Origin of the sequence: Rhizobium sp. PP-CC-3G-465 (genome assembly GCF_004343445.1) — a bacterium.
GTDB classification, from domain to species: Bacteria; Pseudomonadota; Alphaproteobacteria; order Rhizobiales; family Rhizobiaceae; genus Ferranicluibacter; species Ferranicluibacter rubi.
Genome location: NZ_SLYH01000003.1, coordinates 115344 through 170873, shown reverse-complemented (window position 1 = coordinate 170873; position 55530 = coordinate 115344). Strand labels below are relative to the sequence as shown.

The window sequence follows — 55530 nt, the reverse complement described above, 5'->3', positions numbered from 1 at the left end:
TATCAGCGAAATCCCGTCCGCGCTGATCGGCACGAAGGCGCCCTCTCTCGCTCTGCCGGCGCTCGAAGGCGCGACGCTCAAGGATGCGCCCATGCCCGCGCTGACGGATGCCGCGGTGAAGCGCAAGCTGACGCTCGTCAATGTCTGGGCGTCCTGGTGCGTGCCCTGCCGCGCGGAGAACCCCGTCATTCTTGCCTTGGCGAAAGACCCTCGCTTGCAGGTCGTCGGCATCAACTACAAGGACCAGACGGACAACGCGCTGCGTTTCCTTGGCGAACTCGGCAATCCCTTCTCCGCCATCGGCGTCGATCCCCGCGGACGCGCCGCGATCGACTGGGGCGTCTACGGCATCCCGGAATCCTACCTCGTCGCACCTGACGGCACGATCCTCTACAAGCGCGTCGGCCCCTTCGACGACCGCAGCCTGCGGGAAGGCCTCATGCCGGCGATCGAGAAGGCCTCGGCCGGCTCCTAAAGCGTGCCCTGCCACGCCTTCACCGCGTCCATCGGCCAGACGAGCATCAGCACGTTGAGGGTCAGGTTGTCGCGGATCAGCCACCCGGTGAAGAGTTCGAAGACGATGGCGATGACGATCGTCACGGCGACGGGCAGGCGGGCGGCCGCAAGGAAGCCGAGTGCCATGAAGACGGTGTCCATGGCCGAGTTCAGCACGCTGTCGCCGATATAGTTCAGCGAGACGGTCGCGGAGCGATAGCGCTCGATGATGATCGGCGAGTTTTCGAGCAGTTCCCAGCCGGCCTCGATGAGAGTCGCGACGAACAGTCGGGCGGCGAGCGGCTTTCTCGGGAAGAGCCAGGTGGTCAGCGCGTAGAACAGGAAGCCGTGGATGATGTGGGACGGCGTGTACCAGTCGGCGATGTGCTGGGAATTGCCGGGGCTGTTGACCACGGGCTCGAACAGCTTGACGACGCCGCAGGTGCAGATCGGCGTGCGGCCCATGAAGAGCTCCACGGCCACCTGGAACGCGAGGACGGCGAGGCAGGCGCCGATCCACAGGAGCGTGCGGCTGCGGGGTAGGGCCTCTACAGGTGGGGGAACGGCCGTCATGTCTTGTCGGATGCGGTTTCGACGGAGTGCCGCAGGATGAGCGGCATCTGCGCCATGGTGAAGAGGATGGTGATCGGCATGGTACCCCAGACCTTGAACGCCACCCAGAAGTCGTCGGCCGCCTGAGCGTCGGGCGCATACCAGATGGCGGCACCGCGCCAGACGGCTTCGTTGAGGAATGCCAGAAACAGGAAGAAGATGCCCCAGCGCAGCGTCAGCTTGCGCCAGCCGGCCGCATCCAGCTGGAAGGCGGCGTTGAAGACGTGGCCGAGCAGCGACTTGCCGAAGAACAGGCCGCCGAGAAGCACCGCACCGAACAGCGTGTTGACGATGGTCGGCTTCATCTTGATGAAGGTGTCGTTCTGCAGCCAGATCGACAGCGAGCCGAACACCAGGACGACGATGCCTGAGACGAAGGGCATGACGGGGAGGTGGCCGAGGACGATCTTCGACACGAGCAGCGAGATCACCGTGGCCGCCATGAAGAGGCCGGTGGCGATGAACAGCGGGCCGCCGAGTTCGGTCAGCACCGGGAAGGTCTCGGCGAGCCACGGTCCGCGCAGATTGGCGAAGAAGAAGATCAGCAGAGGCCCGAGTTCCAGCGCGAGCTTGAGGCCCGGATGGTGACGCTCGGCGGGGGTCGGCGTGACGTCGGTGTCTACTGGCCGTTCGGTCTTCATCGTCTCTGCCTTGTGGTCTTTTCGTAAGATGCGTGTGATGTGGCCGCAGACGGCGGCGGAATTTCGGCGGTACTGCGATGCTTAATCCGCAATCCCGGCGATCGCCTCGGCGAAATCCTGAGCCTCGAAGGGTTCGAGATCGTCGATGCCCTCGCCGACGCCGATGAAGTAGACCGGCAGCTTGTGCTTGGCGGAGATGGCGACGAGAATGCCGCCGCGCGCCGTTCCGTCGAGCTTGGTCATGATCAACCCGTTGACGCCGGCGACGTTGCGGAAGATCTCGACCTGATTGAGCGCGTTCTGCCCGGTGGTCGCGTCCAGCGTCTGCAGCACCGTGTGTGGCGCATCCGGATCGAGTTTGCCAAGCACGCGGACGATCTTTTCGAGTTCGGCCATCAGTTCCGTGCGGTTTTGCAGGCGGCCGGCGGTGTCGATGATCAGCACATCGCTCTTCTGCCGGCGGGCTTCCTCGAAGGCCTCGTAGGCCAGGCCCGCGGCGTCGGCGCCGAGCTTCGAAGAGACGATATGACTGTTCGTCCGGTCTGCCCAGATCTTCAGCTGCTCGATGGCGGCGGCGCGGAAGGTGTCGCCGGCGGCCAGCATGACCTTCAGGCCCGCGCCCGAGAGCTTGGCGGCGAGCTTGCCAATGGTCGTCGTCTTGCCGGTGCCGTTGACGCCGACGACGAGGATGACGTGCGGGCGATGGTTGAGGTCGAGCTGCAGCGGCTTGGCGACGGGCGTGAGAACCTTGGTGATCTCGGCTGCCATGATGCGCGAGACATCCGCACCCGAGACGTCGCGGCCGTAGCGCTCGGAGGCGAGCGTATCGGTGATGCGCAACGCGGTCTCGACGCCGAGGTCGGCCTGGATTAGCAGGTCCTCCAGTTCTTCGAGCGTGGCGTCGTCCAGCTTGCGCTTGGTGAAGAGCGCCGTGATCTGGCCGGTCAGCTGCGAGGAGGTGCGCGACAGGCCGGCGCGCAGGCGCTGGAACCAGGTGAGGCGTTCGCCTTCCGGGGCGGCCTCCGGTTCGGGCGCCGGGCCCGTGGCAAAGCCCGCGGGCAAAGCGGAGATGTCGCGCGGACGGTCGAGATTGGCGGTCGGGCTCTCGCCGGGAGCAAGCTCCGCCTCCGCTTCGAGCAGCGACAGCGGCACCACGCCGAGATCGCCGATATCCTCGATGGCCGGGAGGGGGAGGAGCGGCTCTTCGGTGGCTTGCCCGTCGTCTGCCGGTTCACCGGTGTCGTCATCGGCCGCCGGGCCGCCGGCCGTGGCGATCTCTTCGGCCAAAACCGGATCCTCGGCAATGGGCAGGGAGTCTTCCGGCGCGGTATCGGAAAGAAGGGACGGTTCGAAAGTGCTGACGTCTTCGGCGACCGGGGCTGCAGTCTCCGCAGGCTTTGCCGCATCCGGCGCGCGCTCGTCGGCCACGGGCGCTTCCGGCGGCACCTGATCGAATGTGAAGACCCTTTTGAGGAAGTCGAACGCCATCTTATATCCTGAAACCTGCGGGGCCGCTCATGTCACGCGGCCTGTCTTTCGGCGGTGTCGATGGAGAGGTTCTTGCCATCGTGGCCCGTGATCGTCGTCGCGACCAGCGAGCGGGGTTCGAGCCCCGGTGTCGCGACGCGGGTGAAATTTTCCGTATGGCCGGTGCCGTTGCTCTCGACCAGCACGGTTTGCGTGGTGCCGACCATGGAGGTCAGGTGGTCGCGCGCAAGCTCCTCGCCGATGGCGCGCAGGCGTGCAGCGCGCTCCCGGATCAGCGAGGGATCGTGCTGCGGCATGCGGGCTGCGGGCGTGCCTTCGCGCGGGCTGTAGGGGAAGACGTGCAGGCTTGCGATCCCTGCTTCCTGCGCCAGCGTTCCGGCCGCTGCGAACATTTCTTCCGTCTCGGTCGGGAAGCCGGCGATCATGTCGGCGCCGAAGGCGATGCCGGGACGCAGGCGACGGGCCTCGTTCATGAAGGCGAACGCATCGGCGCGCGAATGCCGGCGCTTCATCCGCTTGAGGATCATGTCGTCGCCGTGCTGGAGCGAGAGATGTAGGTGCGGCATGAAGCGCGGCTCGTCGGCGATGAGGTCGATCAGGTGCCGGTCGGCCTCGATGCTGTCGATGGACGAGAGGCGCAGGCGGGCAAGCTCCGGCACCTGCTTCAGGAGGGTCTTGGCAAGCAGGCCGAGCGTCGGCGTGCCGGCCAAGTCGCCGCCATAGCTGGTGGCGTCCACGCCCGTCAGCACGATCTCGCGGTAGCCGTTTTCCACCAGCATGCGGGCCTGATCGACGACCGCGCCCATCGGCACCGAGCGGGAATTGCCGCGACCGTACGGAATGATGCAGAAGGTGCAGCGGTGGTCGCAGCCGTTCTGCACCTGCACGAAGGCGCGCACATGGCCCTCGATCATCCGCACCATCTGCGGCGCGGTTTCGCGCACGCTCATGATGTCGTTGACGCGCAGCTTCTCCTCGCTGCCGACGCCGAAGTCGGGCAGAGCGCGATAGGCGCTGCTTTCCAGCTTCTCCGCATTGCCGAGGACGGCGTCCACTTCCGGCATCGCGGCAAAGGTGCCGGCCTCGGTCTGGGCGGCGCAGCCAGTGACGATGATGCGGGCATCCGGGTGCTCGCGCCGGGCACGGCGGATCGCCTTGCGGGCCTGTCGCACGGCCTCGCCGGTCACCGCGCAGGTGTTCACCAGCACGGCATTGTTGAGCCCTGCCTTTTCGGCTGCGCCGCGCATCACTTCGGATTCGTAGGTGTTCAGGCGGCAGCCGAAGGTGATGATCTCGACGCCGCTCACTATGCCTGTGCCCCTGTCGCTTGCGCCCCTGTATCAGGTTCGCGCGTGAAAGCACCGGTCTCAGGATCGACGCGGCCGGACCATTCCCACGCGGCCGGGCCGGTCATGACGACGTGATCGTCGCTCTCGCGCCAGTCGATGGTGAGCACGCCGGAAGGCACGGCGCTGGCAACGGTCACCGCCACCTTGCGGCCCGTGCGGCCGGTGCGGGCACCGCTGACGGCCGCCGCGCAAGCCGCCGAGCCGCAGGCAAGCGTCAACCCGGCGCCGCGTTCCCAGGTGCGGGTGGTCATGCCGCTCTGTGATGTCACTTGAGCGAGCGTGATATTGGCGCGCTCGGGAAACATCGGGTGATTTTCGAGAAGCGGGCCGAAGCGCGCGAGATCGTAGGACATGACATCACGATCCACCCAGAAGATCGCATGCGGATTGCCCATCGACATGGCGGAGGGCGAATGCAGCACGGGATCGTCGATCGGGCCGATCTGCAGCTCGATGCGGCTCGTGTCGTGGAAGTCTTCGGCCAGAGGAATACGGTTCCAGTCGAACACCGGCTTGCCCATATCGACCGAGATCGTGCCGTCGGCATGTTCCTCGGCATTGAGGACGCCCGCGACCGTTTGGAATGTAAAGGTCTTGCGGCCGGTTTCCGCCGCCAGCGCCTGCACCACGCAGCGCGTGCCGTTGCCACAGGCCTGCGCCTTGGTGCCGTCGGAGTTGAGGATGTCGATCCAGGCATCGGTGCCGGTCGCCTTCGGGTCATGGATCGCCATGATCTGGTCGAAGCGGGTCTGCGGATCGGCATTGAGCGCGATGGCGGCTGCCGGGGTCACGGCATCGCTCCGGCCGCGCATATCCACGACCAGAATGGCGTTGCCGAGCCCGTTCATCCTTGCGAATTCGACCGTCCTGTCCATGCCTGCTCATACCCTTGCGCAAAGGTCCTGCGAAAGGGCGTATATGGCGGAAAATACGCGGGATTACCAGAGGCCGGGATCAATGGAGGGTTGCCGTCACCGGCGCGTGGCGACACCCTCCGCGATCACGCAGAGCAGCTCGAACAGGATGGTCGCGCCGGCCAGCGCCGTCATGCCCGCGACGTCGAAGGGCGGGGCGACCTCCACGACATCGGCCGCCACGATCCGCACGCCGGAGAGTTCCCGCACCAGCGCCTGCGCCTCGCGGGTGGTGAAGCCGCCGATCTCGGGCGTTCCCGTGCCCGGCGCCATGGAGGGGTCGATGCAGTCGATGTCGAAGCTGACATAGATCGGTCCATCACCGGCGATCGCGCGGGCTTCCGCCATCACATCGGCGATGCCGCGCCGGGTGCATTCCTCCATGTAGATGACGCGGATGCCCTGGGCGCGCGCCCAGTCGTGCTCGTCGGTCGCGTAGATCGAGCCGCGAATGCCGATCTGCACCGTGCGTTTCGGATCGAGCAGCCCTTCCTCGATGGCGCGGCGGAACGGCGTGCCGTGGGTATAGGGGTTGCCGCCGAAATAGGTGTCGTTGGTGTCGGAATGGGCGTCGAAATGGATCATGCCGACCGGGCCGCCTGCGGCCACCGCGCGCATGACTGGCAGCGTCGTCAGGTGATCGCCGCCGACGGATAGTGGGATCGCGCCGGCTTCCACGATGGCGCGCATGCCGGCCTCGATCCGCTTCAGTCCGTCGAGAAGATCGATCGGATTGACGCTGATGTCGCCGACATCGGCGATATTCGCGATGCTGAACGGCTCGGTGAGCGTGACATGATGGACGCGCCGCATCATGCTCGACTGGTTGCGGACCTCGCGCGGCCCGTGTCGGGCGCCAGCGCGGTTGGTGGTGCCACCATCCCATGGGATGCCGACAAGCGCGATATCGAGGCCGGTGGCGTCCTGAACCGCGGGCAGCCGCATGAACGTGGAGTGGCCGGCAAAACGCGGGACTTCGACGGCATCTACCGGCTGGTGGAAGGTGCTGTTGGTCATGCGGGGTTCCTTTCCGGGGGCACGTCGAAGACTTCGCCGGCATGGAGCGGGCGAACGCGGGCGGGATCGACATCGTGTTTTGCAAGGGCGGCCGTCAGCGCCTTTTCCGGCGCATCCATCGCCTCGTCGGTCAACTGGATGGTCGCGAAGTGATGGCCGACGGCGTAGGCGGCGTTCGCAAGACGCATGCCTTCGATCGCCTCGTCCGGGTTCTGGTGCTGGCCCTTCATGAACCAGCGCGGCTCATAGGCGCCGATCGGCAGGATGGCGAGGCGGAAGCTGCCATAGGTTTTGCCCGCCGCGCGATAGTTGATGCCGTCGTGAAAGCCGGTGTCGCCGATATGGTAGATCCGGCCGGCCGGCGTCGAGATGACAAAGGCAGCCCAGAGCGCCTTTCGCCGGTCGCCGAGCCCGCGCGCCGACCAGTGATGCGCCGGCTCACAGTTGATCGAGACGCCGTCCTTGATATCGAGGGCGTCGCCCCAGTCCATGAGCGCGATCTTCGCCTCCGGCGCCACCTTGCGGATGGCAACGTCGTTGCCGAGCGGCGTGACGAAGGTGGGCTTGTGGCCCGCCTCGAGGCGCGCGATCGTCGGCTGGTCGAGATGGTCGTAATGATTGTGGCTGATCAGCACGACATCGATGCGGGGAAGATCCTCGATGCGGATGCCGGGCGGCGAGACGCGGCGCGGACCGGCAAAGGAGACGGGGCTTGCGCGTTCCGACCAGACGGGATCGGTGAGGATGTTGAGGCCGGCCACCTGGATCAGCATGGAGGCGTGGCCGACCATGGTGACGCGCAGGTTCTGCCCGGTGACCGACGCGTCCGGCCTTATCACGGTCGCGCGGGGATCGGGCGTCTTGGGCCAGGTCGCCTGCTGGCCGTTGAACCGCCAGCGCAGGAGGTCGCCAAAGCCGTTGGGCTCGACGCCGCCAGGATTGAAGAAGCGGGTGCCGTCGAAATGATCGCTGACGGGGCCTTTATAGTAGCGGTTCGCGGCCATGCTGCTCCTTGCGGTGAAGCCGCCGGACAAGACGGCGACAGCGCCGGCCAGCGACCATTTGAAGAACGTGCGGCGTTTCATTCCATATCCTCGTGCCCTATCCGCATGAACGAGCGGTCGTCTTTGGCAGCCGTCGGTGCCCGACGTGATAGGTGATGATGGCGGCTTTTTCGCTCCGACGCCATCGGAAAGCGGCACCGTGCCTGTGCTGATCGGCTGGCCCAAAGCGGCGCGATGGCGGCAAGCCTTGACTTTCCGGGCCGTTTGCTGTTTACCGCGCTCCATCTGCGACGAGACACGACTCCGAGCCGCCGACCGGGACCCTTTCAAGGTATAAACGTTCCCGGAGGTCAACACCCGACAGCGCGATGCGCCCTCGGGTGCCGTTCGGCTTTGCGTCTTGTTTGAAAACGACCCGGAACCCACGTTTGCGGCACATGTTCGCAAACGAAAAGGAAGAGCCGATGTTTGAAAGCCTCCAGGACCGCCTTGGTTCGATCCTCAACGGATTGACGGGACGCGGTGCGCTGTCGGAAGCCGATGTCGCGGCTGCCCTGCGCGAGGTTCGCCGTGCGCTGCTGGAAGCCGACGTGGCGCTCGAAGTCGTGCGGTCCTTCACCGACCGCGTGCGCGAAAAGGCTGTCGGCGCGAACGTTCTGAAATCGATCAAGCCCGGGCAGATGGTCGTCAAGATCGTCCATGACGAGCTGGTCGAGATGCTGGGCGCCACCGGCGTCTCCATCGATCTCAATGCGCCCGCCCCCGTCGTCATCATGATGGTCGGCCTCCAGGGCTCGGGCAAGACCACGACCTCGGGCAAGATCGCCCACCGACTGAACACGCGCGACAAGAAGAAGGTCCTGATGGCCTCGCTCGACACGCGCCGGCCGGCAGCCCAGGAGCAGCTGCGCCAGCTCGGTGTCCAGGCGGGCATCGACACGCTGCCGGTCATCGCCGGGCAGTCGCCGACCGATATTGCCGCGCGCGCCGTGCAGGCGGCGAAGCTCGGTGGTCATGACGTCGTCATCCTCGACACCGCCGGCCGTACGCATATCGACGAGCCGCTGATGATGGAGATGGCCGAGATCAAGCGGCGCTCGAACCCGCATGAAATCCTGCTGGTCGCCGATGCGCTGACCGGTCAGGACGCCGTCAATCTCGCGCGCAACTTCGACGAACGCGTCGGTATCACCGGCCTCGTGCTGACCCGCATGGATGGCGACGGCCGTGGCGGTGCGGCGCTTTCCATGCGCGCCGTCACCGGCAAGCCGATCAAGCTGATCGGCGTCGGCGAGAAGATGTCGGAGCTCGACGAGTTCCATCCGCGCCGCGTTGCCGACCGTATCCTCGGCATGGGTGACATCGTTTCGCTGGTCGAAAAGGCCGCCGAGAATATCGATGCCGAGAAGGCTGCGGCCATGGCCGCCAAGATGAAGTCGGGCAAGTTCGACCTCAACGATCTCGCCGACCAGCTTTCCCAGATGCAGAAGATGGGCGGCATGGGCGGCATCATGGGCATGATGCCCGGCATGTCCGGTATGAAGGACAAGATGGCGGCGGCCGGTCTCGACGATCGCATGTTCAAGCGCCAGATGGCCATCATCTCGTCCATGACCAAGGCCGAGCGCGCCAATCCCGATCTTCTCAAGCATTCCCGCAAGAAGCGCATCGCGAGCGGTTCCGGTACGGATGCCTCCGACATCAACAAGCTGCTCAAGATGCACCGCCAGATGGCCGACATGATGAAGGCCATGGGCGGCAAGAAGGGCGGCGGCATGATGAAGCAGATGATGGGCGGCCTTGCCGGCAAGATGGGTCTTGGTGGCATGGCCGGGGGAATGGGTGGCGGAATGGGTGGCATGCCCGACCTGTCGAGCCTCGACCCCAAGCAGCTGGAAGCCCTGCAGAAGCAGGCGGAAGCGGCCGGCCTCGGCAAGGGCATGCCTGGAGGTATGGGCGGTCTCCCCGGCATGGGCGGCAAGCTGCCCGGCCTCGGCGGCGGCTTCCCGGGACTTCCCGGCCTGCCGAAGAAGAAGTGAGGCCCGCATGAGCATCGATCCTATGAGCATCGACCCTTCCATCCGCGAAGAGCTTTCCGGCTACCGCCAGTCGATCGACAATATCGATGCGGCGCTGGTGCATATGCTGGCCGAGCGCTTCCGCTGTACGAAGGCCGTGGGCGTTCTCAAAGCCCTCCACGATTTGCCGCCGGCCGACCCGGCGCGCGAAGAATACCAGATCGAACGCCTGCGCCGCCTGGCAAAGGACGCTCATCTGGATCCGGATTTCGCCGAGACGTTCCTGAACTTCATCATCAAGGAAGTTATCCGGCATCACGAAGACATCGCCGCCGATCTGAAGGATTGACGGCTTTCGCATACCCCCCCCCACCCTTACCCAAATCAGGCCGCATCCGCGGCACGCCAACATTCAAGGAGTTATTGACATGGCACTGAAAATTCGTCTCGCCCGCGGCGGTTCCAAGAAGCGTCCGTTCTACCAGGTCGTCATCGCCGACGCCCGTTCGCCCCGCGACGGCCGCTTCCTCGAAAAGGTCGGTTCCTGGAACCCGATGCTTGCCAAGGACGATGCCAAGCGCGTCGAACTGAACAACGAGCGCATCCAGCATTGGCTCGACCACGGCGCCCTGCCGACGGACCGCGTCCTGCGCTTCCTCAGCGAAGCCGGCATCGTCACGCGCGAAGCCCGCAGCAACCCGACCAAGGGCAAGCCCGGCAAGAAGGCGACCGAGCGCGCCGCCGAAGCCAAGCAGAAGGCCGACGACGCCGCTGCCGCTGCTGCCGAGTAATCGACCCTTTACGCATCTTCGGGAACGGGCGGCATTTTCATGCCGCCCGTTTTCGTTTATGGGGTCGCCCAATCTTTCCGACGAATGATCTCAAGAACGGTTCATCCATGAGCAAGCTGAAAAACCCCGTCCTGATGGGCACGATCGGTGGCGCGCAAGGGTTGCGCGGCGAAGTCCGCGTGAAGAGCTTTGCCGAGGAGCCGACGGCGCTTGGCGATTACGGCCATCTTCACAGCGAGGACGGGCGCGTCTTCGAGGTGCTGGAACTGCGCGAGAGCAAGAACGTCGTGGTCGTCCGCTTTCGCGGCATCAACGACCGGACGGCGGCCGAGGCGCTGAACGGGCTGGACCTGTTCATCGAGCGGGAAAACCTGCCGGACGACGATCTCGACGAGGACGAATTCTTCTATGCCGATCTCGAAGGCCTGGAGGCCAAGGACGCCGAGGGCAAGAGCTATGGCGTGGTGACCGGCGTGTTCGATTTCGGTGCCGGCGACCTGCTGGAGCTGAAGGGCCCCGGCCGCCGCCCGGTTCTCATTCCCTTTTCTGAATTCTCCGTACTCGAGATTGATCTCGAAGGCGGCACGATGCTGGTCGATCCCGTTGCTGCCGGTCTCATCGACGATAAGGACGACCCGGCCGGGCCGTTCGATCCCGACACCTCAGGCGAATGAGCGCCGCGATGGCGTTCCGCGCCACCATCCTCACGCTCTATCCGGAGATGTTTCCGGGGCATCTCGGCCATTCGCTGGCAGGCAGAGCGCTGGAGCGTGGGCAATGGTCGCTCGACGCCGTGCAGATCCGCGATTTTGCCGAGGACAAGCACCGCACGGTGGACGACACGCCGGCCGGCGGCGGGGCGGGCATGGTGCTGCGGGCGGACATTCTCGGGCGTGCCATCGACCATGTATCGGGTGACGACGAACGGCCACGGCTGCTGATGAGCCCGCGCGGACGGCCGCTGAGCCAAGCGCGGGTGCGCGAGATCGCGGCAGGTCCGGGGGCGGTGATCGTCTGCGGCCGGTTCGAGGGCGTCGATCAGCGGATCATCGATGCGCGTGCGCTGGAGGAGGTCTCCATCGGCGACTACATTCTCTCGGGCGGGGAGCCAGCGGCGCTGACGCTGCTCGATGCCGTCGTTCGCATCCTGCCGGGCGTCATGGGCAATGCGCTTTCGGGCGTGCATGAGAGTTTCGAGGGCGGGCGGCTGGAGCATCCGCATTATACGCGGCCGCAGGTCTTCGAGGAACGGGAGATCCCCGCCGTGCTGACATCCGGCAATCACGGCGCCATCGAGCGCTGGCGGCGGGCGGAGGCCGAGCGGCTGACGCGCGAGCGCCGGCCCGATCTGCTGTCTCAACCCGTCACGAAATAATAAAAGGCAAGCAGCAGGCCGACCGCGACGACGAAGGCGCGGATGATGGTTTGAGGAATGCGGCGGGCCAGCCAGACACCGCTGTAGCCGCCGAGTGCTCCGCCGGGAATCATCACGGCCGCTTCCAGCCAGGAGACGACCCCGCCGAAGGTGAAGACCACCACGGCAATCGCGGCGATGACGACGGCGAGCAGGTTCTTCAGCGCATTGATCCGGTGATAGCCGCCGCCGGCCGTCAGTCCCAGCACGGCCAGCATCATGATGCCCATGCCTGCGCCGAAGAAGCCGCCATAGACCGAGGTCGCGAACTGTCCGAGAAGGCCGAGGACACCGAGCGGCGCACCCGCCTCCCGCGATTTCGGGCGAAGCAGCGGTCCGGCCGCAAAGATCGCCGTTGCGCCGAGGAGCAGCCACGGCACGAGCGAGCGGAACGACGGATTGGACAGCATCAGGAGGATGCCCGCACCGATGAGGCCGCCGACGGCCGAGAGAAGCCCGAGCATGACCGCCATCCGCCGGTCGGCCATCAGCTCGCGGCGATAGGCGAGCGCCGAAGTGATGTAGCCGGGAAACTGGACGATGGACGATGTCGCATTGGCGACGATCGGCGAAAGGCCGGCGAGCGTCATCGCGCCGAAGGTGAGAAACGTGCCTCCACCGGCCACCGCATTGACGGCGCTCGACAGGAAGCCGGCGAGAAAGAGAAGAACGGCGGTTGTGACGGGCATCGGCGACTCATCGAGAAAGGGCGGCTTTTCGTGGTATAGCGCCTGTCCTTAAACACAAGGACGGACATCCGCAGGAGGAGCTTCCCCGCATGCCGTGGCCCGACATTTTCTTGCCGGACGACATCTGGCGCATTCGACAGGCCGAGACATCCGATAGGGTCATATTGCGGACCTTGCTCGATGACTATCTGCACGGACTATCCGCCTTTGGCCCTGTTGAAGCCGCCTATCCCTATTTCGCTCTTTATTTCGAGGATGCCGATCGCTGGGCCTATATGATTGAGGTCTCTCAGGAAGGCGCCTGGAATCCTGCAGGCTTTGCGCTCGTGAACCAGCATTCGTGTTCGGGATTGCCCATCGATCATGCCATGGCAGAGTTCTGCGTGCTGCCAGCGTTTCGCAGAACGGGACTTGGGCAATATGCGGCCCGTCGGCTGCTGGCGCTCCATACGGGCATCTGGGAGCTCGGCGTCGTCAAGCGCAACGCCGCGGCATGTTCCTTCTGGCGCAGCGTCACCCGGGTTTTCGATGGCGTCGAGGTGATCGATGCGGGAGACACACGCCTTCTTCGCTTCGAAAGCCCAGATGCTTCCGTTAGAATCCCTCGGGTGGAGGGGTGACAAATCGGTGCTCCCGGTGTATAGGCCGCACCGGCTCGGGTTCCTGCCCGCGACCGTCAACAAAGAATGGTGTACCCGCCGTCGCTCTTCACCGGAAGAGACCTGTCCAGAGGCATGGCCGAAAGACACACTGGCGCTCTGACTGTTTAAGAAGAAAGCAAGGTTAAACCGATGAACATCATCCAGCAGCTGGAAGCCGAACAGGCCGCCAAGATCGAAGCCAAGCGTACCCTCCCGGAATTTTCGGCAGGCGACACGCTCCGCGTCAACGTACGCGTGACGGAAGGGACCCGTACCCGCGTGCAGGCCTATGAAGGCGTCTGCATCGCCCGTTCGGGTGGCGGCATCAACGAAAGCTTCACTGTTCGCAAGATCTCCTACGGCGAAGGCGTCGAGCGCGTATTCCCGGTCTATTCGCCGATGGTCGAAAGCGTCGAAATCGTTCGCCGCGGTAAGGTTCGTCGCGCCAAGCTCTACTACCTGCGCGATCGTCGCGGCAAGTCGGCCCGTATCGTCGAGAACACCGGCACGCGCGCCCGCAAGCTGAACGACACGGCACGCCAGTCGGCCGCCGAGGAAAAGGCCCGTCTGGAAGCTGAAAAGGTTGCAGCAGCCCAGGCGCTCGCCGCCGAAAAGGCAGCAGCAGAAGCTGCAGCCGCTGAGGCAGCCGCCGCCAAGGCCGCTGAAGAAGCCGCCGCTGCAAAGGCTGCCGAAGACGCAAAGTCCGCAGAATAAGATCTTCGGATCATTCCCATTCGAAAAAGCCGCCGGTGCGAACCGGCGGCTTTTTCATGTCCGGGAAGCGGGATAAACCGGCTCAGTCTTTCGTTGCCGGGTCCCAGTGCTCGTCGGCCTTGCCGTCCTTGATGCGCCATGTGTCGAACCATGTGGTGGTGTAGTTCTTCGACGGGTCCTTTTCGTCCTTGACCTCGCGCACATAGCCGACGGTGACGAGATCGCCTTCCGCCGTGACGAAGGCGATCGGGGTCTTCATCTTCTCGGGGATCGGCGAGGGCTCGCGCTTCAGAACCTGTGTGAAATAGGCGACGACGCCGGCGCGACCCGACGCTGCGTTCGGATTGTGCTGTAGATAGCGTTCCGTCAGGTACTGGTCGGCCTTGTCCCAATGGTTGGCTTCCAGCAGGTCCCTGACGATGCCGAGGGCAACCTGCTTGTTGGCGTTCAGCTCAGGATCCGGGCTGGTGAACAGCGCTTCCGCATCGGGCACAGCCACCACGGCTTCCTGCGCCTGCGATGGGACTGCCGTCAGAAGCGATCCGAGCGAGAGCGAGATGGCGAGCAGAGCGGGTGCGAGTGTGTGTTTCATGAAGCATTCCTTCCAAAAGGCCGTTCGTCGCGTGAGGATCGTGGTCCTTGCCGAAAAATTCTAGGGACAAGTCGGGGGATGGGGAAGGAGGCAGGTTTTTCGCCGATAGGGCTGAAAACAGAACCATGACAGGTCGGACGTCGCCTGGACGGCAACCGTTTTGCGGGAGACGTGGGAACGGCGATCCATTTCCTCCTCCGCTTGCGCAGTAACGCTGTCGCCGAAATGCCCATACCACCCGCTCGGCTCTTGCCGTTCGGGCAAGTTTCGTGACAGTCTCGCGCGTCACATGCCAGGAGCCTGCCTCATGTTTTCCCGCCGCCATGTTCTCGCCGGTCTGACCGTTCTTGCTCTTCTGCCAATGAACGCCGTTGCGGCCGATCTTCCCGATCTCGGCGGACGCGAGATTGTCGTGGTGACGGAGAATGCCTATCCGCCGCTGCAGTTCATCGACCCGAAGACCGGCCAGGCTGCCGGCTGGGAGTATGATGCGGTGGGTGAGATCGCCAAGCGGCTGAACGCCAAGGTGACCTATCGCAATACCAGCTGGGATGCGATGATCCAGTCCGTTTCCGACGGGCAGTACGACATGGGCATGACCGGGATCACCATCAAGGAAGAGCGTAAGGAGAAAGTGGATTTCTCCGACCCCTATATGCGCTCCGAGCAGTTCATGCTGGTGCGCGGCGACGAGAGCCGGTTTACGGACGGCAAGTCCTTCGCCGCGCTTTCCGAGGGTCTCGTCGGCGCCCAGCCGGGAACGACGCCGTTCTATACCGCCATCTACGAAGTGCTGGACGGCAACGAGCAGAACCCGCGCGTAAAACTGTTCGAGACCTTCGGTGCGACGGTGCAGGCGCTGAAGGCCGGCGACGTCGATGTGGTGCTGACGGACGGCACGGCCGGCAAGGGCTATGTGGATACGTCCGATGGCGGGCTGAAGCTGATCGGCGGCCCGCTCGGCACCGAGGATTTCGGCTTCATCTTCCCCAAGGGCTCCAAGCTCGTCGCGTCCGTGAATGCGGCCATTGCGGCGTTGAAGGCCGATGGCACGCTGGAAACGCTGAACCGCAAGTGGTTCGTCGATTTCAAGATGGGCGAGTAAGGCAACGGCTGATCGGACACGCAGCCCGCCATGCCGCTTCGTCCATTAGATCCGTCGTCGCAATCCTCTCCGAGCGAAGCACCCCTTCCCCATGACCGCCCGCAGGCTGGCAGGGGTGCCGCCGCGCGGGAGCTGCCCTGGTGGCTGATCGCGCTGGCCGCGATCGCCGTCGGTCTCGCCATTCTCATCGTCGTCAACGATCTCTATTCCCGCGTTTTCACCGTGGTTGCCGCCGGCATCGGCGTGACGATCTTCGTCACCATCGTCGGTTTCGCCCTTGCCACGCTCCTCGGGCTCGGCGTAGCGCTGATGGCGCTGTCGCGCAGTCCGGTGCTGCGTCAGGTCGCCCGGTTCTACACGGAGGTGATCCGCGGCATTCCCGTGCTCGTGCTGCTGTTCTACATCGCCTTCGTCGGCACGCCGGGGCTCGTCTGGCTGATCAATCTCGCCTTGACGCCGCTGATCTCCGCCGGCGCGATGGAGCCGATGCTGGTGCGCGACCTGTCCCTGATGTGGCGGGCGATCATCGCGCTCACCATCGGCTACTCCGCCTTCATCGCCGAGGTTTTTCGCGCGGGCATCCAGTCGGTGGATCGCGGCCAGGTGGAGGCGGCGGAGGCGCTGGGGCTCAACCGGTTCCAGCGGTTCCGGCTCGTGGTCTTCCCCCAGGCCATCCGCACCATCCTGCCGCCGCTCGGCAATGATTTCATCGCGATGATCAAGGATTCGTCGCTCGTCTCCGTGCTCGGCGTGCAGGACATTACCCAGATGGGCAAGGTCTATGCCGCAGGCTCCTTCCGCTTCTTCGAGACCTACTCGATCGTCGCCTACATCTATCTTCTTCTCACCATCGGCCTGTCGCTGGCGCTGCGCGGACTGGAGAAGCGGCTGCGACGCGGGCATCGGGGGTGAGGACCGGATGGGTATCCGTCGCGCGCGAGCGCTGGTATCAGTCGCGCGCGAGAATGATCAGCTTGTCCCCGGCCTCGTACTGCACCGCCTCTCCCTTGGCGGGGTTGACCACGACACCGCCAAGACCCCTCTCGTCGCGCACGGACGCGCCCACCTTGCTGTAGCCGAGCGCCACTTCGCCACGCATCAGGGCGGCCAGCGTGATCGTGTAGAAGTTCACCGGATGGTCAATGGCGATGTAGTCGGTGACGGCGCGCATGTAGATTTCCGAGCCGTCCTCGTCGAGAAGCTCGTCGAAGATATCCGCCATCAGCTCGTTTTCCGAGGCCTGCGCCAGCATGAGGCTGACGAGCTTGTTGCTGACGACGAAATCGTCGGCGCGGGTGACAGCGGCGAGATCGCGGTTGCGCACGTCGATCATCTCGCTGACGATGCCGATATGGGTGTTTGCGGCCTCCGCGATCTTGCGCAGCTGCAGCAGCGTCACGAGCGTCGCCGTATCGGCCGGCTGTGCGGCCAGGTGGTCGCTATAGCCGAGCACCAGCACATGATCGAAGGCGGGCACATCGAGCGCATCGAGGGCTGCGCGGTTGCTGGTGTCGATCACGCGGCACGCCACGGAGAGGTTCTCCTTCAGGTACGGCATGGCCGCGACCTCGTCGAGAAGCTCCGGCGTGTCGGCGGCGATCATCAGGCGGGAGCCGGGCGCGACGTAGCGCGACAGCTCCTGGGTGATGATGGGGCCACGGCGGTTCCAGCCGAGCAGAAGCGTGGTTTCCGCCCGGCGCGTGACCTTTGGGCGCGGGCGGATGACGTCGCGATCGACGGTGAAGTCGCCGGTGCGCAGGCGGATCGTGTCGTCGTCCTCGGCAATCAGGATGGCACGCTCGCCCGCCGCGATCACATGGTCTCTCGCCGGGTTCAGGTGCACCTTTCCGTCCGTGGTGCCGATGCCGATCAGGGTGGAGGTGTCGTAGGCCATGACGGCAGCGCCGAAGGATTTGCCGACGAGGTCGGGCTGTTCGAGCGCGTAGATCTCCGAACCGTCGAAATCGAGCAGCTCGGTATAGACGCCGCTGAGGCCGGATTGGCGGCTGGAGCTGACGACGATGCGGGAAATGAGCTCGTCGGCCAGGACCAGCTGCAATTCGCTGCCGCCGACGATGCGCGCGACCTCGGCATTGGCGGCATTGCGGATCTCCGCGGCGATGCGGTAGCGCTCCGGGCGGCGTGACGGGTCGTTCACGAGCGCGAGGATCGTCTTGATGACCTGCGAATCGGCATAGTCGCCCTCCGGCGACAGGACCACGATGGCGCGGGAGGCCTGGGGGTTGACGATGTTGATGTCGTGCAGATCGGTCGGGTCGCCGCTGCGGCAGATGATGCGGGTGTTGCCGAGATCGGGGATCTTGTCGGCGATCTCGTCCTCCATCTCCACCTTGTCCTTGCCCGCCATGATGACGATGCGCGGACGCCTCCGGCTGCGGTTGGCGATGACCAGTTCGGAGATCACGTCGAAGATCGACGGCGACCAGTTGAAGATGATCGTATGGTCCTTCTCCAGCACATGGGAACGCCCCTTGCGGAGCTCGTCCAGCTTCTCGTCGAGACCGGAGGAAAGCACGCCGATCAGCGCGGAGAAGACGAAGATGCCGGCGACGGTGACGGCCAGCGAGATGCCGCGGAAGCTCCAGCCGACATCGCCGCCCATGGCGCCCGCATCCATCGTGCGCATCAGCGATTCCCATGCGCCTTCGATGAAGGAGACGGGCTCGCCGCCATCCTGCGCGATGCCGCTGATGGCCAGCAGCAGTCCGGCGAGCACGATGACGATCAGCGAGATGACCGCCAGCCAGCCGATCAGCGCGATCGGCCCGGCCGCCATGCTCTTGTCGAATTGATAGCGCGCGCGGTCCCGCCACGTGATCGGTCGTGTCATGATGTTCCCCCAGATCCGCCTGATGACGGACGTCTCCGGCGTCTCAAACTTTCAGCCGGTTGGCAAGCGAAGCATGAGAGAATCGTTCAATACCGTAAAGATAGCCGCGCTGCGGAGCGTCGGTTGCGCCCGGGCGAAACTTGCAGTCTTGCTTGGAAACTGCTATTTGAGGCGTCATGGAATCCAAGTTCGGATGTCGCGCGCAGAATGTCGTCGTGCTGCAGGATCACAAGCGCCTGCCGGCACGCTTTTACGCGCGCGTCTCCGGGGCGCTCAATAGCCGACTTCGATAGATCATTGAGGGGCTCGTGCCCCGGCTTTTGAAGCCTGATCCCGCCGGCGGCCAGCCGGATTTTTCCGATTTCTTCTTTCCAACGGATGACACGCCATGAGCGCACCACGGACCCTCTACGACAAGATCTGGGACGACCACGTCGTCGATCAACAGGATGACGGCACCTGTCTTCTCTACATCGACCGCCACCTCGTCCATGAAGTGACGAGCCCCCAGGCGTTCGAAGGCCTGCGTCTGACGAACCGTCAGGTGCGCGCTCCGCAGAAGACGCTCGCCGTCGTCGATCACAACGTGCCGACCTCGCCGGATCGCCATCTCGGCATCAAGAACGAGGAAAGCCGCATCCAGGTGGAAGCGCTGGCCCAGAACGCGGCCGATTTCGGCGTCGAATATTATTCGGCCTCCGACAAGCGCCAGGGCATCGTCCACATCGTCGGGCCGGAACAGGGTTTCACCCTGCCGGGCATGACCATTGTCTGCGGTGACAGCCACACCTCCACGCACGGCGCCTTCGGCGCGCTGGCGCACGGCATCGGCACGTCCGAGGTCGAGCATGTGCTCGCGACGCAGACGCTGATCCAGAAGAAGGCGAAGAACATGCTGGTGCGCGTCGATGGGCAGCTGCCCGACGGCGTGACGGCGAAGGACATCATTCTCGCGATCATCGGTGAAATCGGCACGGCCGGTGGCACGGGTCACGTCATCGAGTTTGCGGGCGAAGCCATCCGCGCGCTGTCGATGGAAGGCCGCATGACGATCTGCAACATGACGATCGAAGGCGGCGCCCGCGCCGGCCTCATCGCGCCGGACGAAAAGACCTTCGAATATATCAAGGGCAAGCCGCGCGCGCCGCAGGGCGAAGCGCTGGAGCAGGCGATCGCCTACTGGAAGACGCTGAACACCGAGGAAGGCGCGCATTTCGACCGCGTCGTCGTGCTGAACGCGGCCGAGCTGCCGCCGATCGTCTCGTGGGGCTCGTCGCCGGAAGACGTCATCTCGGTTCAGGGCGTGGTTCCCAATCCGGACGAGATCCAGGACGAGAATAAGCGCGTCTCCAAGTGGCGGGCGCTCGACTACATGGGCCTGAAGCCGGGCACGAAGATCACCGACATCGCGGTCGATCGGGTGTTCATCGGCTCCTGCACCAATGGCCGCATCGAGGACCTGCGCGAAGTCGCCAAGGTCGTCGAAGGCCGGACGGTGGCCTCGACCGTCTCCGCGATGATCGTGCCGGGCTCGGGCCTCGTCAAGGAGCAGGCGGAAGCCGAAGGCCTCGACGTCATCTTCAAGGCGGCCGGCTTCGACTGGCGCGAGCCGGGCTGCTCCATGTGCCTGGCCATGAACGACGACCGGCTGAAGCCGGGCGAGCGTTGCGCTTCCACCTCCAACCGCAACTTCGAAGGCCGTCAGGGCTTCAAGGGCCGCACGCACCTGGTTTCCCCGGCCATGGCGGCTGCGGCTGCGGTGGAAGGCCACTTCGTCGATATCCGCACCTGGCAGTAAGCCGGGCGTCTGGTTGTTCGATAGCATAGACAAGCGCCGCTTCCGGTTTCCGGAGGCGGCGTTTTCGTCGCCCGACAGGGGGTTCAGGGCATGACGGTGAGGGTAAATCCGTCCTTGCGGAGAAGCTCGACCACGCCTTCCGGGCCCGGCAGGTGCAGGGCGCCGACCGCCATGAAGACGTTGCCGGCATCGAGGCTCGGACGGGCACGCGTCGCCATGACATGGTTTCGATCTGTGACGATGCGCTGTTCGAAGGCGACGGATTGCTGTTCCATGTCGCCGCCTCCGATGATGTGCGAGGCGGCCTTCAGCATGGGCATGATGGTGGCGATCCGGCCTTCGAGATACAGGTCCGTGGTGGTCTCCATGGCATCCTCGACGGCCGTTCCGAGTTTGAGCATGTCCACCAGCGACGAAATGTGAAAGGCGATCGGCAGGTCGTCGAGCGCGCGGATCTGCTCGACGATGGTCTCCAGACCCTTGAGGGTCTTTCCCTGCGATACGGCGTCCCGCGCCAGCTTCTGGTCGAGAAAGAGGGCGCCGCCGGCTTTCCGGCTCAGTTCGCAAGGCGGCAGAGAGACGAAGCTTGCGATCATCCACGGCTTCATGCGGGCGACGGCTGGCAGGGGCAGGCCGCGGGCTTTCAGGCCTTCGGTCAGGATCGCCTTCTGGTCTGCATCGAGATAGCTTTCGATCGTGCTGCCATCGGTGAACATGGTGAGGCTCGGGTCCGAAAACAGCGCTATCTGGGCCTTCTTCTCGTCGAGGACCTCGTCCGATTCGACGATGACCGTCGCGGCACCTGCGAAGGCCTCGGGCGCACCCTCCGGCATGGCGAGCACGCGCGGGTCGGTGACGTGCATGGTTCCCAGAAGGTAGGAAGCGGGAATGCCCGGCTTCTCGATCTTCCAGAACTTGCCCGTCCCGTTGACCACGAGCGCGGCTTCGGCCTCGACGCTCTTGACGCTGCCCGGGTCGGTCTCTTCCCAGCTTTCGAGCAGGTTCACACCGTTGCAGGCGATCTCTTGCGCCTGGGCGCGGCCGATGCTGAAAAAGGCGGCGACGAGGGCTGCGAGAAGGATGACGGGGAGGAGTGCCGCGAGCGAGACGAGGTTGTCGACAAGGGAGCGGGCAAGATGTGTCGGAAGGGAGCGTCTCGTCGGGGTCGTCGCGGGCACGGGTCGTCCTTTCCTTCACGGTTCCCGTCACCCTAGCGGCGGAGACGTCACGAGCGGATTAAGGTGCATGGTTAATGCCGTTTTGGCTTTGTCTCACGCGCGTGGATGGGCGCGATCGTAGATATCGAGCAGGCGGGCGGAATCGACGCCGGTATAGATCTGGGTGCTCGACAGGCTGGCATGGCCGAGCAGTTCCTGAATGGTGCGCAGATCGCCGCCGCCGGCCAGCAGATGCGTTGCGAAGGAGTGCCGCAGGGCATGGGGCGTTGCCGTATCGGGCAGGCCCAGCGCCCCGCGCAGGCGCTGCATCTCGCGCTGGATGATCGCCGGCTGAAGAACGCCGCCTTTCGCACCGCGGAAGATCAGGTCGTTGCCCTCAGCCGCATAGGGGCAGAGCGCGAGATAGCGGTGCACGGCATCGAGCGCAGGCGCGATCAGCGGCACGATGCGGGTCTTGCCGCCCTTGCCGGTGACGCGCAGCGCGCGCGGGGTGCCCGCGACATCGTCGGCCGTGAGGCCGAGCGCTTCGGAAATGCGCAGGCCGCAGCCATAGAGCAGCGTCAGCACGGCCTCGTTGCGGGTGGCGATCCAGGGCTCCTCGCTCAGTTGCGCATCGCTTGCGACCACGGCCAGCGCATCCCGATCGGTCAGCGGCTTCGGCAGGGATTTTGGCTGCTTGGGGGATCGAACCGCGCCGGCGCCGGCGGCATTGACCAGGCCCTTGCGCTCCAGATGGCGCAGGAAGGACCGCAGCCCGGCAAGGCCGCGGCCGAGTGTGCGGGCACCCGCGCCATCGCGTCGGCGGGTGGCGAGGAAACCGCGCAGGTCGCCCGGCCGCAGCGCCTTGATGTCCGACAGCTTTGGAGGACCGGCGAGGTGGCCCGTGAGGAAGGCGAGGAACTGGCGCGTATCGCGCTCATAGGCCTCGACCGTCTTGTCGGACAGCCGCCGCTCGTTCGATAGCGCCTTCAGCCACGCTTCCCGCTCGGCCATCAGCACGGCATCTCCGATGACCAGAAATTCATTCATGTCGACGCCCTTGCCTGCCGAGGAAACATCAAGTCTGGGCGCACACCTCTTGCCGAATTGCTAACGTCCTCTTGGAATCCGTCATCGCTCAATCATATTCATTTGCCATAGGTGAGCGAGATGCGGCGGCGGGACGACAATGACCAGACAGGGCTCGGCAGGCGGTTTCTCTCAGTTCGCGGAAGCGGTGTCGCTCGTCTCCCAGGGGCAGCCCGGGCATATCGTGGATACGCTGATCGCCGAGCGCGGACAGCGCATCGTCCACCACCCGCTCTGGCCCGTCATGCGGCCGGCGCTCTACACGCTGCTGAACTACCGCAAGGCGCTGGAATTTGCGAACGGCGTCGCCAACCTGCCGGGTTTCCAGGCCTTCCAGTATCTCAGCGACACGCTGTCGCTCGATATTCGTGTGGCACATGAGGAGCGAATTCCGCGCAACGGCGGGTTCCTGCTCGTCAGCAACCACCCGACCGGCATTGCCGATGGTGTCGCGGTGTTCGACCTGTTGAAGGCACGCCGGCCGGACATGATGTTCTTTGCCAACCGGGATGCGATCCGCGTCAATCCGCGGTTCGTCGAGATGGTCATCCCGGTGGAATGGCGCGACGAGCACAAGAGCAAGCTGAAGGCGCGCGAGACGCTGCAGGTGACGAACCGCGCGATCGCCGAGGGAAAGGCCACTGTGCTGTTTCCCTCGGGCCGTATCGCCTACTGGGCGGACGGGCGGCTGAACGAGCGCCCCTGGAAGACCTCCGTCGTCGGCTTCGCCCGCAAGCACAACCTCGCCATCCTGCCGGTGCATATGCAGGCCCGCAATTCCGGCCTGTTCTACTGGCTGGCGAAATGGTCGACCGAGCTGCGCGACATGACGGTGTTCCACGAGCTGCTCAACAAGAAGGGCAACGTCTTCGACATGACCGTCGGCCATCTGATCCCGCCCGACGCACTGGACGGGGATACGGCCGAGGTCACCCGCGCGCTGGAGCGGCATACGGTGACGGATCTGGCACGCGACGGCGATGCCGTATTCAAGCCTGTGCAGCCGGGGAAGATTGTTGCCGAGACGCCGGCCGTCGCAGCTCCGCTTCCCGCGCCGGTCGCGTTCTGACGACACGCTTGGAAACGCCGCCTCTTTTCTTTCGGCGCCCACGGGAGCAATGTCCGCCGCAATGACGGGCGATTCGATTGATCTGTTCGGGGACAAGGCTTGCCCCGAAGCGCCGGGCAGGGTCGTGCCGGTTCTGGTGCCCATGCCCGCGGACAAGGCCTATTCCTATCGGGTGCCGGACGGCATGGCGATCCAGCCGGGTTCGATCGTGCAGGTGCCGCTCGGGCCGCGACAGGTCGCGGGCGTCGTCTGGGATGCGACCGACGGGCCGGCCGTCGATCCGAAGAAGCTGAAATCCATCACCCAGGTCTTCGATTGCCCGCCGCTCTCACAGGATACGCGTGCCTTTCTCGACTGGGTCGCCGCCTACACGCTGTCACCGCCCGGGCTTGTGGCGCGCATGGCGCTGCGCGTGCCTGCGGCGTTCGATCCCGAGCCGATGGTGGAGGGGCTGCGGCTGACCGACCTACGCCCGGACCGGATGACGCCGGCGCGGACGCGTGTGGTGGAAACGGCGGCCGACGGTCTCTTCTGGACGCGCTCGGGCCTTGCGCATGCCGCCGGCGTCTCGACCAGCGTGGTGGAAGGCCTGCGGTCCCAAGGCGTGTTCGAGACCGCCTTCATGCCGCCGCCGCCCGTGGTGGCCGCGCCCGACGCGGACTATGCCGTGACCGAGCTGGAGGAGATCCAGCGCGAGGCGGCGGATACGCTGATCGCGTCGGCGGCGCAAAAGACATTCTCCGTCTCGCTGATCGACGGCGTGACGGGGTCCGGCAAAACGGAGGTCTATTTCGAGGCCATCGCCGAAACCTTGCGGCAGGGCCGGCAGGTGCTGATCCTCCTGCCGGAAATCGCTCTGACGGCCGCCTTCCTCGATCGATTCGAGAAGCGCTTCGGCGCAAAGCCTGCGGAATGGCATTCGGATCTCGCGCCCCGCACCCGCGAAAAGGTGTGGCGGCAGGTGACCGAAGGCGGCGTGCGCGTGGTGGCCGGTGCGCGTTCGGCGCTGTTCCTGCCGTTCGAGGATCTCGGCCTCATCATCGTCGATGAAGAGCACGACCCCGCCTACAAGCAGGAAGACCGCGTGTTCTACAATGCACGCGACATGGCGGTGGTGCGGGCAAGGCTCGGCGATTTTCCCGTCGTGCTGGTCTCGGCGACGCCGTCGGTGGAAAGCCGGGTCAATGGCGAGGTCGGGCGCTACCGGCCGATCCACCTGCGCACTCGCTTCGGTGCGGCCGCTATGCCGGATCTCGGCCTAATCGACATGCGCCGGCACCCGCCGGAGCGCGGCGGCTTCCTGTCGCCGGTGCTGCTTTCGGCCATCGGCAAGGCGGTGGAGAAGGGCGAGCAGGCGCTGCTCTTCCTCAACCGGCGAGGCTATGCGCCGCTGACGCTCTGCCGCGTCTGCGGACATCGCTTCCAGTGCCCCAACTGTTCGAGCTGGCTTGTCGAACACCGGTTCCGCAACCAGATCCAGTGCCATCATTGCGGTTATGCCGAGCGCACGCCGGAGGCCTGCCCGGAATGCGGCACGTTCGATCATCTCGTCGCCTGCGGGCCCGGCGTGGAGCGGATCGCCGAAGAGGTGGACCGGCATTTTCCGCAAGCGCGCACCATCGTGCTGTCCTCCGACCTGATGGGCGTCAAGCGCCTGCGGCTGGAACTCGAGGCCATCGCCAAGGGGGAGGCTGATATCGTCGTGGGCACGCAGCTCGTCGCCAAGGGCCATAATTTTCCGATGATGACCTGCGTCGGCATCGTGGATGCGGATATCGGGCTGGCCAATGGCGACCCCCGGGCGGCCGAGAGGACGTTCCAGCTCTTGAGCCAGGTCACGGGCCGCGCCGGGCGAACGGGGCTGAAGAGCCGCGGGCTGTTGCAGACCTACCAGCCGCAGCATCCGGTGATGCAGGCGATCGTCTCCGGCGATGCCGAGGCGTTCTACGAGCGCGAGATCGGCGAACGCGAGCGGGCGGTGCTGCCGCCATTCGGGCGGCTTGCCTCCGTCATCGTCTCGGCAGATACGCGGACTGACGCGGAGACGCATGCGCGCGGCCTTCGTCAGGCCGCACCCCAGGTTTCCGGCATCACCGTGTTGGGACCTGCCGAAGCGGCGCTGGCAGTCGTTCGCGGACGCCATCGGTTCCGGCTTCTCGTCCACGGCCGGCGCAACAGCGACATGCAGGCCTTCATGCGGGCCATGATCGCGGCCGGACCCAAAGTGCGCGGTTCGGTATCGGTCCAGCTCGATATCGATCCGCAAAGTTTCCTTTAAGCCTTCGCCGCGCCCGATTCCCTTCCGTGCCCACTTGGTCTAAATCTCCGCGGACCGGCGCGCGGCCGGACGATGACAGGCGCATGGGATCGCGGCGATGGATCTGTATATACCGACCGAGACCGGCGAGTTCCTCGCCTTCCTCAGCGCCGTGGCGACCTGCGTCATGGGGCTGTTCTTCCTCTTCGCACCGGGCCTCTCGTTCCGGGCCATGGGGCTTTCGCTGCGGGAAGGCCGGCGCGGCGGCTATGCCGAGGCGCGCTCGACGCTCGGCGGCTTTCCGCTCGGTCTCGGCCTCGCCGCCATCGTGCTCGCCCAGCCCATGGTCTATCTCGCGCTCGGCTCGGCCTTCGCACTCGCCGCTTTCGGGCGCATCCTGTCGATGCTGTCGGATCAAGGTAACACGCTCGTGAACTGGCTCTTTGTTCTCGTGCAAATGGTGCTGGCCATCCTGCCATTGGCCTATGTTTTCGGCTTCCTCTAGGGTCGAGACCCCGCTTTACACCTCGCCGAGGCCATCACACTCCCGCTTTTGGGCAGAATTTGGCCCAAGGTTGGTGCAATCGCTCCCCTCGCGTGTTGCGAGTCCAATTTTCCTATGCTAGACGAACCCCGACTTCGTGGGGGAGCCGGGCCTGTCAGGCCAGGATGTCCTTGAGGATATAGCAACAAATTCAATGTGTTCGGTTTTCGGTTCGTCCGAAGATCGCTCTTGGATCATAGCAAGAGAAGCGCGCTCGTGGCAAAAACGTCCGACCATATTTCCGGTGTTGCAGAAAGATACGCGTCGTCGCTTTTCGATCTGGCGCAGGAAGCCGGCTCGGTCGAAAACGTGCAGGCCGATCTCGATCGTTTTCAGGCGATGATCGACGACAGCGCCGATCTCAAGCGCCTCATCCTCAGCCCGGTCTTTTCGGCTGAAGACCAGTTCAAGGCGATCTCCGCGATTGCCGAAAAGGCCGGTCTCACCGGTCTGGTTGGCAACTTCCTCAAGGTCGTCGCCCGCAATCGCCGTCTCTTCGCCGTCCCGGGCATCGTCCGGTCGTACCGCGAGACGGCCGCCCGCCATCGTGGCGAAGTTTCTGCCGAGGTCACCTCGGCCCATGCGCTGAGCGATCAGCAGCAGACTGAATTGAAGGCGGCGCTCAAGGGCGTCACCGGCAAAGAGGTGGCGATCAACGTCACCGTCGATCCGTCTATTCTCGGTGGTTTGATCGTCAAGGTCGGGTCCCGCCAAATTGACACTTCCCTTCGCACAAAGCTCTCGAGCCTTAAGCTTGCACTGAAAGAGGTCGGCTGATGGATATCCGCGCCGCGGAAATTTCCGCAATTCTCAAAGATCAGATCAAAAACTTCGGCCAGGAGGCTGAGGTCTCCGAAGTCGGCCAGGTTCTGTCCGTCGGTGACGGCATCGCCCGCGTTTACGGTCTCGACAACGTCCAGGCGGGCGAAATGGTCGAGTTTCCCGGCGGCGTGCGCGGCATGGCGCTCAACCTCGAAGCCGACAATGTCGGCGTCGTCATCTTCGGCTCGGACCGGGCCATCAAGGAAGGCGACACCGTCAAGCGGACCGGCGCCATCGTGGACGTTCCGGTCGGTCCAGAGCTGCTCGGCCGCGTGGTCGATGCTCTCGGCAACCCGATCGACGGCAAGGGCCCGATCAACGCAACGCGCCGCTCGCGCGTCGATGTGAAGGCTCCTGGCATCATTCCGCGCAAGTCGGTGCATGAGCCGATGTCGACCGGCCTCAAGGCCATCGATGCCCTCATCCCCGTCGGCCGCGGCCAGCGCGAGCTCGTCATCGGCGACCGCCAGACCGGCAAGACCGCGATCATTCTCGACGCGATCCTGAACCAGAAGGCCATTCACGACAGCGGCCCGGAAAGCGAAAAGCTTTTCTGCGTCTACGTCGCCATCGGCCAGAAGCGCTCGACCGTTGCGCAGTTCGTCAAGGTGCTCGAAGAGCGCGGCGCCCTGCAGTACTCGATCATCGTTGCCGCTACGGCCTCCGACCCGGCTCCGATGCAGTATCTCGCACCGTTCGCCGGCTGCGCGATGGGCGAATACTTCCGCGACAACGGCATGCACGCGCTGATCGGCTATGACGATCTGTCCAAGCAGGCCGTTTCCTACCGCCAGATGTCGCTGCTGCTGCGCCGTCCGCCGGGCCGCGAAGCCTATCCGGGCGACGTGTTCTATCTGCATTCGCGCCTTCTCGAGCGCGCTGCCAAGCTTTCGGACGAAAAGGGCGCCGGTTCGCTGACCGCTCTCCCCGTCATCGAAACGCAGGGCAACGACGTTTCGGCGTTCATTCCGACCAACGTGATCTCGATCACGGACGGCCAGATCTTCCTCGAAACCGACCTGTTCTACCAGGGCATCCGTCCGGCCGTGAACGTCGGCCTCTCGGTCTCGCGCGTCGGCTCCGCCGCGCAGGTCAAGGCGATGAAGCAGGTTGCCGGTTCGATCAAGGGCGAGCTTGCGCAGTACCGCGAAATGGCAGCCTTCGCACAGTTCGGCTCGGACCTCGATGCCTCGACGCAGCGCCTGCTCAACCGTGGTGCGCGCCTGACCGAACTTCTGAAGCAGCCGCAGTTCTCGCCGCTGAAGACGGAAGAACAGGTTGCGGTGATCTTTGCCGGCGTCAACGGCTACCTCGACAAGATCGCCGTCAACAAGGTCGGTCCTTTCGAGCAGGGTCTGCTGTCCTACATGCGCTCCGAAGGTAAGGGCGTGCTTGACACGATCCGCACCGAAAAGGCGATTTCGGACGACACCAAGGCCAAGCTGAAGGCGGCTATCGACGCTTTCGCGAAGACCTTTTCCTGATCGTCTGCTTAAAGACGCACCCGCAGACGCTACCTAGGACGGATACTGGATGCCTTCTCTTAAGGATCTGAAGAACCGGATCGCCTCCGTCAAGGCGACGCAGAAGATCACCAGGGCGATGAAAATGGTCGCCGCGGCGAAGCTTCGGCGTGCGCAGGAGGCGGCCGAGGCCGCCCGGCCGTACTCGCAGCGGATGAGCATCGTCCTGTCGAACATCGCCCAGGCGGTCGGCACGGACGATAGCGCGCCCCTGCTGATGACGGGCACCGGTCGTGACAAGACGCATCTTCTGGTCGTCTGCACGGCGGAACGTGGTCTTTGCGGTGGCTTCAACAGCCAGATCGCGCGTTTTGCGCGCGATCACATCCGCAAGCTGCTGGCCGACGGCAAGACGGTCAAGATCATCTGCGTCGGCAAGAAGGGCTACGACATCCTTCGCCGCGAATTCGCTTCGCTGATCATCGACCGCGTCGATCTGCGCGAGGTCAAGAAGATCGGCTTCGAGAATGCCGATCAGATCGGCAAGAAGGTCATCGGCCTGTTTGAGAAGGGCGAGTTCGACGTCTGCACCCTGTTCTACTCCGAATTCAAGTCGGTGATCAGCCAGGTTCCGACGGCGCTGCAGCTCATCCCTGCCGCCGTTCCCGCAGCAGCATCGGCTGATGCCGGTTCTGCCGCTATCTACGAATACGAGCCGGATGCGGGCGAGATCCTGAGCGACCTCATTCCGCGCAATATTTCGGTCCAGGTGTTCCGGGCTCTGCTTGAGAACGTCGCGGGCGAAATGGGCGCGAAGATGAGCGCAATGGACAATGCCACGCGCAATGCCGGTGAGATGATCAACAAGCTGACGCTGAGCTACAACCGCCAGCGCCAGGCTCAGATCACCAAGGAACTCATCGAGATCATTTCGGGCGCGGAAGCGCTCTAAGGTTAGGACAAGAGGGTAAGAACATGGCTGATACAGCGACCCCGAACTACATCGCAGCGACGACCGCTGCCGTCGGCCGCGTCACGCAGGTTATCGGCGCTGTCGTCGACGTTGCTTTCGAAGAAGGCCAGCTGCCTTCGATCCTGAACGCGCTCGAAACCGACAATAACGGTTCGCGCCTGGTTCTCGAAGTGGCCCAGCACCTCGGCGAAAACGCCGTTCGCACCATCGCGATGGACTCGACCGAAGGTCTCGTCCGTGGCCAGAAGGTGTCGGACACCGGCGCCCCGATCACGGTTCCCGTCGGTCTGGAAACGCTCGGCCGCATCATGAACGTCATCGGCGAGCCGGTCGACGAAGCCGGTCCGCTGATCACGTCGGGCAAGCGCTCCATTCACCAGGAAGCGCCGTCCTACGTCGAGCAGTCGACGGAAGCACAGATCCTCGTCACCGGCATCAAGGTCGTCGATCTGCTCGCGCCTTACGCTCGTGGCGGCAAGATCGGCCTCTTCGGCGGCGCCGGCGTCGGCAAGACGGTTCTGATCATGGAATTGATCAACAACGTCGCCAAGGCACATGGCGGTTACTCGGTGTTTGCCGGTGTCGGCGAGCGCACGCGCGAAGGTAACGACCTCTATCACGAAATGATCGAGTCGGGCGTGAACAAGCATGGCGGCGGCGAAGGCTCTAAGGCTGCCCTCGTTTACGGCCAGATGAACGAACCGCCGGGCGCACGCGCTCGCGTCGCTCTGACGGGTCTGACGATCGCCGAACAGTTCCGCGACGAAGGTCAGGACGTTCTGTTCTTCGTGGACAACATCTTCCGCTTCACGCAGGCCGGTTCCGAAGTGTCCGCTCTGCTTGGCCGTATCCCGTCGGCCGTTGGCTATCAGCCGACGCTCGCAACGGACATGGGCCAGATGCAGGAACGCATCACGACCACGACCAAGGGTTCGATCACCTCGGTTCAGGCCATCTACGTTCCCGCCGACGACTTGACCGACCCGGCGCCTGCAACCTCGTTCGCCCACCTAGACGCAACGACGGTTCTGTCGCGCTCGATCGCCGAAAAGGGCATCTACCCGGCCGTGGATCCGCTCGACTCGACCTCGCGCATGCTCGACCCGATGGTTGTCGGCGAAGAGCATTACGAAGTTGCCCGTAAGGTGCAGACGACCCTGCAGCGCTACAAGTCGCTTCAGGACATCATCGCCATCCTGGGCATGGACGAACTGTCGGAAGACGACAAGCTGTCGGTCGCCCGCGCCCGCAAGATCGAGCGCTTCCTGTCGCAGCCGTTCTTCGTGGCCGAAGTCTTCACCGGTGCGCCGGGCAAGCTGGTCGCTCTCGAAGACACGATCAAGGGCTTCAAGGGCCTCGTCAACGGCGAATACGACCATCTCCCGGAAGCCGCCTTCTACATGGTCGGTTCCATGGATGAAGCCGTCGAAAAGGCCAAGCGCCTGGCTGCTGAAGCCGCTTAATCGAAGCGAATAGCGAATAGGGAGTAGCGAATAGGGATAGGTGAATATTTGCGGGACGGTTTTCTCAACCTATTCGCTATTCGCTATTCGCTGAATTGATATGGCTGATTTCAAACTCGAGCTCGTTTCCCCGGAACGTCTGCTGCTTTCCGAGCAGGTCAGCGAAGTCGTCATTCCAGCAACGGAAGGCGAGATGACCATCATGGCCAATCACGCACCGACCATGACGACGATCAAGCCGGGCGTCATCACCGTGAAAACGGCGAGCGGCGAGACGAACCGCTATGTCGTGTTCGGCGGCTTCGCCGACATCCTGCCGACCGGCTGCACCGTTCTTGCCGAATCGGCCGTGCCGGTCAGCGAATTCGATGTCGCGCTCGTAGAGCGCCGGATCGAGGCGGCCCGTGCCGAACTCGACCAGCCGCATCACGGCGACGAGCACCGCACGAAGATCGAAAACTTCCTCTCCGAGCTCACGCAGCTCAACGAGACGGTCTCGGGCTGACCGAGACGACGAAAACCGGCTTCGGCCGGTTTTTTTATGTCCCTATTCCGGCCATCGGGAATGGGCATATGTTACGCCTGTCTGTCACCTTAGGCAGACGGACGATGGACATCCGTTTTAACAGCAATATACCTCCGTTAGCGCTTGTCGAACGCGCTCGAGCGAGCGAGCATCAGCAACGGGTTGCGAAAATGCTTGCACGCAAGCTCAATGCCGCGGAGGCAGGGAAGGACATGGTAATGGCTGCAAAGATCGTCCCGGTGATCATGGCCGGCGGCAAGGGAACGCGGCTGTGGCCCTTGTCCCGCTCGACCGCCCCGAAGCAGTTCCTGCAGTTCCTCAGCGAGCACTCGCTGTTCCAGAAGACGTTGCAGCGCGTCTCGGATCCGGAGATTTACGAGCCCGCCGTCATCGTGACCAATGCCGCGTTCCGATTTATCGTCGCCGAACAGGCGCAGGCCGTCGGCGCGCGTCTGTCCTCGATCCTCCTAGAGCCGGTTGCGCGCAACACGGCGCCGGCACTGGCGGCTGCAGCCTTCGTCGTGGCCCGCGATCATGGCGACGAAGCCATCATTCAGGTGCTGGCTTCCGACCACGAAATCGATGCGAACGAGACCTATAACGATTGCATCCGGCTTGCGCGCGATACGGCGGCGGCTGGCATGCTGGTTACCTTCGGCATTACACCGACCGAGCCGGCGACGGGCTATGGCTACATTGAGACCGGTGAGGAGCTTGCCGGGGGTGCCCGGACGGTTGCGCGATTCGTCGAGAAGCCGGACCGGGAGAAGGCCGAGGCGCTGCTGGCAACGGGCCGCTATCTCTGGAATTCCGGCATGTTCATGCTGCCGATCCGCCTTTTCCTCGCCGATCTCGCAACGTTCGCGCCGGAGGTGCATGCCAGCGCGCGCGCGGCCGTCGAGGCTTCGCGGCGCGATCTGGATTTCGAGCGGCTGGATGCGGAGGCCTTTTCGCAGGCGCCGGATATTTCGGTCGACTACGCGGTGTTCGAACGCACGGCCCATGCAGCGGTTGTTCCCTCGTCTTTCCCCTGGTCGGATCTCGGCAGCTGGGACTCGGTCTGGGCCGTTGGGGAGAAGGATGCCGCGGGCAACGTCGTTGGCCAGAAGGCCAGTGTTTCGGATACCCGCAATTCGCTGGTTCTCTCGCGCGACATTCATGTATCCGTCCATGGCCTCGATGATATCGCCGTCATCGCCAGCGAGGATGCGGTCTATGTCGGCCGTCTTGCCGACAGCCAGAACGTTGGCCAGATCGTGAAGGCGCTCGCACGCTCGGAGGCGACCCGCAGCCTGACGGAGGTTCATCCGACCTCCTACAAGCCATGGGGCTCGGTCTCCTCGGTGCTCAGCGGCGAGCGGTTCGAGGTCAAGCGGTTGTCGATCGCACCCGGGCGCAAGATCTCGCTGCAGAAGCACTTCCACCGCTCGGAGCACTGGGTGGTGGTGAAAGGGACGGCGGAGGTGACGCTGGGCGACGAGACGCGGCTTCTCAACGAGAACGAGTCCATCTATGTGCCGCAGGGCGTGACCCATCGGTTGGCCAACCCGGGCAAGATCCCGCTGGAGCTCATCGAGGTCCAGACGGGATCCTATCTCTCCGACGACGACACGGTTCGCCTAGACGACGAGTTCGGCCGGCTCTGAGGCCGGCCTGGCAATTTAGCCTGCAAGCTTCTCGGTGAAGCGGCTGTCGGCATAGTGGCGGCCGAAGCGGTTTGCGAGGAAGGCGTCGAGGGCGATGTCTTCCTGGCGGATAAACCCGGAGGCGGGCAGGTCGCCGGCTGCGAGCATGTCGAGCACGGCGCAGATGCTGGCGGCCGTCGTGATCTGGATCGCGCTCATCATACGGCCGGCAACGACGCCACTATAAATCTTGTTCGCATAGGTCTCCTGAACGAGCCGCCCATCGCGGTGACCGGACACGGTGACGAAGACGATGACCACATCCTGGGTGGTTGCCGGCAGCGCGTTCTCCAGAATGTCCTTCAGCACCTCGCGGCGGTGGCGCAGGCCGAGATCGTTGAGAAGCGCCTTCATGATCGCGGCATGGCCGGGATAGCGGATTGTGCGGTAGTTCAGCGTCCGCACGCGCCCGGCGAGGGTCTCGCAGAGCGTGCCGAGACCGCCCGAGGTGTTGAACGCCTCGTAGGTGACGCCATCGAGCGAGAATTCCTCGCGCTCCTCCAGCGCCGGCACCGCCGTCAGGCGCCCCTCGACGATGGCTTCGCAGGGCTCGATATATTCGTTGATGACACCGTCCGTGCTCCAGGTCAGGTTGTAGTTGAGCGCATTCGATGGGTATTGCGGCAGGGCGCCGACGCGCATGCGCACGCTGTCGAGCGTGTCGAAGCGGGCGGCGAGATCCTGCGCAACGATGGAGATGAAGCCCGGTGCAAGGCCGCATTGCGGGATGAAGGCGCTCGTTGCCCCCTTGGCCAGCGTCTTGACCTGGCGCGTGGATTCCACATCCTCCGTCAGATCCAGATAGTGGACACCGCAGCGTGCTGCGGACGCGGCGATATCGACCGTGAGGTGGAAGGGTGCGGCACTGAGGACGGCGAAAGCGCCTGTCAGCAGCGCGTCCATCGCGGTGGCGTCGGCGATATCGACGGTTCTGACCGACAGCGCGGGATGCGTTCCGAGCCGCGCCAACTGCTCCTCGCTCCGGTCGGCCACGATGACGGCATAGTCGCCGGAGGTCGCGAGCAGATGTGCAATGGTGGCGCCGATCTTGCCGGCTCCGATGACGATGATGGTTTTCATGTTGTTCCCCTTCTCGAATTTCCGCACAGCATGCACCGGGACGCTGTTGTCCAGAAGCGCCGATCCGTGCAAAAGAACGCATCAGATTCGGCATTTCGCCGAGAGGATTGGTCGATATGAGCATCACCGACAGCGACCGCAGCCTTCTCGCGCTGCTCAGCGAGAATGCGCGCATGCCGACGGCCGTGCTGGCTCGAAAGCTCGGGCTCTCGCGGACCACCGTGCAGGCACGGCTGGAGAGGCTGGAGCGGGACGGGGTGATCACCGGCTATGGCGTGCGCCTCTCCAGCGACTACGAGCGCGGGCTGGTGCGGGCGCATATCCTCATCACGCTTGCGGCTAGGGCGTTGCCACGGGTGACACGCGATCTGGAAGCGATGCAGGCGGTGCGCATCGTCCATTCGGTCAGCGGCAGCTTCGACCTGATCGCCATCGTCGAGGCGGCGTCGATCAGTGCTCTCGACCTCGTGATCGACCGGATCGGGACGATCGAGGGGGTGGAGAAGACCCTGTCATCGATCGTGCTATCCACGCGGATCAGCCGCTGACACCATGTCGTGGCTTCCGGCTGCAGCCTGAAATCCCGCATGAAAAAAGCCGCGTCCCGTGCAGGACGCGGCTTTCGAAATGTCGATACGGCAGACCTTACTTGACGGTCTTTGCGCGCTCGATCGCTTCGACGATCAGCTGGCGGGCGACGGTCGCGTCCTTCCAGCCGAAGATCTTGACCCACTTGCCGGGCTCCAGATCCTTGTAGTGTTCGAAGAAGTGCTCGATCTGCTGCAGCGTGATTTCCGGCAGGTCTGTATATTCCTTGACCTTGTCGTAACGCTTGGTCAGGTGCGCGCTCGGCACGGCGATGATCTTTTCATCCTTGCCGGAATTGTCTTCCATCATCATCACGCCGATCGGGCGGACGTTGATGACACAGCCGGGGACGAGCGGTCGCGTGCTGGCGATCAGGACGTCGATCGGGTCGCCATCGTCGGACAGCGTATGCGGTACGAAGCCGTAATTGCCCGGATAGGTCATGGGCGTGTAGAGAAAGCGGTCGACGACGAGCGTGCCGGCTTCCTTGTCCATCTCGTACTTGATCGGATGGCCGCCAACGGGAACCTCCACGATGACATTGATGTCTTCCGGGGGGTTCTTTCCGATCGAGATTGCGTCAATACGCATGAAGCCTCCATGCTCCTGAAGTGGGACTGACGTCCGATAAAGCCAAACCTGCCGTTGTGCAATATCAGCGGCGGTCTGAAGCGTTCATTTGTAGGCAAAGAGGTTAAAGAGCGGCCCTTTTATCGATTTTAGAGCTTTGTCGGCAGTGCGCGTCAGCTCCAGAGATAGCCGATCTTCTTCAAGCTCTTTCCGCCGAAATCCTCCATGCCTTCGCAGGCGTCGCGGCCGCCGGCATTGCGGAAGAAGCGATCGGCCTGCGCGCTGTCCTCCAGGCACCAGACGACGAGGCCGCGGCAGCCGAGCGATTTCAAGAGGCTGCTCGCCTCGCCGAAGAGGATGCGGCCAAGGCCGATGCCCTGATATTCCGGGCGGAAATAGATCTCGTAGACCTCGCCTTCCTGCGGCAAAGCGCGGGAACGGGACAGACCGAGCGTTGCATAGCCGGCAATGACGCCGGCGACTTCGATGATGAGAAGCGTGGAGGGTCCGCCGGTTGCCTTGCGCCACCAGTTCGCATTGCGGCGATCGACCATCTGGTTCAGCGGGCGATGGGGGATCAGGCCGGAATAGGTGTGCAGCCAGGAAAGACGATGAACCTGCGAGATTTCGGCGGCGTCTCTCGGCAGGCCGGGGCGCACTTCGATGGACAATGTCTTCATATTGCGCGTGTCGACCCTGTCCGTCCCATCTTCGTCACACCGTGGCATCATGCCCGGCAGAGACGAAATTAACGGTATTTTAACGAAATCGGCAAGCGCGAATTCGCGCCGCACACAGAAGCATTGCTTCGGATGATGACCTGTCAAAGGCGAGGGGAGCAGTTCACGAGGGGTGTCCGTCGCCCCGATTTCCGGTGCGCGCTCACAAATTCGCTTCGACGCGGCACATCAGCGTTGGCGGGCGGAACTTTTGTGAAAAGCAGGCGTTATGAAACGTCCGATCGACTGGCCAAGCGCCCGGTTGGGCCCAGATCGAACCGATGTCCATCCACTTGGCGTCGTCTCATACAACAGAATTAGGGCGTCTCGATTGCAGGTCAAGTCTTTCACCCTCGCAATACCGTCTCCCGAAGCTCAAGCCCGGAGGCACGGTCGCGTGCCCGTCATGGAGTAGCCGATGAAAAATCTTTCTGCAGACAGGCGCATGATCAAGATTGCCATGGCGGCTCCCTATCTGGAGCGGGGCGAGGAGCAGCTTCTGGCGCAGGCCTGGAAGGATAATCAGGACCAGGACGCGCGTAACAAGATCGCCATGGCGCATATGCGTCTCGTCATCTCCATGGCCGCGAAGTTCCGGCACTTCGGCCTGCCGATGAGCGATCTGGTTCAGGAGGGCCATATCGGTCTTCTGGAAGCGGCCGCGCGTTTCGAGCCCAGCCGCGATGTTCGCTTCTCGACCTACGCAACATGGTGGATCCGCGCTTCCATGCAGGATTACGTACTGCGCAACTGGTCGATCGTCCGCGGTGGAACCTCCTCAGCCCAGAAGGCGCTCTTCTTCAACCTGCGGCGCCTGCGTGCCAAGCTTGCTCAGGGCAACAGCCAGCTGACGGCTCGTGCGGTGCATGAAGAAATCGCCTCGGCCCTCGGTGTCAGCCTTGCGGACGTGCAGACGATGGATGCCCGCCTCTCCGGCAGCGACTCCTCGTTGCAGGCTCCCATCTCTTCGGGTGATGCCGACAGTGGCGAACGCCTCGACCTTCTGGCCTGTGCTGCCCCCCTGCCGGACGAGCAGGTCACCGACATGATCGATCAGGAACGCCGCAAGACCTGGCTCGGTCATGCGCTGGAGCAGCTGAACGATCGCGAAATGAAGATCATCCGCGCCCGCCGCCTGTCGGAAGACAGCGCGACGCTCGAAGAACTTGGCGCCGATCTTGGAATTTCCAAGGAACGCGTCCGCCAGATCGAAACGCGGGCCCTGGAAAAGCTGAAGGTTGCCCTCGTCGCCCAGGCCCCGGAGCTTGCCCTGACGGCACACTGAAGTCGGTCAACGACAGCCGCATACGAATAACCCCGCCACACCGGCGGGCTTTTTCGTGTCTGCCTTGGAGACGGGTCTACTCCGAAATGATCTTGATGCGGTCGCCGGGTTTGATGGTGGAGGTGATCTGTAGGGCGTTGATCAGGCGGAAGAGATCGAGCTTGCGGTCGGTGCCCATCATGCGGGCGGACAGGGTCGCGAGCGTATCGCCGGGGCCGACGGTGATCACCCGGATGCGGAGCGGCTTGAGCGCTGCGGCCTCCTGCGGGCTCATGCGGCGGAAGGATTTGCGCAGAACGTCGGCCGTCGGTTCCAGCGACGGCATGCCCTTGGGCACCGCGGTGAGGAACCGGTAGATCTGGGTGTCGATGCGCAGCACCGTCACGTCGAAATCCCAGCGCTCGGCGGAGGCGCGCGCGGTCGCCGCTTCCAGACCGTTGATGGTGATGGCGTGGATCGTTTCGGGCTGCAGGCCGGTGACCCAGCCGCTCGCAATATAGTCGGTCAGGCTGCGACGCTGGGTGTCGGCCACCCCATCGAAGCGGATGGCGATCTCGCCGGGGCCGGTGGCGAGCACCGCTTCGGCCTTATTGTCGATCTGGAAGCCTGCCGGCACGTCGAAGCGAATGCCGAGCTTGCCATGCAGGAACGTCTGTCCGCGGACATAGCCCTCCTGCGGGCTGTCGCCGTAGAGCAGGCCGTCGATGCCATCGAGGAAATAGTCGCGGCCGCGGTCGCCCGTCGTGCCCTCGGGGCCGAAGGCGCGCGCATGGCGACGGGCCAGTTCCACGCGCTGCGGCGCGTTCGGGTGGCTCGACAGGAAGTCCATGCTCTGGTCGGTGTCCGGATCGACGGAGGAGAACCGGCTGTAGGCGGCCATCGCATCGAGAAAGCGTGCCGCGGCATAGGGGTCGTAGCCTGCTTCGCCCAGCATGCGCACGCCGATCACGTCGGCCTGAAGCTCCTGGTTTCGCGAGAAGGCCGCGAGCCGCAGCTTGCCGCGGGCGAGCGCCTGCTTGCCCGCGAGGTCGCTCGAGAGAACCTCGGAGACGACGCGGCTGGCGATGACTTCGGCTTCCTCGCGCTGCTGGCGCTGGATGCCGTGATTGGCGGTGACGTGCGCCATTTCGTGCGAGAGCACGGCGGCGACCTCGGAGGCATCGTCGGCGAGCGCCAGCAGCCCGCGCGTGACGTAGAGATAGCCGCCGGGCAAAGCGAAGGCGTTGATGGCGGGCGAGTTCAGCAGCGTGATGCGATAGGACTGGTTGGGGTTCTCAGATACGGCCGTCAGCGCGCCGGTGATGCGGGCGACCAGTCGCTCCGTCTTCTCGTCCTTGTATTCGCCGCCATAGCTCGCGACGATTCGCGGATGTTCCCGGGCGCCCATCTGCGCGCGGGGATCGTTCTTCTGGACTTCATCGACGATCTGCGGCGTGGCGGAGGGGGAGACGCTCGGCTCGTAGCTCTGCTCGATGGCGCTCTGGCAACCGGCGAGCGCCAGCAGAGCGAGGCCGGCGACGGACGCGCGCAGGGTGCTTGCAATGCCACGGGCCGACAGATGCCCGCCGTTCCGCTCGTTCCGCTCGTTCACCGTCATGCCTCAGCCCATGTTCGCGTCCGGCGGCGTGCCGAACGCTCTTACGGCAGTTCCGGCAGAGCCACCCCACATCCTGAGATACGTGCAATCGCCCCGTTTCCCAGAGCCCGATCTAGCCTATTCGTGCCGCTCATGCCTACTGCATAATTCCGCAAAGCCTGGCAGTTTGCGGAAAAAAGCTGCCGCTCTCTTCCGTACCGGTCCGCCCCACCGCGGGTGCCACAGGCGGACGGTCAAATTGTGGCATGCGGTATCAAGGCGGTTCACGGGGCGGGTGAGCGTGCTCCGAGGAAGCGGGCGACCGCTGCCGGTTCGGTCCGGCGAAGGAACGCGTCGGCCTCTTCGTGGAGGGCGACCTTGCCGTCGTCGAGGAACAGCACGCGATCGGCGAGGCGGCGCACGTCATCGGCGTGGTGCGTGACGAGAAGGATCGTGCTGGCTTCCTTCTCCTGCAATGCCGCCAGCAGATCCCCCATTTCCTGTCGCAGTCCGGGGTCCAGCGCGGCAAAGGGCTCGTCGAGCAGAAGGATCGGGCGATGCCGCACGAGAGCGCGGGCAAGCGCCACCCGCTGCCGTTCGCCGCCCGACAGCGTCGGCGGCAGGCGCCGAGCAAAGCCCGCAAGCCCGACATCCCGCAGCGCCCGCTCGATCCGCTCCCGATCCTCCCCGTCAAGCTTCAGGGCGGGGCTGATGCCGAGGCCGACATTGGTTGCGACGTTGAGATGGGCGAAGAGATTGTGCTCTTGGAAGATGACCGAGACCGGACGGAGCGCCGGCGGGATCGGGGTCGCGTCCTCGCCCAGAATGCTGACGCGGCCTGCGTCCGGTGTCTCGAAACCGGCGACGAGGTTGAGCAGGGTGGATTTGCCGGAGCCGGAAGCGCCGGTGATCGCGGTGATCCTGCCGCTTTCGATCGCGGCATCGAAGAGGAGCGTTCGCGGGGCGGGATGACCGGGGAAGCGGACCGCGACGTTTTCAAGACGGACGGCGATCGTCGGGTCTGTCGTAGTCATGATGTGCGCTCCCTCAGGCTTTCGCGTGCGGTTCCGAGGATGGTGAGGGCGACGCAGACGATGCCGAGAAGCAGAGCGAGGCCGGCGGCATCCGTGGTACGGTAGCTGCCCACGCGGCTGTAGAGCAGGTAGGGCAGGGTGACCATGTCCTGCGATCCGAACAATGCGACCGCGCCGAGATCGCCCAGCGACAGGGCGGCGGCGAAGGACAGGGCCATCAACAAGGGGCGGCGCAGGCCCGGCCCGTCGACGAGCACGATGCGGGACCAGCCGGAAATGCCGAGGCTCGTCGTCAGGCGTCCGGTGCGGGCGGCGTGTGTTGCGATGGCCGGTGCCAGCACGCGGGTGACGAAGGGCAGTGCCATCAGCGTGTTGATAAGGGTGATGACGACCGGCGCGAAGCGGGCGACATCGCCGAGCGGGCGAAGCAGCAGAAACCATCCCGCCCCGATGACGACCGGCGGGACGAGGAGGACCAGCGACGTACCGGCGGCGACGCTGCCGGAAAAGACATGCGCGAAACGGCCCGGCCGGCGTGGCGACAGCAGGATCTGGCGCGTGGTCAGCATGGCGGTGGCCAGCGCAACCGAAAGAGCCGCCGACGCCGCGGCGATGCCGAGGCTGGTCGCGAGCGCCCGGTGGACCTGGGCGTCCAATGCCAATTTGGCGAGGTCGGAGGCAAGGCCCGAGACGAGGACGGAGGCGAGCGGCGTTGCGACGAAGAGGGCGGCGAGCGCGATGACAAGGATATCGGCGAGGATGGCGGTGCGAGACCGGCCATCGAAGCGGCGCACCGGCCGGCCGGTCGTGAAGCCCTCGGTTGCGGGCGGGGTCAGCCAGCGAAGGGCCAGAAGGAGCACGGCCGTCACCATGATCTGCAGCGCCGAGAGCGCGATGGCACGTGGGGGATCGAAGTCGAACCGCAGGGCCTGATAGATCGCGACTTCCAGCGTGCTCGCCGCCGGGCCGCCGCCGAGCGTCAGCACCAGCGTGAAACTGGTGGCGCACAGCATGAAGATAAGGCCGGCAATGCCCGACAGCAGGCCGCGGATGACCGGCCACTCGATGAAGCGGAAGAGCGAAAAACTGGATATTCCGAGATTGGCGGAGACAAGCCAGTATTCGCCGGGAATGCGGTCGAGCCCCGACAGCAGCAGTCTGACGGCGAGCGGCATGTTGAAGAAGACATGCGCGACGAGAATGCCGGCGAGACCGTAGATCGCGACAGGACGGTCAAGATCGAGCAGGGCGAACAGATCGTTGACGACGCCCTGCCGCCCCCAGATGCCGACGATGCCGAGGGCTGCGACCAGCGCGGGCAGGCCGAGCGGCAGCGCCATCAGCCTGATGATCCAGATCCGGCCGATAAAGCTTCGGCGCCGGGCGAGCGCCAAGGCCACGGGGATGGCAAAGGCGACCGACAGGAGCGTGGAGAGGCCCGCCTGGATCAAAGTGAAGCGGGCGACGCGCCAGACATAGGCGTCAAAGACAGGGGCGTCGAAGACACCGCTGGTATCCCTCGTGCCCGCCGCCTCGCCGGTCGCGGCCAGCGCGAGAGCGAGGATGGCGGCGCCGACGAACAGCGCGATGCCGACGATGCCCGCTACGCCGAGTGTCCGCGTCAGGCGGCGATCGCGACCGGCGGGCATGGGACGATCAGTTCCGGCTCATGGCGGCCAGCCATTCGTCGATCCAGGCCTTGCGGTTCTTGGCGACCTCCTCGGGGTTCATCAGGAAGGTCGTCTTTGGCTGGACCAGCTTTCCGAAAGCCTCCGGCAGCGGTTCGCTGGTGGTCGCCACCGGCATCATCCAGTTGGTCGTGGGCAGGATCGTCTGCGCTTCCGGGCCGTTGAGGAAGGCGAGGAAGGCCTTGGCGAGATCGGGGTCGCGTGCAGCCTTCGTCATGCCGGCCACCTCGATCTGGATATAGTGCCCCTCGGCAAATTCTGCCGCCTGATAGCGATCGCTGCTTTCGGCGACCATGTGATAGGCGGGCGAGGTCGTGTAGGACAGAACCATGGGCGCTTCGCCCTTGGTAAAGAGGCCATAGGCTTCCGACCAGCCGGGCGTGACGGTGAGGATGCGATCCTTCAGCTTGCTCCAGGCTTCGCTGGACTGGTCGCCATAGACCGACTTTACCCACAGAAGCAGGCCGAGGCCCGGCGTCGATGTGCGGGGATCCTCGATAACGATCTTTTCCTTACCCCCGCCCTCGACCAGTTCCTTGAGGCTTTTCGGCGGGGTCTTCAGCGTCTGCGTGTCGTAGACGAAGGCGAAATGGCCGTAATCATAGGGTACGAAGCTATCGTCCGAAAAGCCGCCGGGAACCTTCAGCGCCGAGGTGTCGAGGCCATGCGGGGCAAAGAAGCCGGTGGCCTTGGCCTCAGTGACGAGGTTTGTGTCGAGGCCGACGACGACATCCGCCTTGGAGGCCGGGCCTTCGAGCTTCAGCCGCGTAAGCAACTCCACGCCATCGGCGACGCTGACATAGGTCAGCGTGCAGTCGCAGGTCTTCTCGAAGCTTTCGGCGACCTTCGGGCCGGGGCCCCATTCGCTGGTGAAGCTCTCATAGGTGTAGACGGTCAGCACCTTCTTCTCGGCGGCTTGTACCCCGGTGAACATCATGCCGGCGGTGAAAAGCAGAGTGGTCGTGGTGGTGAAAAGCCATGTGCCGCGCATGCGCGCCTCCTTTAAAAATACGTGTTTCAAGGGGAGTAGCGCTTGCGAGCCGTCTAATCCCTCCGCCGGTGCTAGCCGGATCAGGTTCCGCGGGTTGGCTTTTCAGCCTCTCAGCCCATCTTCCCGCGACGAAGGATCGTCGCGTTAGAAAGGCACCCCGTTAGAGCACGCAAAGATCTAGACGCGGTCCCGCCTGTTGGCAAGATCCAAGGTTGCAGGATGCGCGGCGTGCCAACGCCCGTGCCCTCCCGCATCTTTAGGGCTTTTGCGTCCTTTGACCTTTGCCTCCGGGACGGCTTCGCGCTATGGCAGCGCGATGACCGCAACCGCATTCACCATCCTGCTCGGCGGGCCGCTGACGATGACCGACCGGCTGGCGTCGCAGCTGGCCGGCACGCGCGTCATCGCGGCCGATGGCGGCATGCGGCATGCGAGCGCCATCGGGCTGACGCCGGAGCTCTGGGTCGGCGATTTCGACTCGACACCGGATGCACTGATCGCGGCCTGGCCAAACGTGCGGCGCGAGCCCTATCCGCCGGCCAAGAACGAGACCGATGGCGAGATTGCGGTCGCTGCGGCGCGGATGCGCGGCGCAACGCGGCTCATTCTCGCTGGGGCGCTCGGCGGCGAGCGCAGCGACCATGCCTTTCAGCACCTGCTGCACGGCCTGCACCTTGCCGAGACCGGGCTCGACGTGCTCCTGACCTCGGGCGAGGAAGAGGCGGTGCCGCTGCTTCCCGGCGTCACGCAGATCGACCTGCCGAAAGGCTGCCTCTTTTCCGTGCTCGGTTTCGATGCGCTGAGCGATCTCTCCATTGCGGGTGCGCGCTATTCGCTCGCCCGTTTCGCGGTGCCCTTCGGGTCGTCGCGCACCCTTTCCAACGTGGCGGAAGGACCCGTGCAGCTGACGCTTGGCACGGGCCGCGCGATGCTTCTCGCCCGCCCCCTCGACATGACAGGAGCCTGACCATGGCGCCGCCCATTCTGAAACTCGACGATATCGTGCTGACCTTCGGTGGCACGCCGCTTTTGAACGGTGCGGCGCTGCAGGTGGAGCCGGGCGACCGGATCTGCCTCGTCGGCCGCAACGGCTCCGGCAAATCGACGCTGCTGAAGATCGCCGCCGGGCTGATCGAGCCGCAGTCGGGCGAGGTGTTTCGGCATCCGTCATCGACCGTGCGCTACCTGGAGCAGGCGCCGGATTTCGGGGCCTACACCACCGTGCAGGCCTATGCCGAGGCGGGCCTCGGGCCGGGCGACGATCCCTATCGTGTGACCTATCTCCTGTCGCATCTGGGCTTGAGCGGCGAGGAGAACCCGAACGATCTCTCCGGCGGCGAGGCGCGGCGCGCGGCCCTTGCCCGGGTACTGGCGCCCGAGCCCGACATCCTGATGCTCGACGAGCCAACCAACCATCTCGATCTTCCGACCATAGAATGGCTGGAAGGCGAGCTGCAGAAGACGCGCAGCGCCCTCATCCTCATCTCGCACGACCGTCGCTTTCTGGAGAAGGTCTCGACCGCGACCGTCTGGCTCGATCGCGGCACATCGCGACGGCTCGACCGGGGCTTTGGCCAGTTCGAAGCGTGGCGGGACCAGGTGCTGGAGCAGGAAGAGCTGGAACAGCACAAGCTCGGCAAGCAGATCGAGCGGGAAGAGCACTGGCTGCGCTATGGCGTGACCGCCCGGCGCAAGCGCAACATGCGCCGCCTCGGCGCGCTGCAGGATCTGCGCTCCAACTATCGCGGCCACAAGGGGCCGCAGGGTTCGGTACAGGCCAACGTGTCCGATGCGCAGGAATCCGGCAAGCTGGTGATCGAGGCGGAGAAGATCACCAAGGCCTATGGCGAGCGCATCATCGTTGCACCCTTTTCCATCCGGGTGCACCGGGGCGACTGCATCGGTCTCGTCGGCCCGAACGGCGCCGGCAAGACCACGCTATTGAAGATGCTGACCGGTCAGATGAAGCCCGACGAGGGCAAGGTGAAGCTCGGCACCAATCTCGAGATCGCCACGCTCGACCAGAAGCGCGAGGATCTGAACCTTGAGGATACGCTGGCCAACTACCTGACCGACGGCCGCGGCGAGACCCTGCTCGTCAATGGCGAGCAGCGGCATGTGACCGGCTACATGAAGGAGTTTCTGTTCCAGCCGGAGCAGGCGCGCACGCCGATCAAGAACCTTTCCGGTGGCGAGCGGGCTCGGTTGATGCTGGCGCGCATCCTGTCGCGCCCGACGAACCTTCTGATCCTCGACGAGCCGACCAACGACCTCGACATCGAGACGCTCGACCTCTTGCAGGAGATCGTCGCAGGGTTTGCCGGCACCGTCATCCTCGTCAGCCACGACCGCGACTTCCTCGACCGCACGGTGACCTCCACCATCGCACCGGCCGATCCGGAAGCCCCGGATGGGCGCTGGATCGAATATGCCGGTGGCTATTCCGACATGATGGTGCAGCGCAAGGGCGTGGCCGACGAGCGCAAGCGCGCCGAGAAGGCGGAGAAGGCCCGCCAGACCGGCGCTGCTTCGACCTCCGGTGCCGGTGGCACCGGGAAAGCGGCCAAGGGAAAGCTCTCCTTCAAGCAGAAGTTCGCGCTGGAGAACCTGCCGAAGGAGATGGAGAAGGCGCAAAGCGAGATCGCGAAGCGCGAGGCCGAGATGGCCGACCCCAAGCTCTTCACCAAGAACCCGGCCCGTTTTGCAGCGCTTGCCGCGGAACTCGAAAAGCTGCGCGCCTCCATCGAAACGATGGAGGGCGAATGGCTGGAGCTGGAAATGCTGCGCGAGGAGCTGGAGGGGTAAAGACCCCACAGCGTCCCTGATTCGCGTCATCCTTGATTCGTGGGGGCATCGGGTCTATGACTTGCGGCGTGGTGATTTGGCCGGCCGGCTTGCAGCCACGTTAAACAAGTCGCTAAAGGGCCGTGGGACGATGTTTCGCCCGCTACCCTCCATTTCGGCCGGTGTCGTTATTCCGAGTGAAGCCGATGCCCATCAAGATACCCGATACGCTGCCCGCCTTTGAAACCCTCGTCTCCGAGGGTGTGCGGGTGATGACCGAAACGGCTGCCATCCGTCAGGATATCCGGCCGCTGCAGATCGGGCTTCTCAACCTCATGCCGAACAAGATCAAGACCGAGGTGCAGATGGCGCGCCTCGTCGGCGCTTCCCCCCTGCAGGTGGAGTTCACGCTGATCCGCCTTGGCAGCCACAAGGCGAAGAACACGTCCGAGGATCACCTGCTCGCCTTCTACGAGACGTTCGAGGATGTTCGCGAGCGGCATTTCGACGGGCTGATCATCACCGGTGCGCCGGTGGAGCTGTTGCCCTTCGAGGAGGTGACCTATTGGGAAGAGATGCAGCAGGTCTTCGAGTGGACGCATACCCATGTCCATTCCACGCTCAACATCTGCTGGGGTGCGATGGCGGCGATCTATCATTTCCATGGCGTGCCGAAGCATGCGCTGCGGGAGAAGGCGTTCGGCGTCTACACGCACCACAATCTCAATCCGTCCTCGGTCTATCTCAGCGGCTTCTCCGACGATTTCCAGATCCCCGTATCCCGCTGGACCGAGGTGCGGCGCGGCGACATCGAGACGGTGTCGGGGCTGGAGATCCTGATGGAATCCGATGAGATGGGCGTCTGCTTCGTTCACGAGAAGACCGGCAACCGTCTCTATGTCTTCAACCATGTGGAATATGATTCGACGTCCTTGTCGGACGAGTATTTCCGCGACGTGAATGCTGGCGTGCCGATCAAGATGCCGTACAATTATTTCCCCCACAACGATCCGGATCTGCCGCCGCAGAACCGCTGGCGCAGCCATGCGCATCTGCTGTTCGGCAACTGGATCAACGATATCTACCAGACGACGCCTTACGAGCTGGCGGAGATCGGCAAGGGGCGCTGAGGTTTGCGCGCGCTGATAACGGCGCGCGCTGAAGATTCCGCGATCGACGCGGGGAGACGATGAGGTCGGCGGTGCCTTGGGCGCTGCGACCGGACAAGAGCGAGGACCATATTTTGACCAGCAGCACAGCCATGGAAATTTTCGGCCATCTGAAGACGGGCGAGCCCGTGCACCGCGTGACGATCCGCGGTGGCGGTTTGACGGCGAAGGTCATCTCGTGGGGCGCGGTCATTCAGGATCTGCGCCTGGAGGGCCATGCGGCACCGCTGGTGCTGGGCTTCGAGGCGTTCGACGACTATCCGGCCCACTCCTCCTATTTCGGTGCGACGCCCGGTCGTTCGGCCAACCGCATCGGTCACGGGCGCTTTACGATCGACGGCGAGGACTTCCAGCTCGAGTTGAACGAGAAGGGCGTGACGCATCTCCATGGCGGCAGCGACGGCATTGCCAAGCGTCTCTGGACCATCGTCGATGTCACCGAGGATTCCGTTTCGTTGAAGATCGTCGATCCCGCAGGTCGCGCCGGCTATCCCGGCACCTGCGAGATCAATGCAACCTACCGGCTTTCCGGCCATGGCTGCCTCAGCGTCACCTATACGGCGACGACGGACACCCCGACGATCGCCAATCTCTGCCAGCACACCTATTTCAACCTCGATGGGCGTGCCGACACGCTCGGCCACGACATCATGATCGCCGCCGATCACTACCTGCCGACGAACGAGCAGCAGATCCCGACTGGCGAGATCGCCCCGGTCGAGGGCACGGTGTTCGATCTGCGCCAGATGTCGTCCATGCGCCGGCAGACGGAGGGCGAGAAGGTGCTCTACGACCATAATTTCTGCCTCTCGCCGGAGCGCGGCCCCAAGCGGTCCGCGGCCCTTGTCCGCAGCATCGATTCGGGTGTCGCGCTCGAGGTCCGCACGACGGAGCCCGGCGTTCAGTTCTATTCCGGCTTCAAGCTGAACACGCCCGTTCCCGGTCTCGAAGGCCGCACCTACGGGCCGTTTGCAGGCTTCTGCCTGGAAACCCAGATCTGGCCCGACGCCGTCAACCACGCGGGCTTCCCGAACGCCATCCTGCGCCCCGGCGAAACGCTGCGCCAGGAAACGGATTATATCTTCTCGAAGAGCTGAAACGTCATATTGGTGGCAAGCATACTGTGCCTCGGGGCAGCGAAGGCTGAGCGGTACAAGACCATCTGCTTAGTCTCCGTTGACACTGATCTCATAAACTGACTCTAATGTCTCTGGGAGCCGCTCATGGAAAATCTCATCGGCGTTGGTTTGTATACTCCTGCAGAGGCGGGAAGACTTCTTCGCGTCTCCCCGACAAAAATCTCTCGATGGCTTCTGGGGCACGTCGTCAAAGGCGTCGTGTATCGCCCATTATGGGATCCATCGGTCCACTTTGGAGACGAACGGCTTTATCTCGGTTTCAAGGATCTTATGGAGGCTCGTGTCGCCGACGTGCTTATTCGTGAAGGTGTTTCCGCGATCAAGGTTCGTTCAGCTATTAAGATCGCTAAAGAGGAACTTGGAAAAGACCATCCTTTATCAAGCAATCGCTTTCGCACCGATGGCCGAGAGATATTCCTGAGCATCATTTCAACGGATGAGGAGGGGCAGAAAAGTGAGCGGCTGCTAAATCTCTTCCGAAAGCAGTATGAATTTCAGAGCGTGATTGATCCAATTCTGAAAACAGTTGATTTCACGGAGAATGGAGACCCTAAGCTCTGGTGGCCATCAGGCCGAAAATCAAAGGTCGTTGTCGATCCAGCGCGATCTTTTGGTCAACCGATCGATTCAGTATCAAGCGTTCCAACTGCTGTTCTCGCAGCGGCGGGCAGACAGGAAGGTATTGCCGTTGCGGCATTGTCTTATGCGGTAGAGCGGAGTTCAGTTAAGCGCGCTATAGAGTTCGAAAGCGCGTTGTGGCAGCGGGACGCGGCGTGAAGGTCTTTTTCGATAACTGCACCGCGCCAGTTCTCGCATCAACTCTGCATGGCTTTATCAGTCACTACGGTCACTCGGCCTTCCACATCAAAGATGTTCCCGGACTCGCTAGAGGCAGAAGTGCACCCGACGTTGACTGGATTGAGTTATTACGCTCAGCACAAGATACCTGGATTTTTATTTCCGGAGACGGGCGTATCTTGAGGAATCCGCCGGAACGTGTGGCGCTTCGTTCCTCGGGCCTCCATGGCTTCATACTGGCGCCAGCCTACCAAAAAAACCCAATGCACATGAATGCAGCTCTGCTCATCAGTCGATGGCCTGACATCGAGCAGATCACCCAGATCCTATCGGCTCCGTCAATGCATGAAATCCCGATGGGAAAAAGTACAAAGCTTAGGGCACTGCCTCTTTAGCTTCGCTCTACCATAGCAGAATACTCTCAAGAGGGAAAATGGAGCGGGTGAAGCGATTCGAACGCTCGACCCCAACCTTGGCAAGGTTGTGCTCTACCCCTGAGCTACACCCGCTCATCAACCAAGGTCCGGGGGTAGTCGGTGGACCGTGGCGTCGCCGTTTTCGTTGGCGACGGGCGCTATATCGCTCAGCCGATTTGGAAATGCAACAGGGAAATGACGGGCGTGGAAAAAATTTGCCGAAATTTCTTCTAACCAATTGAATTTGCGTGTTTTTGCATTGCAGTTTTTTACCGGGCCGGATGTGCCGGACGTCGCGATGTCGCGACGGAACATCTTGCAGACGTGTCTCAGCGATTGCGTCTCGTGTCGGCGCTTCGTAATCACATGGGGAGCAGAGACAGGAGCCCAAGACATGACGGACGTGCAGCCGAAGACGGCAGAGGATCTTTTCCGCTTTCTCGACGATCTCGGGATCGCCCACCACACGAAGCGGCATGCACCGGTGTTCACCGTGGCCGAATCGGTATCGCTACGCGACGAGATTCCCGGCGGGCATACGAAGAACCTGTTCGTGAAGGACAAGAAGGACAATTACTTCCTCCTGACGGTGGAGGAGCATGCGACGGTCGATCTGAAGACCGTGCACACGCTGATCGGTGCCGCGAGCAAGGTCTCCTTCGGCAAGCCGGAGAAGCTGATGGAGTATCTGGGCGTCATTCCCGGTGCCGTGACCGCGCTCGGCGTCATCAACGACCATGCCCAAGCCGTCACGCTGGTGCTAGATTCGGACCTGATGCGCGAGGAAATCGTCAACTGCCATCCGCTGACGAACGACGCTACGACATCGCTGGCGTCGAAGGACCTGATCCGCTTTGCCGAGGCGACGGGGCATGTGCCGCTTGTCTTGAAAGTCACGGCCTGACATACGATCTTTGAGGGCAATGGCCGGAGCACATCCGGTAAGGACGAGGATCGGGGCTGCGCATGGTCCCTGCAAGGAGCATTCGATGAGCGGCAACAATCCCTATTCCGGTTCCTACGGCAGCCAGATGAGCGCGACGGCAACCTATGGCGGCGCGCCTGCAACGGTCTCGCCGTCGCCGGCAGCCGTTGTGCCTGCAACGAGCGGTCCACTGATCTCCGACACGACGACGGCCACCTTTACCCGCGACGTGCTGGAGGCCTCTCGCGGCCTGCCGGTGCTGGTCGATTTCTGGGCGCCCTGGTGCGGCCCCTGCAAGCAGCTGACGCCGATCATCGAGAAGGTGGTGACGGAAGCGGGCGGGCGCGTGAAGCTCGTCAAGATGAACATCGACGATCACCCCTCGATCGCCGGCCAGCTCGGCATCCAGTCCATTCCCGCCGTTGTCGCCTTCGTTGACGGCCGTCCGGCGGATGGTTTCATGGGTGCCGTTCCGGAAAGCCAGATCCGGGCCTTTATCGAGAAGATCGCAGGTCCCATGATCGACGATCAGGCAGCAGAGATCGAAGCGGCGCTTGCCGAAGCGAAGCAGCTGCTGGACGCGGGCGACCTGCAGAATGCCGGCGGCATCTTCGCCTCCGTGCTTCAGGTCGAGCCGGAAAGCCTGCCGGCGCGCGCCGGGCTTGCCGAGGTGATGATTGCATCGGACGCGCTCGATCAGGCGCGCGAGATCCTGTCGGAGCTTTCCGACGAGCAGAAGGCCGATCCGCAGGTCTCCGCCCTTCTCAAGCGGCTCGATCAGATCGACGAAGCACGCAAGCTGGGCGACCCCAAGGCGCTGGAAGCTGCCCTTCTTGCCGATCCCGACGATCATGCCGCCCGGCTGAACCTTGCCAAGATCCGCAATGTGGAAGGCGACCGACAGACGGCGGCCGAGCACCTGCTGACGATCATGCGGCGCGACCGCGCGTTTGACGACGATGGCGCCCGCCGGGCGCTGGTCGCCTTCTTCGAGGTCTGGGGACCTGCCGATCCGGCAACGCTGTCTGCGCGTCGCAAGATGTCGGCCATCCTGTTCTCGTGAACTTTTTCGCGCCGGAGCCGTTTCCTCCGGTTCGACATGCCGCATCTCCCAGCCATGTTTCCCGCTTGAGATTTCCGGCAAGCGCACCATGTCATCCCATAATGCGAGGCGGACGGGCCGATGATCGGTCCGTTGCCCGAGATACGGCGGAGTTTGCCTGAGATGCAGGTCGGAAATGCACGTTACCTGAAGCCGAGGGATATTCCGGACGTCATTCCGGTGTTTCCGCTGACCGGCGTTCTTCTACTGCCGGGCTCGCAGCTGCCGCTCAACATCTTCGAGCCGCGCTACCTCGCCATGTTCGACGACGCCCTGTGCGGCAACCGCCTGATCGGCATGGTGCAGCCCTCGCTGACCGATCACAGCGAGAATAGCCAGGCGCTGTGTCAGGTCGGCTGCGTCGGCCGCATCACGTCGTTTGCCGAGATGGAGGACGGGCGCTACATCACCTCGCTGACCGGCATCTGCCGTTTCCGCCTGTTCGACGAGATGCACCCGGTCAAGGGGTATCGGACTTTCAAGATAACGCCGTTTGCCGGCGATCTCACGGAATCCGAAGACGAAGCGCAGGTTGACCGCGAAGCGCTGCTGGCCGCCTTCAAGGCCTATCTCGACACCAACAAGCTGGAAGCCGACTGGGAGAGCGTGGAACGCGCCGGCAACACGACGCTGGTCAACTCCATGGCGATGATGCTGCCCTACGGCCCGGCCGAAAAGCAGGCGCTGCTGGAAGCGCCGGACCTGAAGACGCGTGCCGATACGCTGATCGCGATCACCGAGATCGTGCTGGCGAAGACGTTCGGCGACATCGAAACCATGCTGCAATAGGCCCTGCTGTGGACGAGAGAACCCGCCGCGTCGACCCCAAACTGCTCGAGCTTCTCGTCTGCCCGCTGACCAAAGGGCGGCTGAGCTATAGCGCTGCGGAAAACGAGCTCGTCTCGGAGAAGGCGCGGCTCGCCTATCCTATCCGCGACGGCATTCCCATCATGCTGATTTCAGAGGCCCGCAAGATCGAGGACTGATGGTCCCGGTCTTGCCAAGCGAACATCCCAAGCTGGTCTTTCAGATCGCCTTACCCGTCAGGAGCTTCGGATCGCTGCTTGCGGCGGCTCCCGCCTGGCGGATGAAGAAGGATTTGAGCGGGGTCAGGCGATCCACGATGCCGAGGCCGAGGTCGCGCAGCATGCGCACGGGCATGACGTCGTTGGAGAACAGGCGGTTCAGCACATCCGTCGTTACGCCCATACGGACCGTGTCGAAGCGGCGCCAGGTCTGGTAGCGCTCGAGGACGGCGAGCGAGCCGATGTCGAGGCCGAGCCGATCGGCATCGACGATGGTTTCCGCCAATGCCGCTACATCCTTGAACCCGAGATTGAGGCCCTGCCCGGAAATGGGGTGGATGCCATGGGCCGAGTCGCCGGCCAGCGCAAAGCGATTGGCGACGAAGGCGCGGGCGAGCGTCAGCCCGAGCGGGAAGGCGCGGCGTCCGCCGACCACCTTGAGGGCTCCGAGCTTGTAGCCGAAGCGGCGTTCGAGCTCAGCTTCGAAGACGAGATCGTCGCTGTCGATGAGGCGGTTTGCGTCCTCCGTCCGCTCCGTCCAGACGAGCGACGAGCGGTTGCCGCGCAGAGGCAAGGTGGCGAACGGGCCGGCCGGCAGGAAGTGCTCCTCGGCGGTGCCGTCATGCGGCCGCTCGTGCTCGACCGTGGTGACGATGCCGGACTGCCCATAATCGAAATTCACGGTCTTGATGCCAGCGGCATCGCGCAGCTTCGAGCGCACGCCGTCGCAGGCGACGAGCAGGCGGGCCTCGATTTCGCCGCCAGCGGCAAGCTTCAGCCGAACGGCGTGATCGTCCGCGGTGAAGCCGCTTGCGGTCGTTGAGGAGCGGATGTCGATGCCGAGGCTTGCCGCCCTGTCGCGCAGCGCGCCGACGAGCGCGACGTTCGGGACCATATGGGCGAAAGGTCGGTCCGCATCCGGGTCGCCCTCGAAGGTGAGGAAGACGGGGCGGACGGGATCGGCGGTCTTGGAATCCGTGATGACCATGCGGCGGATCGGCTCGGCTTCCGGCGCGATCGTCTGCCAGATCCCCAGGACGTCGAGCATGGAGGAAGCGGCGGCTGCGATGGCGGAGGCCCGCTCGTCGCCGCGCCAGGCGCCGTCCGGTGCGCCGTCGATCAGCGTCACCGAGAGGTGCGGCGCTGCCGTCTTGACGGCGACTGCCAGCGAGAGCCCGACATATCCGCCGCCTGCCACCAATAGATCGATCATCCGTCTCGTCCTTCGCTCTTGTGCTTGCGCACTATATAGATCATCGACCTCATGCTTCCTACCGCCGGAGACCGCGCAATGTCCAATGACGCCCCAACCGAAACTGCCATGGATGTGCTCCTCCAGACGCTTGACCTGGAGAAGCTGGAGGAAAATCTCTTCCGCGGCGTGTCGCCGCAGGTCGGCTGGCAGCGGGTGTTCGGCGGGCAGGTGATCGGGCAGGCGCTGGTGGCTGCGCAACGCACGGTGACCGCGGATCGCTTCGTGCATTCACTCCACGCCTATTTCATGCGGCCAGGCGATCCCGCCGTGCCCATCATCTACGAAGTCGACCGGATCCGCGACGGCGGCAGCTTCACCACGCGGCGCGTGGTGGCGATCCAGCATGGCGCGGCGATCTTCGCGCTGTCGGCTTCCTTTCAGGTGGAGGAAGAGGGGCTCGAACATCAGGTGTCGCCGCCAACGGTCGCGCAGCCGGAAGAGTTGATGGGCGAAGCCGAGATGAAGGCGATGTTTCTGGCGAACGCGCCGGAGGCGATCCGGCGCTACTGGGAGCAGCCGCGGCCGATCGAAATCCGCCCGGTATCGCTGAAGCACTATTTCTCGCGCGAGCGGCAGGAGCCGGTCCAGCATGTCTGGGTCAAGGCGACCGGGGCCGTGCCGGACGACCGGCCGCTGCAGGCGGCGGTGCTCGCCTATCTCTCCGACATGACCTTGCTCGACACATCGCTGCGCGCCCATGGCACCTCGATCTTCGACCGCAGCCTGCAGGTTGCGAGCCTCGACCACGCCATGTGGTTCCACCGTCCGGTGAAGCTCGACGACTGGCTGCTCTATACGCAGGACAGCCCCAGCACGAGTGGCGCGCGCGGCATGAACCGCGGCAGCCTGTTCGATCGCTCCGGACACCTGATCGCATCCGTCGCTCAGGAAGGACTGATTCGGAAAAAGGCAAATGACTAATTTTTCAGCAAATTTTTAAATTTGCGCAATTTTTAGCCTGAAAATCTGACGAATATTTAACGTTTCATCGGCGTCGCGTCGGCGAATGCGGTGATTTGGTGACTTTTCATCTATTTTTCGCACTGACGCGGAACTGGCACGCGCTTTGAATAGAACTGAGCGGTCGTTGGGGAAACAAGGCTCATCGGCATGCAAAGACGGCACGTGAGCCGCAGATGAACAAGGATGGGAAACCAGATGAAAATTGTGATGGCCATTATCAAGCCGTTCAAGCTCGATGAGGTTCGTGAAGCGCTCACCGCCGTCGGAATCCAGGGCCTGACCGTTACGGAAGTGAAGGGCTACGGCCGCCAGAAGGGGCATACCGAAATCTACCGCGGCACCGAATATGCCGTCAGCTTCCTGCCGAAGCTCAAGATCGAAATCGCCGTCGCCTCCGAGATCGTGGACAAGGCCGTCGAAGCGATCGCGTCTTCCGCCAAGACCGGCCAGATCGGCGACGGCAAGATCTTCGTCTACTCCATTGACCATGCGGTGCGCATTCGTACCGGCGAAACCGATTCAGAAGCGCTGTAAGCAACGGCTGTTAGAGGGAGCTTTCTTCACATGACATCTCACACATTCTCGACAACCCTCGGGCGCTTCGGTGCCGCAACGGCCGCCTTCCTGGCGCCGGTTGTCGCATTTGCCCAGGACACCGCGGTGCCGGCCGTTGCCGAAACGGCAGCGGCTCTGCCCGTTCCGGACAAGGGCGACACCGCCTTCATGTTCGTCTCGACCATCCTGGTCCTCTTCATGCTCATCCCCGGCCTCGCCCTGTTCTACGGCGGCCTGGTGCGCACCAAGAACATGCTGTCGGTTCTCATGCAGTGCACCGTCATCGGCGCCACCGTCATGCTCATCTGGGTCACCTATGGCTACTCCTTCGCCTTCGGCGGATCCGAGAGCGCCTACTGGGGCGGCACCGCCAAGATGTTCCTTTCGGGCGTAACCAAGGACTCCACGGCGGCGACCTTCTCCGCCGGCGTCGTTATCCCCGAATACATCTTCGTCGTCTTCCAGATGACGTTCGCGGCCATCACGCCCGCCCTCATCGTCGGCGCGTTTGCCGAACGCATCAAGTTCTCGGCTGCCGTCCTGTTCTGCGCCCTCTGGGTCACGTTCGTGTACTTCCCGGTCGCACACATGGTCTGGGATGCCAACGGCCTCCTCTTCAAGATGGGCGCGCTTGACTTCGCAGGCGGCACGGTCGTGCACATCAACGCCGGTGTTGCCGGTCTCCTC

The 55530-nt window shown here is 63.9% G+C and carries 55 protein-coding genes, 1 tRNA gene and 2 riboswitches (2 of these 58 running past the window's edge); of the genes, 35 read left to right on the top strand and 21 right to left on the bottom strand.

Features of this window, described 5'->3' with window-relative positions:
* Positions 1-475, top strand: the 3' portion of a protein-coding gene (locus C8J33_RS15045) for a DsbE family thiol:disulfide interchange protein (protein ID WP_132664789.1). The gene continues 122 nt to the left of window position 1, outside the view; the window shows 475 of its 597 coding nt (coding positions 123-597); its start codon lies beyond the left edge, outside the window; it ends in the stop codon at positions 473-475.
* Here C8J33_RS15045 and C8J33_RS15040 read toward each other — a convergent pair.
* From C8J33_RS15040 to C8J33_RS15010, 7 genes are all read right to left on the bottom strand, one after another.
* Positions 472-1068 (bottom strand): DUF2585 domain-containing protein, encoded by a 597-nt coding sequence (locus tag C8J33_RS15040; protein WP_132664788.1) that lies wholly within the window; start codon positions 1066-1068, stop codon positions 472-474. The genes C8J33_RS15045 and C8J33_RS15040 overlap by 4 nt on opposite strands.
* On the bottom strand, positions 1065-1748 hold the full coding sequence (locus tag C8J33_RS15035; RefSeq protein ID WP_132664787.1) for a septation protein A: 684 nt from the start codon (positions 1746-1748) through the stop codon (positions 1065-1067). The genes C8J33_RS15040 and C8J33_RS15035 overlap by 4 nt, the downstream gene beginning before the upstream one ends.
* Positions 1749-1829: 81 nt before the next feature.
* Entirely contained in the window at positions 1830-3236 is a 1407-nt protein-coding gene (gene ftsY / locus C8J33_RS15030) for a signal recognition particle-docking protein FtsY (RefSeq protein ID WP_132664786.1), read from the bottom strand.
* A 32-nt stretch (positions 3237-3268) separates the two neighbouring features.
* Entirely contained in the window at positions 3269-4543 is a 1275-nt protein-coding gene (gene mtaB, locus C8J33_RS15025; protein ID WP_132664785.1) for a tRNA (N(6)-L-threonylcarbamoyladenosine(37)-C(2))-methylthiotransferase MtaB, read from the bottom strand.
* Entirely contained in the window at positions 4543-5460 is a 918-nt protein-coding gene (gene dapF / locus C8J33_RS15020; RefSeq protein WP_132664784.1) for a diaminopimelate epimerase, read from the bottom strand. Before dapF ends, mtaB begins: the two co-directional genes overlap by 1 nt.
* A 96-nt stretch (positions 5461-5556) precedes the next feature.
* Positions 5557-6516 carry an agmatinase gene (speB, locus tag C8J33_RS15015; protein WP_132664783.1) on the bottom strand — a complete coding sequence of 320 codons (960 nt, stop codon included), beginning with the start codon at positions 6514-6516 and terminating at the stop codon, positions 5557-5559.
* Complete coding sequence (locus C8J33_RS15010; RefSeq protein ID WP_132664782.1) at positions 6513-7601, bottom strand: MBL fold metallo-hydrolase; 1089 nt, start codon at positions 7599-7601, stop codon at positions 6513-6515. The genes speB and C8J33_RS15010 overlap by 4 nt, the downstream gene beginning before the upstream one ends.
* A gap of 383 nt (positions 7602-7984) precedes the next feature.
* Between C8J33_RS15010 and ffh the strand changes: the two genes are divergently transcribed.
* The 5 genes from ffh to trmD all read left to right on the top strand — a co-directional run bounded on the left by ffh (position 7985) and on the right by trmD (position 11704).
* Positions 7985-9559: a signal recognition particle protein gene (gene ffh, locus C8J33_RS15005; RefSeq protein ID WP_132664781.1), complete on the top strand. Its 1575-nt coding sequence runs from the start codon at positions 7985-7987 to the stop codon at positions 9557-9559.
* Between the two features lie 7 nt (positions 9560-9566).
* Positions 9567-9887: a chorismate mutase gene (locus C8J33_RS15000; RefSeq protein ID WP_422038322.1), complete on the top strand. Its 321-nt coding sequence runs from the start codon at positions 9567-9569 to the stop codon at positions 9885-9887.
* A 79-nt stretch (positions 9888-9966) separates the two neighbouring features.
* Positions 9967-10329 carry a 30S ribosomal protein S16 gene (rpsP, locus tag C8J33_RS14995; protein ID WP_110729859.1) on the top strand — a complete coding sequence of 121 codons (363 nt, stop codon included), beginning with the start codon at positions 9967-9969 and terminating at the stop codon, positions 10327-10329.
* A 107-nt stretch (positions 10330-10436) separates the two neighbouring features.
* On the top strand, positions 10437-11003 hold the full coding sequence (gene rimM, locus C8J33_RS14990; protein ID WP_132664780.1) for a ribosome maturation factor RimM: 567 nt from the start codon (positions 10437-10439) through the stop codon (positions 11001-11003).
* An 8-nt stretch (positions 11004-11011) separates the two neighbouring features.
* Positions 11012-11704 (top strand): tRNA (guanosine(37)-N1)-methyltransferase TrmD, encoded by a 693-nt coding sequence (gene trmD, locus C8J33_RS14985; RefSeq protein WP_132664779.1) that lies wholly within the window; start codon positions 11012-11014, stop codon positions 11702-11704.
* Here trmD and C8J33_RS14980 read toward each other — a convergent pair.
* A complete protein-coding gene (locus C8J33_RS14980; RefSeq protein WP_132664778.1) occupies positions 11686-12432 on the bottom strand; it encodes a sulfite exporter TauE/SafE family protein in 747 nt (248 codons plus the stop codon). The two genes, trmD and C8J33_RS14980, sit on opposite strands and share 19 nt — an antisense overlap.
* An 89-nt stretch (positions 12433-12521) precedes the next feature.
* On the opposite strand from C8J33_RS14980, the gene C8J33_RS14975 reads away from it, so the two are divergent.
* Entirely contained in the window at positions 12522-13052 is a 531-nt protein-coding gene (locus C8J33_RS14975) for a GNAT family N-acetyltransferase (RefSeq protein WP_132664777.1), read from the top strand.
* Between the two features lie 171 nt (positions 13053-13223).
* A complete protein-coding gene (gene rplS, locus C8J33_RS14970) occupies positions 13224-13787 on the top strand; it encodes a 50S ribosomal protein L19 (protein WP_092930834.1) in 564 nt (187 codons plus the stop codon).
* A gap of 82 nt (positions 13788-13869) precedes the next feature.
* On the opposite strand, the gene C8J33_RS14965 is transcribed toward rplS, so the two are convergent.
* Positions 13870-14379, bottom strand: a complete 510-nt coding sequence (locus C8J33_RS14965; RefSeq protein WP_132664776.1) for a nuclear transport factor 2 family protein — start codon at positions 14377-14379, stop codon at positions 13870-13872.
* A 307-nt stretch (positions 14380-14686) separates the two neighbouring features.
* Between C8J33_RS14965 and C8J33_RS14960 the strand changes: the two genes are divergently transcribed.
* Both C8J33_RS14960 and C8J33_RS14955 read left to right on the top strand, forming a co-directional pair.
* The gene (locus C8J33_RS14960) at positions 14687-15484 is read left to right on the top strand and encodes a transporter substrate-binding domain-containing protein (protein WP_132664775.1); all 798 of its coding nucleotides are present in this window, start codon (positions 14687-14689) and stop codon (positions 15482-15484) included.
* Positions 15485-15514: 30 nt separating this feature from the next.
* Positions 15515-16396, top strand: a complete 882-nt coding sequence (locus tag C8J33_RS14955; RefSeq protein WP_132664774.1) for an amino acid ABC transporter permease — start codon at positions 15515-15517, stop codon at positions 16394-16396.
* Positions 16397-16433: 37 nt separating this feature from the next.
* Here the strand turns inward: C8J33_RS14955 and C8J33_RS14950 are convergent, their stop codons facing one another.
* A complete protein-coding gene (locus C8J33_RS14950) occupies positions 16434-18335 on the bottom strand; it encodes a CASTOR/POLLUX-related putative ion channel (protein WP_132664773.1) in 1902 nt (633 codons plus the stop codon).
* A 388-nt stretch (positions 18336-18723) separates the two neighbouring features.
* Here C8J33_RS14950 and leuC point away from each other — a divergent pair, with 388 nt between their 5' ends.
* Positions 18724-20133: a 3-isopropylmalate dehydratase large subunit gene (gene leuC, locus C8J33_RS14940; RefSeq protein ID WP_132664772.1), complete on the top strand. Its 1410-nt coding sequence runs from the start codon at positions 18724-18726 to the stop codon at positions 20131-20133.
* 83 nt (positions 20134-20216) lie between these two features.
* On the opposite strand, the gene C8J33_RS14935 is transcribed toward leuC, so the two are convergent.
* Both C8J33_RS14935 and C8J33_RS14930 read right to left on the bottom strand, forming a co-directional pair.
* Positions 20217-21311 (bottom strand): TraB/GumN family protein, encoded by a 1095-nt coding sequence (locus C8J33_RS14935; protein ID WP_132664771.1) that lies wholly within the window; start codon positions 21309-21311, stop codon positions 20217-20219.
* Positions 21312-21404: 93 nt separating this feature from the next.
* Positions 21405-22340 carry a tyrosine recombinase XerC gene (locus C8J33_RS14930; protein WP_110729868.1) on the bottom strand — a complete coding sequence of 312 codons (936 nt, stop codon included), beginning with the start codon at positions 22338-22340 and terminating at the stop codon, positions 21405-21407.
* A gap of 139 nt (positions 22341-22479) precedes the next feature.
* Here C8J33_RS14930 and C8J33_RS14925 point away from each other — a divergent pair, with 139 nt between their 5' ends.
* From C8J33_RS14925 to C8J33_RS14885, 9 genes are all read left to right on the top strand, one after another.
* On the top strand, positions 22480-23448 hold the full coding sequence (locus tag C8J33_RS14925) for a GNAT family N-acetyltransferase (RefSeq protein ID WP_132664770.1): 969 nt from the start codon (positions 22480-22482) through the stop codon (positions 23446-23448).
* Positions 23449-23509: 61 nt separating this feature from the next.
* Complete coding sequence (locus C8J33_RS14920) at positions 23510-25726, top strand: primosomal protein N' (protein ID WP_132664769.1); 2217 nt, start codon at positions 23510-23512, stop codon at positions 25724-25726.
* A 97-nt stretch (positions 25727-25823) separates the two neighbouring features.
* Positions 25824-26210, top strand: a complete 387-nt coding sequence (locus C8J33_RS14915; RefSeq protein WP_110729870.1) for a DUF4345 domain-containing protein — start codon at positions 25824-25826, stop codon at positions 26208-26210.
* Positions 26211-26465: 255 nt separating this feature from the next.
* Positions 26466-27026 carry a F0F1 ATP synthase subunit delta gene (locus C8J33_RS14910; RefSeq protein WP_110735712.1) on the top strand — a complete coding sequence of 187 codons (561 nt, stop codon included), beginning with the start codon at positions 26466-26468 and terminating at the stop codon, positions 27024-27026.
* The gene (gene atpA / locus C8J33_RS14905; RefSeq protein ID WP_110729871.1) at positions 27026-28555 is read left to right on the top strand and encodes a F0F1 ATP synthase subunit alpha; all 1530 of its coding nucleotides are present in this window, start codon (positions 27026-27028) and stop codon (positions 28553-28555) included. Before C8J33_RS14910 ends, atpA begins: the two co-directional genes overlap by 1 nt.
* A 49-nt stretch (positions 28556-28604) precedes the next feature.
* Entirely contained in the window at positions 28605-29486 is an 882-nt protein-coding gene (locus C8J33_RS14900; RefSeq protein WP_132664768.1) for a F0F1 ATP synthase subunit gamma, read from the top strand.
* Between the two features lie 23 nt (positions 29487-29509).
* Entirely contained in the window at positions 29510-30970 is a 1461-nt protein-coding gene (atpD, locus tag C8J33_RS14895) for a F0F1 ATP synthase subunit beta (RefSeq protein ID WP_110729873.1), read from the top strand.
* 100 nt (positions 30971-31070) lie between these two features.
* Positions 31071-31475: a F0F1 ATP synthase subunit epsilon gene (locus C8J33_RS14890; RefSeq protein WP_132664767.1), complete on the top strand. Its 405-nt coding sequence runs from the start codon at positions 31071-31073 to the stop codon at positions 31473-31475.
* A 239-nt stretch (positions 31476-31714) separates the two neighbouring features.
* Positions 31715-33142: a mannose-1-phosphate guanylyltransferase/mannose-6-phosphate isomerase gene (locus C8J33_RS14885; protein WP_132664766.1), complete on the top strand. Its 1428-nt coding sequence runs from the start codon at positions 31715-31717 to the stop codon at positions 33140-33142.
* Between the two features lie 15 nt (positions 33143-33157).
* Here the strand turns inward: C8J33_RS14885 and C8J33_RS14880 are convergent, their stop codons facing one another.
* A complete protein-coding gene (locus tag C8J33_RS14880; protein ID WP_281024620.1) occupies positions 33158-34288 on the bottom strand; it encodes a saccharopine dehydrogenase family protein in 1131 nt (376 codons plus the stop codon).
* Positions 34289-34377: 89 nt separating this feature from the next.
* Between C8J33_RS14880 and C8J33_RS14875 the strand changes: the two genes are divergently transcribed.
* Positions 34378-34809: an Lrp/AsnC family transcriptional regulator gene (locus C8J33_RS14875; RefSeq protein ID WP_110729962.1), complete on the top strand. Its 432-nt coding sequence runs from the start codon at positions 34378-34380 to the stop codon at positions 34807-34809.
* 97 nt (positions 34810-34906) lie between these two features.
* On the opposite strand, the gene ppa is transcribed toward C8J33_RS14875, so the two are convergent.
* Both ppa and C8J33_RS14865 read right to left on the bottom strand, forming a co-directional pair.
* Positions 34907-35440 carry an inorganic diphosphatase gene (ppa, locus tag C8J33_RS14870; RefSeq protein ID WP_092930802.1) on the bottom strand — a complete coding sequence of 178 codons (534 nt, stop codon included), beginning with the start codon at positions 35438-35440 and terminating at the stop codon, positions 34907-34909.
* 152 nt (positions 35441-35592) lie between these two features.
* Positions 35593-36099, bottom strand: a complete 507-nt coding sequence (locus C8J33_RS14865; protein WP_132664764.1) for a GNAT family N-acetyltransferase — start codon at positions 36097-36099, stop codon at positions 35593-35595.
* 457 nt (positions 36100-36556) lie between these two features.
* Between C8J33_RS14865 and C8J33_RS14860 the strand changes: the two genes are divergently transcribed.
* Positions 36557-37423 (top strand): RNA polymerase factor sigma-32, encoded by an 867-nt coding sequence (locus C8J33_RS14860; protein ID WP_110729879.1) that lies wholly within the window; start codon positions 36557-36559, stop codon positions 37421-37423.
* A 76-nt stretch (positions 37424-37499) separates the two neighbouring features.
* Here the strand turns inward: C8J33_RS14860 and C8J33_RS14855 are convergent, their stop codons facing one another.
* The 4 genes from C8J33_RS14855 to thiB all read right to left on the bottom strand — a co-directional run bounded on the left by C8J33_RS14855 (position 37500) and on the right by thiB (position 42658).
* Positions 37500-39020, bottom strand: a complete 1521-nt coding sequence (locus C8J33_RS14855) for a M48 family metalloprotease (protein ID WP_245292319.1) — start codon at positions 39018-39020, stop codon at positions 37500-37502.
* 263 nt (positions 39021-39283) lie between these two features.
* Entirely contained in the window at positions 39284-40033 is a 750-nt protein-coding gene (thiQ, locus tag C8J33_RS14850) for a thiamine ABC transporter ATP-binding protein (protein ID WP_132664763.1), read from the bottom strand.
* On the bottom strand, positions 40030-41682 hold the full coding sequence (gene thiP / locus C8J33_RS14845) for a thiamine/thiamine pyrophosphate ABC transporter permease ThiP (protein ID WP_132664762.1): 1653 nt from the start codon (positions 41680-41682) through the stop codon (positions 40030-40032). The genes thiQ and thiP overlap by 4 nt, the downstream gene beginning before the upstream one ends.
* A 7-nt stretch (positions 41683-41689) precedes the next feature.
* Complete coding sequence (gene thiB, locus C8J33_RS14840) at positions 41690-42658, bottom strand: thiamine ABC transporter substrate binding subunit (RefSeq protein WP_245507196.1); 969 nt, start codon at positions 42656-42658, stop codon at positions 41690-41692.
* Between the two features lie 94 nt (positions 42659-42752).
* Positions 42753-42882, bottom strand: a riboswitch (TPP riboswitch).
* A 146-nt stretch (positions 42883-43028) separates the two neighbouring features.
* Here thiB and C8J33_RS14835 point away from each other — a divergent pair.
* The 6 genes from C8J33_RS14835 (at position 43029) to C8J33_RS14810 (ending at position 48997) form a co-directional block, all read left to right on the top strand.
* Entirely contained in the window at positions 43029-43679 is a 651-nt protein-coding gene (locus C8J33_RS14835) for a thiamine diphosphokinase (protein ID WP_132664760.1), read from the top strand.
* A 2-nt stretch (positions 43680-43681) separates the two neighbouring features.
* Positions 43682-45517, top strand: a complete 1836-nt coding sequence (locus tag C8J33_RS14830) for an ABC-F family ATP-binding cassette domain-containing protein (protein WP_132664759.1) — start codon at positions 43682-43684, stop codon at positions 45515-45517.
* A gap of 58 nt (positions 45518-45575) precedes the next feature.
* Positions 45576-45653: riboswitch (SAM riboswitch) on the top strand.
* A 49-nt stretch (positions 45654-45702) separates the two neighbouring features.
* The gene (metA, locus tag C8J33_RS14825) at positions 45703-46626 is read left to right on the top strand and encodes a homoserine O-acetyltransferase MetA (protein WP_132664758.1); all 924 of its coding nucleotides are present in this window, start codon (positions 45703-45705) and stop codon (positions 46624-46626) included.
* A 131-nt stretch (positions 46627-46757) separates the two neighbouring features.
* Entirely contained in the window at positions 46758-47762 is a 1005-nt protein-coding gene (locus C8J33_RS14820; RefSeq protein ID WP_110801190.1) for an aldose epimerase family protein, read from the top strand.
* A gap of 126 nt (positions 47763-47888) precedes the next feature.
* Positions 47889-48581: a hypothetical protein gene (locus C8J33_RS14815; protein WP_132664757.1), complete on the top strand. Its 693-nt coding sequence runs from the start codon at positions 47889-47891 to the stop codon at positions 48579-48581.
* Complete coding sequence (locus C8J33_RS14810; protein WP_132664756.1) at positions 48578-48997, top strand: hypothetical protein; 420 nt, start codon at positions 48578-48580, stop codon at positions 48995-48997. The genes C8J33_RS14815 and C8J33_RS14810 overlap by 4 nt, the downstream gene beginning before the upstream one ends.
* Before the next feature lie 39 nt (positions 48998-49036).
* Here C8J33_RS14810 and C8J33_RS14805 read toward each other — a convergent pair.
* Positions 49037-49111 (bottom strand) — tRNA-Gly (locus tag C8J33_RS14805).
* A 301-nt stretch (positions 49112-49412) separates the two neighbouring features.
* On the opposite strand from C8J33_RS14805, the gene C8J33_RS14800 reads away from it, so the two are divergent.
* From C8J33_RS14800 to C8J33_RS14785, 4 genes are all read left to right on the top strand, one after another.
* Positions 49413-49922 carry a prolyl-tRNA synthetase associated domain-containing protein gene (locus C8J33_RS14800; protein ID WP_165929825.1) on the top strand — a complete coding sequence of 170 codons (510 nt, stop codon included), beginning with the start codon at positions 49413-49415 and terminating at the stop codon, positions 49920-49922.
* A gap of 85 nt (positions 49923-50007) precedes the next feature.
* Positions 50008-51006 carry a thioredoxin gene (gene trxA, locus C8J33_RS14795; protein WP_132664754.1) on the top strand — a complete coding sequence of 333 codons (999 nt, stop codon included), beginning with the start codon at positions 50008-50010 and terminating at the stop codon, positions 51004-51006.
* A 162-nt stretch (positions 51007-51168) separates the two neighbouring features.
* A complete protein-coding gene (locus tag C8J33_RS14790) occupies positions 51169-51834 on the top strand; it encodes an LON peptidase substrate-binding domain-containing protein (protein ID WP_110729886.1) in 666 nt (221 codons plus the stop codon).
* Between the two features lie 8 nt (positions 51835-51842).
* Positions 51843-52031, top strand: coding sequence for a Trm112 family protein (locus C8J33_RS14785; RefSeq protein ID WP_110801016.1), 189 nt, complete (start codon positions 51843-51845; stop codon positions 52029-52031).
* Positions 52032-52071: 40 nt separating this feature from the next.
* On the opposite strand, the gene C8J33_RS14780 is transcribed toward C8J33_RS14785, so the two are convergent.
* Complete coding sequence (locus C8J33_RS14780) at positions 52072-53283, bottom strand: ubiquinone biosynthesis hydroxylase (RefSeq protein WP_245507187.1); 1212 nt, start codon at positions 53281-53283, stop codon at positions 52072-52074.
* A gap of 78 nt (positions 53284-53361) precedes the next feature.
* Here C8J33_RS14780 and tesB point away from each other — a divergent pair, with 78 nt between their 5' ends.
* From tesB to C8J33_RS14765, 3 genes are all read left to right on the top strand, one after another.
* Complete coding sequence (gene tesB / locus C8J33_RS14775) at positions 53362-54246, top strand: acyl-CoA thioesterase II (RefSeq protein WP_132664753.1); 885 nt, start codon at positions 53362-53364, stop codon at positions 54244-54246.
* 225 nt (positions 54247-54471) lie between these two features.
* On the top strand, positions 54472-54822 hold the full coding sequence (locus C8J33_RS14770; protein WP_018328583.1) for a P-II family nitrogen regulator: 351 nt from the start codon (positions 54472-54474) through the stop codon (positions 54820-54822).
* Between the two features lie 30 nt (positions 54823-54852).
* Positions 54853-55530, top strand: the 5' portion of a protein-coding gene (locus tag C8J33_RS14765) for an ammonium transporter (RefSeq protein ID WP_132664752.1). The gene runs 690 nt beyond the window's last position; the window shows 678 of its 1368 coding nt (coding positions 1-678); the start codon lies at positions 54853-54855; its stop codon lies off the right edge, out of view.

Coding starts and splice junctions, on each gene's coding strand:
- C8J33_RS15035 (WP_132664787.1), bottom strand. CDS start 1,748: ATGAAGACCGAACGGCCAGTAGACACCGACGTCACGCCGACCCCCGCC.
- ftsY (WP_132664786.1), bottom strand. CDS start 3,236: ATGGCGTTCGACTTCCTCAAAAGGGTCTTCACATTCGATCAGGTGCCG.
- C8J33_RS14960 (WP_132664775.1), top strand. CDS start 14,687: ATGTTTTCCCGCCGCCATGTTCTCGCCGGTCTGACCGTTCTTGCTCTT.
- C8J33_RS15010 (WP_132664782.1), bottom strand. CDS start 7,601: ATGAAACGCCGCACGTTCTTCAAATGGTCGCTGGCCGGCGCTGTCGCC.
- C8J33_RS14770 (WP_018328583.1), top strand. CDS start 54,472: ATGGGAAACCAGATGAAAATTGTGATGGCCATTATCAAGCCGTTCAAG.
- C8J33_RS14855 (WP_245292319.1), bottom strand. CDS start 39,020: ATGACGGTGAACGAGCGGAACGAGCGGAACGGCGGGCATCTGTCGGCC.
- C8J33_RS14950 (WP_132664773.1), bottom strand. CDS start 18,335: ATGACACGACCGATCACGTGGCGGGACCGCGCGCGCTATCAATTCGAC.
- C8J33_RS14790 (WP_110729886.1), top strand. CDS start 51,169: ATGCAGGTCGGAAATGCACGTTACCTGAAGCCGAGGGATATTCCGGAC.
- C8J33_RS15000 (WP_422038322.1), top strand. CDS start 9,567: ATGAGCATCGATCCTATGAGCATCGACCCTTCCATCCGCGAAGAGCTT.
- C8J33_RS14975 (WP_132664777.1), top strand. CDS start 12,522: ATGCCGTGGCCCGACATTTTCTTGCCGGACGACATCTGGCGCATTCGA.
- rpsP (WP_110729859.1), top strand. CDS start 9,967: ATGGCACTGAAAATTCGTCTCGCCCGCGGCGGTTCCAAGAAGCGTCCG.
- C8J33_RS14860 (WP_110729879.1), top strand. CDS start 36,557: ATGAAAAATCTTTCTGCAGACAGGCGCATGATCAAGATTGCCATGGCG.
- trxA (WP_132664754.1), top strand. CDS start 50,008: ATGAGCGGCAACAATCCCTATTCCGGTTCCTACGGCAGCCAGATGAGC.
- C8J33_RS14920 (WP_132664769.1), top strand. CDS start 23,510: ATGACGGGCGATTCGATTGATCTGTTCGGGGACAAGGCTTGCCCCGAA.
- thiB (WP_245507196.1), bottom strand. CDS start 42,658: ATGATGTTCACCGGGGTACAAGCCGCCGAGAAGAAGGTGCTGACCGTC.
- tesB (WP_132664753.1), top strand. CDS start 53,362: ATGTCCAATGACGCCCCAACCGAAACTGCCATGGATGTGCTCCTCCAG.
- C8J33_RS14865 (WP_132664764.1), bottom strand. CDS start 36,099: ATGAAGACATTGTCCATCGAAGTGCGCCCCGGCCTGCCGAGAGACGCC.
- C8J33_RS14930 (WP_110729868.1), bottom strand. CDS start 22,340: ATGAATGAATTTCTGGTCATCGGAGATGCCGTGCTGATGGCCGAGCGG.
- C8J33_RS14925 (WP_132664770.1), top strand. CDS start 22,480: ATGACCAGACAGGGCTCGGCAGGCGGTTTCTCTCAGTTCGCGGAAGCG.
- C8J33_RS14830 (WP_132664759.1), top strand. CDS start 43,682: ATGGCGCCGCCCATTCTGAAACTCGACGATATCGTGCTGACCTTCGGT.
- atpA (WP_110729871.1), top strand. CDS start 27,026: ATGGATATCCGCGCCGCGGAAATTTCCGCAATTCTCAAAGATCAGATC.
- dapF (WP_132664784.1), bottom strand. CDS start 5,460: ATGGACAGGACGGTCGAATTCGCAAGGATGAACGGGCTCGGCAACGCC.
- C8J33_RS14915 (WP_110729870.1), top strand. CDS start 25,824: ATGGATCTGTATATACCGACCGAGACCGGCGAGTTCCTCGCCTTCCTC.
- trmD (WP_132664779.1), top strand. CDS start 11,012: ATGGCGTTCCGCGCCACCATCCTCACGCTCTATCCGGAGATGTTTCCG.
- C8J33_RS14890 (WP_132664767.1), top strand. CDS start 31,071: ATGGCTGATTTCAAACTCGAGCTCGTTTCCCCGGAACGTCTGCTGCTT.
- speB (WP_132664783.1), bottom strand. CDS start 6,516: ATGACCAACAGCACCTTCCACCAGCCGGTAGATGCCGTCGAAGTCCCG.
- leuC (WP_132664772.1), top strand. CDS start 18,724: ATGAGCGCACCACGGACCCTCTACGACAAGATCTGGGACGACCACGTC.
- C8J33_RS14885 (WP_132664766.1), top strand. CDS start 31,715: ATGGCTGCAAAGATCGTCCCGGTGATCATGGCCGGCGGCAAGGGAACG.
- atpD (WP_110729873.1), top strand. CDS start 29,510: ATGGCTGATACAGCGACCCCGAACTACATCGCAGCGACGACCGCTGCC.
- C8J33_RS14835 (WP_132664760.1), top strand. CDS start 43,029: ATGACCGCAACCGCATTCACCATCCTGCTCGGCGGGCCGCTGACGATG.
- thiP (WP_132664762.1), bottom strand. CDS start 41,682: ATGCCCGCCGGTCGCGATCGCCGCCTGACGCGGACACTCGGCGTAGCG.
- rplS (WP_092930834.1), top strand. CDS start 13,224: ATGAACATCATCCAGCAGCTGGAAGCCGAACAGGCCGCCAAGATCGAA.
- C8J33_RS14780 (WP_245507187.1), bottom strand. CDS start 53,283: ATGATCGATCTATTGGTGGCAGGCGGCGGATATGTCGGGCTCTCGCTG.
- C8J33_RS14900 (WP_132664768.1), top strand. CDS start 28,605: ATGCCTTCTCTTAAGGATCTGAAGAACCGGATCGCCTCCGTCAAGGCG.
- ppa (WP_092930802.1), bottom strand. CDS start 35,440: ATGCGTATTGACGCAATCTCGATCGGAAAGAACCCCCCGGAAGACATC.
- C8J33_RS14980 (WP_132664778.1), bottom strand. CDS start 12,432: ATGCCCGTCACAACCGCCGTTCTTCTCTTTCTCGCCGGCTTCCTGTCG.
- thiQ (WP_132664763.1), bottom strand. CDS start 40,033: ATGACTACGACAGACCCGACGATCGCCGTCCGTCTTGAAAACGTCGCG.
- C8J33_RS14815 (WP_132664757.1), top strand. CDS start 47,889: ATGGAAAATCTCATCGGCGTTGGTTTGTATACTCCTGCAGAGGCGGGA.
- metA (WP_132664758.1), top strand. CDS start 45,703: ATGCCCATCAAGATACCCGATACGCTGCCCGCCTTTGAAACCCTCGTC.
- C8J33_RS14965 (WP_132664776.1), bottom strand. CDS start 14,379: ATGAAACACACACTCGCACCCGCTCTGCTCGCCATCTCGCTCTCGCTC.
- C8J33_RS14955 (WP_132664774.1), top strand. CDS start 15,515: ATGCCGCTTCGTCCATTAGATCCGTCGTCGCAATCCTCTCCGAGCGAA.
- C8J33_RS15040 (WP_132664788.1), bottom strand. CDS start 1,068: ATGACGGCCGTTCCCCCACCTGTAGAGGCCCTACCCCGCAGCCGCACG.
- C8J33_RS14820 (WP_110801190.1), top strand. CDS start 46,758: ATGGAAATTTTCGGCCATCTGAAGACGGGCGAGCCCGTGCACCGCGTG.
- C8J33_RS14800 (WP_165929825.1), top strand. CDS start 49,413: ATGACGGACGTGCAGCCGAAGACGGCAGAGGATCTTTTCCGCTTTCTC.
- rimM (WP_132664780.1), top strand. CDS start 10,437: ATGAGCAAGCTGAAAAACCCCGTCCTGATGGGCACGATCGGTGGCGCG.
- C8J33_RS14875 (WP_110729962.1), top strand. CDS start 34,378: ATGAGCATCACCGACAGCGACCGCAGCCTTCTCGCGCTGCTCAGCGAG.
- ffh (WP_132664781.1), top strand. CDS start 7,985: ATGTTTGAAAGCCTCCAGGACCGCCTTGGTTCGATCCTCAACGGATTG.